The following is a 57,671-nucleotide window of genomic DNA, read 5'->3' as shown; positions in this document are numbered from 1 at the left end:
AGCAACATCGGCCTGGCCCTGGTATTTATGGTCACTTGTATCGTGGTTATCCCCATGATTTGGCCGTTCTATTAAGGAGATGCGCCTATGTTTGATGTAAGTATCAAAAACGCCCGGCTGCTGGATACGGAAACCGGGCGGGAAAGCCGGGGCACCGTTCTGGTGAACCGGGATAAAATTGTGGAAGTCCTGCCGGAAGAAGCCGCCGTACCGGCGGCCCGGAAGGTGCTGGACGCCCAGGGGAACTACGTGTTTCCGGGCTTTGTGGACTACCATGTACACCTGTTCCGCCACGGCAGCGGCTTTGGCCTGGACGCCAACCGGCTGGCAGAAGCCGGCGTCACCACGGCCTGCGACATGGGCACGGCGGGCTACGCCAACTACGCCGCCCTCCACGCCTGTGACCTAGTGGGCAAAAAGCTCCGGCTCCACAGCTACCTGAACATTTCTCCTGTAGGCCAGCCAGGCCGGGGCATCAACGAACCCCTGGACGACAAGGTCCTGGACCTGGGGAAAATGGAAGCCCTGCTGGATGCCTATCCTGGGGAAATCCGGGGCCTGAAGGTCCGGATCAGCCAAAACATCGTGGGGGACCTGAGGCTGCGGCCGCTCCAAAAAGCCGTAGAAATGGGCGAAGCCCTGGGGCTGCCCGTCTGCGTCCACACCACCAATCCTCCGGAAAGCATGGGGAAAGTGGCTAGCCTGCTGCGGCCTGGGGATATCTTCAGCCATGTGTACCATGGTTCCGGCCGGACCCTTCTAGGGGAAAACGGCCACGTGGAACCGGAAATCCTGGAAGCTCGGCAGCGGGGCGTCCTGTTTGACGTAGGCAACGGCCGGGTGAACTTCAATTTCCCGGCAGCAGAAGGCGCCTTTAAGGACGGCTTCTACCCGGACATCATCAGCAGCGACTCCACCATTACCACCTTCCATAAGGAACCAGCCATGTGGGACCTGCCCCGGTGCATGTCCAAACTGCTCAATATGGGCATGAGCCTTTCCCAGGTGCTCACCAGCGTCACCACCACCCCGGCCAAGGTCCTGGGGCTGGAGGATACCATCGGCAAGGTGGCCCCGGGCTACTGCGCTGACCTGGTGCTGTGCAAGCTCCAGGAAGGGCCTGTAACCTTCGCCGATTCTGCTGGCAACGAACGCACCGGCACCCAGCAGCTGCTCCCCTACACCACCCTCCGGGCAGGCCGGGTCATCTGGCAGCAGGAACAATAATTCCTTTCGTTAATTTCATTAGTTTCACTCCTTTGCATAGAAGAAAAAACTCCGGCAGTCCTATCCCCCCCGATAGGCCTGCTGGAGTTTTTTATGCAGGAAAGGGAAACCATTAATGACAAATTATTTTTGTTGCCAGTTCAATTTATAACTGTTTCCCTTTGTTCTTTATATACGGTAGAATAAAGTTAACGAAGATACTGAAAATTACGAATAACGACTTTATTCCATTTATAAGGAGGCAAAACGATGAACGTAGGATTTATTGGCTTTGGTGAAGCAGCATACAACATTGCGTTAGGGCTGTATGGGGAAGGGCTCCACGGGATCAAGGCCCATGACGCTCTGCAGAATGACCCAATGATGGGCAAGTTGGTGCACAAGCGTGCAGAAGAAGCCCATGTAGAACTGGTGGACAGCTCCACGGCCATTGCCCAATGGGCGGACGTGATTTTTGCAGCGGTGCCTTCTTCCTTTACTCTGGGGGTTTGCGAAGAAATCAAAGGAGTTCTGAAACCTGGCCAGCATTATGTGGACGTATCCGCTTCCACCCCGGCCATCAAAAAGACCATCTGGGAAGAAATCAAAGCCACCGGCGTTCTCTTTACCGATGCCGCCATGCTGGGTTCCCTGCCTAAAAAGAAACACCAGGTGCCCATTACGGCCAGTGGCAACGGGGCTGCTGCCTTCAAGGAAACCATGGCCCCCTACCATATGGACATTACCCTGGCAGGGGAAGTGGCCGGTTCCGCTTCTGCCATCAAACTGGTGCGCTCCATCTTCATGAAGGGCATTGCCAGCCTGATGATTGAAATGCTGGAAGGGGCCCATGCCTACGGGGTAGCGGACGAAGTGGTGGCCTCCATTGGCAAGTCCATGGACGGCACTTCTTTCGAATCCCACCTGAACCGGCTGGTGACCGGCACCGGCGTCCATGCCAAACGGCGGGCCGCCGAACTGAAGGGCTCCATTGCCCTGCTGGAAGATGCGGGCATTGTTCCCCGGATGACGGAAGCTTCCAAGGCCGTGCACGAATCCCTGGTGGACTTCAACTTTGCGGAAATGTTCATCGACAAGGCTCCCACCCAATGGGAACAAATCATTGATCCCGTTCTGGAAAACCTGCAAAAGAAATAACTATCCCCTCCTGAAAAATAGAATAGAAATAGGCTGTGAGTCCTGCCAGCGCAGGGTTCACAGCCTGTTTTTATCCTGTCTTATTCCCATTTTTTCCGTGCAGACTTATCGCCAATTCCCATTTTTGTCCGGTACTTGTTCACCGTCCGCCGGGCGGCCTTGATGCCCTGCTCTTCCAGTTTTTGGCAGATGCCCTGATCGCTAAGGGGATGTTTCTTGTCTTCGGCGTCAATGATGGACCGAATCAGGTGCTCGAACTTCTCATCGGTGATGACCTGCTGGGTTTCCGTAGTCCCTGCATTCACCAAGAAGGAGTCCGCCGGAAAGGAGCCCCATTTGCAGGCAATGTACTTGTGGCTCAGAGCCCGGCTGATGGTGGAAATGCTCATGCCCGTTTCTTCTGCCAGGTCCGCCAGCTTCAGCGGCTGCCGGTGTCCTGGGCCTTCCCGGAAAAAGGGTTCCTGGTGGGTCACCAGGGCGTGGAACACCAGTACCAGGGTATGGTGCCGCTCGGCCAGGAGCTGCTGGAGCTGCCGGGCCTTGCCCAGCTGCTCTTTCAGGTAGTCCTTTACCTGGTTATTTGTAGTAGTTTTAGACAGCTGGACGTATTCCTGGTTCAGGGTGAACTTGCCGCCCCAATTGTCGTAAACCGTGAGTTTCAGGCCCTTCTCCGTAGCTTCCACAAAGGCGTCTTCCCGCTGGTACAGCACGGGACTGCCCGAGGCAAAGCCGGCGCCGGGCTTAGGGTTCAGCTTCAGAATCTGGTCCCGGGCGGCCAGGATTTTCTGCTTGGTGGTATGGAACTGGCTGGCCAGGGCCGGAATCTGATTGCCGGCCAGCTGCTCCAGGCCTTCCTTGACAATGCGTTTGGCCAGGCAGGTATCCCCATCCTGCTGGCAAAGCTGGAGCAAAAGACATTCCTGGAAATTCTGGGCCCCCACCCCGGCAGGCTCCAGGCTTTGGATTTTTTCCAGGGCCTGCCACACCTGGTCTTCGGTAACCCCGAAGGCCTTGGCCGTATCCAGGGAATTTTCCGTCCAATAGCCCCGGGCATCCAGGGTTCCGGCAATGTACCGGGTCAGCCGCCGCTGGGTTTCGTCCAGCTTTTGGCAGCCCAATTGGACTTCCAAATATTGCTGCAGGGTATAGTCCTGCTTTTTGGCGTTTTCCACCGGGTCGGGCATATCCTCATTCTCGTCCGTGTCCCCCTGATAGGCAGGACGGTAGGACCGGGCTTCTTCCTCGGTCCAGGGAAAGTCCAGCACCGGATTGGCTTCTACAGCCTGGGCAACAAAATTGGTCAAATCCATACTGCTCAGCTGCAAGAGATGCATCTGCTGCACCAGGTGGACATTCAGCTGCTGTTTTAAGGTATGCTGCAACGTTATCTTGCCGTTCACCGCGCTCCCCCCTCTGAAAGTTCTTCGGATGGCGGCTCCCCACCGCCAAAACGGGCAAAACAGGAATCTGCCTGAGCGGCAGACTCCGCAAACAATGCATACTAGGTTCAGCCGTTTTCTGCGGCTAATTTCTTTACTTGGTTGTTATGCCGGGAGGCATAATGACGGTACACATAGACCCAGTAGAACGACAGGGCTATGAGAATCAGGACCCAGGAAATGGGATAGGACAGGTACACCATTTCTACAGGGACTGCCGGGGCCTTGATATACCAAATCCATACCAGCCGAAACAGGCAGGTGCCCAGCAGGTTGATGAGCATGGGGCCCATGGTGATGCCAAAGCCCCGGATGCTGCCCACCAATACGTCGGCACAGCCAAAGATGACGTACAGGGCGCCCACCCAGTGGAGGCGCACGGTGCCGGCGGCAATGACCTGGGGATTGCCGTTAAACAGTTCCATCAGCTGGGGGCTCCACAACAGCATGCAGAGGCCCTCAAACAGCCCCAGGAAGAAGGCCAGAGTCAGGCAGGTGGCTGCCACTTTCTTCACCCGGGCCCATTTTCCCGCCCCCAGGTTCTGGCTGATAAAGGTCATGGACGCCTGGTGGAAGGAATTGATGGCAATGTACAGGAAATTTTCGATATTGGCGGCGGCGCTGTTGGCAGCCACGATGATGCTGCCGTAGGCGTTGATGGCGCCCTGAATGGCTACGTTGGACAGGCTGAACAGGCAGGCCTGGATGCCGGCGGGAATGCCGATCCGGCAGATTTCATACAGGCTTTGCCGGTGTACAAAGAAGCATTTCCAGTGGTAACGCCAGGCACCCTTTTCCCGGGACAGGCAGCGCAGCACCAAAAAGGCGCTGAGCAGCTGGCTGATTACGGTGGCCACCCCTACCCCGGCCACGTCCCAGCCCAGCCCGATAACGAAGTACAGGTTCAGCACCACGTTGGTCAGACCGCTGATCAGGAGGAAAATAAGGGGCCGGCGGGTATCCCCAATGGCCCGCAGCACTGCGGTACCATAATTATACAGCATCACAAAGACGGAACCCAGGAAATAAATCCGCAGGTACAGCACCGTCTTGGCAAAAATATCCGCCGGGGTGGATACCAGCCGGAGGATCCAGGGGGTCAGAACAAAGCCCAGGGCCCCCAGCACCACGCCGCCTACGGCGCCTACGGTAATGGCCGTGTGCAGGGTCAGGAAAATATCCTTCTGCCGGTTGCCGGCCCCTACAAAGTTGGCAATGAGCACGTTGATGCCCACGCCCAGACCGATGAGCAGGTTGGTAAACAGATAAATGATGGACGAGGTGCTCCCTACGGCGGCCAGGCTGTCGTACCCGGCAAACTGCCCTACCACCACCACATCTGCTGCGTTAAACAGCATCTGCAATAGATTGGTTACCATTAACGGCAGACTAAAGCGCAGGATTTTCCCTACCAAGGGTCCCTGGGTCATATCCATGGTCTGTTTGGACAACTTACTCACTCCTTTTATTCAGCTGGTTTTGGCAATCATGCGGCTAAGCTGGCGCAGCTCATCCTGGACGGCCCGAACCCGTTCATTTTGCGACCCATATAGTTTAGCACAAATTGTCTCCGCTTCCCAAAGAGCTTGGTAAGCTTTTTGTAAATTTCCCATGCCCCGCAGGGCCCAGGCCTGATGCTGGCGATTCACTGCGTATTCATGGTTCTTGCCGTAGAACCGGGCAATGTACTCGGCGGCCTGTTCGTAGACCTGGGCCGCCCGTTCATACTGGTGGGTTTCGTACAAAAGCCCCCCTAAGCCGTTCAGGGCCTCTGCATAGTGGGAAATCTCCTCCCCGCTGTGGGCCTGGAATTCGGCCAGGGCCTTGTCAATGCAAGCCTGGGTCTTTTCCGGCTGGCCGGCCTTCCGGTACAGCAAGGCCAGGTTGTGGTACCCGGGCCCCAGTTCCTCCACCCGACCGGACAGTCGCAGATACTGGAGGCATTTTTCCAGGTATTCAGCCGCCTGCTCCCATTCCCCCAGTTCCTGCTCCGTCTGGGAAAGATTCCCGTAAATGCTGGCGCAGGCTGAGGTATTGGTCTGCCGCTGGGCCTGGTAAATGGCTAAGGCATCCTGGAACAGCCGGATGGCATACTTTTTATTCCCGGCCAGGCGATGGGTCCCTGCCAGGTTGTTCAGAAGCGCTGCATACTCCGGACCGTTTTTGCCAAAGCGGCTGCCGATGCACTGTCCCACCTGCGCAAAAACTTCAATGGATTTGTCGTATTGTCCCAGGCTGCGATAGAACAAACCCAGCTCATGGGAAACCTCCAGCCATACCCCCTGATTCTCCTGCTCCCTAGCCTTTTGCTGCCAGTCCAGGAGAAAGGCTTCCCACTCCTTGGGGGAACTTTGCCGGATGGCGCGGGTTCTCTGCTGGTAATATTCTTTCATTAGGTTGTCCATAACTCGCCGCCCCTTTCTGTCTTCCTTATTGTAGCTTTTTTGCGTTTTTTGCACTTTGCTTTCTTCCTCCGTTCCTGTGCCTATTCTCATCTTTTTGGCCGTTCAGAAAGCGAGAATCGGCAAAAAAACAGCGAGGACTTGCACATACTTACAGGGGGTATCCCGCTATAATAAAGGCATAGTCAACAAGCCACGGAAATTGTGGAAAAAAACAGGAGGGTATTACAGATGGATAACTTTACTTTTTACAGCCCCACGTATTTTGTATTCGGCAAGGGCACCGAAAATGAAACCGGCGAATATGTAAAGAAGTACAATGGCCATAAGGTTTTGATCCATTACGGCGGCGGCAGCGCAGTGCGTTCCGGCCTGCTGGATCGGGTAAAAAAGTCTTTGGACGCTCAGGGGATCGGACATGTTGAACTGGGCGGCGTAAAGGCCAGCCCCCACACCGACCTGATTTACAAAGGCATTGAACTGGCCAAAAAAGAAGGCGTAGACTTCATCTTGGCTGTAGGCGGCGGCTCCGTTATGGACTCTGCCAAAGGCATTGCCCTGGGTGTTGTATATGACGGCGACTTCTGGGATTTCTACTGCGGCAAGAAGGGCCCGGTTACGGAAGCTCTGCCGGTTGGCTGCGTAGTAACCATCGCTGCTTCCGGTTCTGAAGGCTCTACGGACTCCGTAGTAACCATGGATACCGAAGACGGCCACCATTACAAACGCTGCGCTGACGGCGACATCCTGCGTCCGCTGTTTGCCATTATGAACCCTGAACTGATGATGACCCTGCCTCCGTACCAAACGGCCAGCGGCATCTCCGATATTATGGCCCACTGCATGGAACGGTACTTCTCCCACACCAAAGAGAATGAACTCACCGACCGTCTGCTGGAAGCTGTTATGCTGACCATGATCAAAGAAGCCCGCCGGGTTATGAAAGATCCCATGAACTACGATGCCCGTGCCAACATTATGTGGGCTGCCATGGTTGCCCAGAACAACTCCACCGGTGTAGGCCGCGCCCAAGACTGGGGCACCCACCATATGGACAACGAAATCGGCATCCTCTACGGAGCTTCCCACGGCGCCGGCCTGGCCCTGCTGTTCCCCTACTGGATGCAATATGCCATGAAGACCCAGGGACCCACCCTGTTTGCCAAATATGCAACCCGGGTATGGGGCTGCCAGATGGACTTCGAACATCCTGAAATCACCGCTATGGAAGGCATCAAAGCATTCCAAGACTTCGTGAAGGAAATGGGCATGCCTACCCATATCAGCGAACTGGGCGGCAAGGAAGAAGACATTCCTAAGATGGTGGAAAGCATGTTCCACGGTGCTCCCAACCACGGCAACTTCGTGAAACTGACTCCGGAAATTGCCGCTGAAATCTACAAGATGGCAATGTAACGTAACGTATCACTCCTAGCAGAAACTTCATAGAAACCCTTCTAAGCAAATTGACCCGATGGGAAAGCCCCCTCTTTCCCCATCGGGCCTTTTTGCGTCCGTAGGTGCAGATATTTACGAACTATGTTGCTTTTTCAATACCCGTTCTACACATGACTCGTATAGGCCTAAGACCGGCCCCTTCAAGCGTGAAGGGGCTGTCATCCTATAGGGATGACTGAGGAAGTTTTGTAAGGTGAATTGTCAAATGCTGATGCATCTAAGTTGAATTTTTGGGAGCCCCACATGGTTGTTAGGGTTCATACCATTCGGTTCGGCTTTGATAAAACTTCTATCGTCACCTTCGGCGCCACTTCCTTCACGCTTGAAGGAAGCGTTCCTATCCACTACTGGTCATGTGATAAAAAGAGAGATTGCAATCATCCACGTACTATGATTTCTTTTCCTATACCCGTTTTGCACATGACTCGTATAGGCCTAAGACCGGCCCGGCAAAGCGTTGCGCTCACATCCAAGAGTCCGGCAAATTTGCAAAGGGACTCTTGGTTTATGTGAGCCATGTGATAGCCGTCCGTGAGCCGAACCCGCAGGGTGAAGGGGAACGGAGCACGGCGAACCACTAAGGAGCAGTCATCTCGCAGAGATGACTGAGGAAGTTTTAATGAAGAACTGCGGTTTTGATTAGACTTCTATCGTCGCCTGAATCCTGGAAAACTTCTTCCGTCAGCCTCTCGGCTGCCACCCCCTTCACGCTTGAAGGGGGCTATAAAGGAAAATGCGACACTTCCTGAGCGGTTCTCTGCTAGCCAGAGTGGTTCGCGGCTTGCTGCTCAGCGTCACCCTCCAGGTTCGCTTTGCTTGGACTGTACCCCTTATTAAGGAGTCCACAGTGATAGGGTAACCAAATAAGGGAGTTGCGTCCCGATGCACGCAAAAAGGTCCTCCCCGCCAAGCGGGAAGGACCTTTCTTTTCGTTTTACAAGGCTGCGGCTCAGGCTTTTTCCGCATCGGCTTTCTGGTAAATAACCACATCCAGGCCTTTTACGTCCACCTGTACCCGGCCGTCGGGAGCTTCCACCTGGTAGGCTTCCGGCTGGGTCGCCATCCGGTGGCTCTTGGAGGCCAGCAGTGGGGTTTCCAGTCTAAAGATGATCAGGCACAGCCACAGGGTGGGCAGGGTCATGAGCAGACCGCCAATATTCAGCAGGCCCTTTACGGCGTTCATGCCGCCGGAGACCACCAGCAGGTAGGCTACGGCAGAAATGGCCGTACCCAGGATGATTTTCATAGCCTTGGGGGGTTCGGAGTCGATTTCCTGGCCGTGCACACACAGGGTAGCCAGGGCAGCGGTGTTGGGGTCAGCCAGGGTAATGAAGGACAGGCACACGGTAATCAGGAAGACCAGCTGCACAGCTTTGCCGCCGGGCATGGTGCCCAGTACCTGGTACAGGGTGGTCTGCATGCCTTCCTGCTGGATCATGGCCCACACATCCATGGTGCCGCTGGTTTGTACGTACATGCTCTGGCCAGCGAAGATGGCGATGAACAGACAGCAGAACAGGGACGGAACCAGAATTTCCACCAGGAGGAATTCCCGGACGGTACGGCCCTTGCCCAGCCGGGCCAGGAACATGCCGATAACCGGTGCATAGATGAAGAAGGAGTTCCAGAAGGTGATGGGCCATTCGTTAGGCCATTGGTCCTGGGGAACCAGGGTGTTGTTGATCATGATCTTGCCCCAGAAGTTGTCCATAATCTGGCCCATGGCTTCGGTGCCGATCTTGCCGATGAATTCAGAGTTGCCGGTGACCACCACGTAGATCATCAGGCCGAAGAAGCAGAACATGCAGGCAGAAGATACGTAGGTCAGACCCTTGTTGATGCCGGTCAGGCAGGAAATGATGAAGAAAGCAGCTACCAGTACGGTAATCACAAAGTACATCAGGGGTCCCTGGGTAATGCCAAAGACGGCGTTCATGCCGCCGGAAATCTGCATCAGGCCGGCTGCCATGGAGTTGGATACGCCGCAGGCTACTGCATAGCCGCACAGGATGTGCAGCAGGGTGGTAATGTGCCGATGCTCCTTACCAGCGGTTTCCTTTACCATGGGTCCCATGGACAGGGATTTCTGGTAGTTGAAGCACAGCAGGGCAAAGGCGGTAGCAGGCAGGGAATAGATGAAGTACTGGACGAAGGACCAGTGGAACATGGCCTGGCTGACGGCGAAGATGGCCGCATCCCGGCTGCCCAGGGCAGCATGGATGGCCAGGGGCGGGGTCATAAATTGGAACATGGGTTCGCCCATGGCCCAGTACAGCAGGCCGCAGCCGATACCGCCGCAGATGGAGATGGACCACCACTGCCAGGTGGTGAAATCCGGTTTGGCATCAATGCCGCCAATCTTGATGTCCCCCCATTTGAAGATGATCAGTACCAGACCCAAGATAACCGTCAGCACGGACAGGAAGTTGATCCACCAGCCAAAGGTGTCCCCAATCCAATACAGCATGGTGGACATGGCAGTACCAAATTGCTTGGTGAAGAATACCCCAAGTATGATTTCTGCGGTCAGGAGAAGTCCTATGACCACCAGGACTTCTTTGTAGATTTTGCCTTTCAGGTTTGCTTCCGGCATTTTCATTTCCTCCTTATTGTATTATTCCGATTTTTTAGGCTGGGTTGGCGCCAGTCCATTACGATTTTCTATATGGCAAAAACCGTGCCTATTTGCCAAAGGCGCTGTAGGCACGGTTCACTTTCCCGAGGGGCTACAGAAAAACTCCAGTACCGGTCAAGGTCCAGAGGCAACTGTTTTATTTTGGATTACGCAAAGTGCAAAAAAATTCAAAAGATTTCTTTTGCACTTTCAGGACGATTTTGCACGCCTAACTTTAAGCATATTTTTGCTCCCCCTGCAAAGATTTTTGTCATTTCTGAATCTTCTCGTTATTTTTCAGAGCTAGAGTACAGCCCAGGTTCAGGCTGCCCACCCGTTTTTCCCAGAATTTTTTTGCACCAGAAAGCTGCCCCAGGGCCGCAAATTATTTTTCTTTCAGGTTAAATACATTTTTTCAGCTGCCCTATATTTTGCTGCCAAAGCTGCCGGTTTCCCGTCGCCATTCAGGCAAAAAAATCCCTGGTCTCCAGGAGGTCCTGAAAACCAGGGTATAGACAAACGCGGCAGCCGGAATGAACCGCGTATGTCACTGGTTAATAGGCTGAGCCGGTTTTACCAACCCATTTTGTTCAGCCACTTGTTGGTGCTGCGGGGTGCCATGGGTTCCCCGTTATCCGGATCGTTGACGCATTCGTCTTCGTAGACGTAGGAACCGTCCAGATTCCGGGGGCGTTTGGCCATGTAGCGGATAAAGCCCAGGGTCAGCCAGCCGCAGATGAAGGCCAGGGGGATACCGCAGAAGGATTTGATGGTCTTAACCCCATCAATGCCGCCCAACACAATGAAGACAGCGGCAATCACGGCGAAGGTAATGCCCCAGAACAGCTTCAGTGCAACAGGAGCTTCTTCGTTTACGGTGGTTTCCTTCATGGTCATACTGGCCAGGGTAATGGTCATGGATTCGCACTGGGTAACCACGGAAATGGTGATGATGATCAGCATGAAAATCTTGGAAACCAGGGGAATGGGCAGTACGTCAAAACTGGTCAGGGTCATGGCTTCTGCCCCATTGGCCAGGTATTGTTCATAGAAATTGACACCGTCCCACAGCTGGGAGTGGAGGATGTTGCCGCCAAATACGGCGAACCACACAATCCCGAACATGGCAGGAGCCACCCATTCAATGGCGATAAATTCCCGGATGGTACGGCCGTAGGCCACTTTTACCATGAACAGGCCTAGCAGCGGTGCATAGGCCATCCAGTCAGCCCACCAGTACATATCCCAATTCTGGGGCCACATGCCGGAATCCGCATAGGGCATGGTGTTCAGGCTCATAGCAATGAAGTTGGATACGTATTCGCCCAGGGATTCGGCAAACAGGTTGCAAATGTAGGCGGTGGGACCAAAGAACAGTACAAACAGCAGCAGGATAAAGAAGAACTGCACATTCTTGTTGGACAGCCAGGTGATGCCTTTTTGCAGACCGCTTAGCGCAGAGGCGTTGTAGAACAGGAACATGAAGAAAATAATCGCTACGTATACCGGCAGGGAAGGCGGATAACCGGCAAAGGCTTTTACAGCAGCGGACAGCTGCATAGCACCGTACCCCAGGCCGCCGGCTACAGCACCGGTCAGGGCGAAGGTGGACAGAGCATCAAACCAGTCGGCTTTCCGGCTGCCAATGACTTCCGGTCCAAAAATAGGGATCAGCAGGGAGCTGGTACGGAAAGGGGCTTTCTTGTTGAGAATTACGTAGGAAAGAATTACGCCGGTCACCACGCAGGTGGCATAGGGAGTAAAACCCCATTGGAGGAAGCAGCGGGCCATGCTCCACAGCACGGCTTGGTTGCTGCCAGGAATCAGGCCCAGGGACTTGGGCGGTTCCATGGCCAGCATCAAAGGTTCAGCCGAGCCCCAGAACACCACGCCGGCGCCAATGCCGGTGCACAGGGAAATCCCGAACCATTGCATATAGGTGAACTTGGGTTTGGCATTGGGACCGCCCAGCCGGATGGAACCAATGGGGGTCAGCATGCAGACCACGCAGAAAATGACCATGAAAAAGCACAGCAGACTCAGGAACCAGCCAAAGTCCCACATGGCATTATGCATGACCAGGTTGTTCAGCACGTTGTAGAAACCCTTGGCATCCACCACGATGGCTATCAGCATCAGGGCGAACAGCACCACTGTCACAGACATGACGATGGGGCGCAGCTCGTACTTCTTTCTCTCTTTACTCATCTCAAAAACCCCTTTCCTTACGATCTAAGATAATAACAGGAAACCTGTTTCCTCCGGTGCTGCCCCTGCACGTTCTTCCATACCCTGGGCGGCTCCGGCGCGGCAAATTCCTCCTTTCTGTTCAGTCCGTTTTTCCTCTAATGCAAATATTCCGATTTTTCAGGACCAGTGACAACCAGTCCTCCTACGCTTTACTATCTTGCAAGAAACGTGCCTGTTTGAAAAAAGTTTGTAACTCATTAGAAAAACTAATGGATATACTGGTTCAAAACCGCCGTTTCAAGCCATTTTTCCAGTTTCTGTACTTTTTATTTTTACACTAAGTGCAAATAAAAAAATGAGGTTTTTGCACCTGCTGATTTTCTTTTTGCGTGCCAAATTATAGGCATTATATTTGCATAGCTGCAAATAATTTTGCTATATTTCAAGATTTTTTCCTGTCGTTTTTCTCCAGGTTTTACGCCATTTTTTATAGCAAAAGCAATTCCTATGCAAATTTTTGCGTTATTTTGCAGAGTCAATACGTCTGCTTTTTAGGCGCAAATTATTTTTCCTTTTTTTACCCTGCAAAAAGCGTTTCACAGGCAGCTGCACCCTTCACAAAAAAGCGGGGCAGGTTTCCCTGTCCCGCGGGCATGGTATGCAGTTAGCCTAAAAATTCGTTCAAATCAATGCTGTCCCGTTTGATCCGGTACTGGAGATTCTGCCGGCTCATACCCAGCTGCCGGGCAGCCGCCGAAATATTGCCGTGCTGGGCCCGGAGGGCCTGGCAGACGGCAGCCCGCTCCACTTCCCGGAGGGTCCGCTTCCGGGTCTGCCGGGTGGGTTTGGCCGGCTCCAGCCCCGGTGCAAAACTGGGGGCCACAGGATAGAAGCCCTCTGCTTCCTCTTTTTGCAGCTGGCTGATGTTTTCCGGGATGTACTCCAGGGTAATCAGGTTCCGGTCATCGGGAAGCACGTTCATGGCATACTCGATGGCGTGCTGCAGCTCCCGGACATTGCCGGGCCAATTGTAGCCCTGGAACAGCTCCAGCACCTGATTATCTATAGTGCGGACGCTTTTGTTCAGCTTCTGGTTGTAGTGCATAATAAAATGCTTGGCCAAAAGGGGAATATCCTCCAGCCGTTCCCTTAGGGGCGGGATTCTCAGGTCCACCACCCCCAGCCGATAGAACAGGTCCCGGCGAAGCTTGTGTTCCTGGAGGGCCTGCTGGGGCGTGATGTTCATATTGGACAGTACCCGGACATTCACCGGCCGCTCCGTCATGCCCCCTACCCGGCGCACCGTACCTTCCTGAAGCACCCGCAGCAGCTTGGGCTGCAGGTTCAGGTTCATGGAGTTGATTTCGTCCAAGAGCAAGGTTCCTCCGTCCGCCTGCTCAAACAGTCCCGGCCGCTGCTCGGCGCCGGTATAGGCACCCTTTTCCGTGCCAAAGAGGATCCCTTCCAGCAGGTTCTCCGGTATGGCCGCGCAGTTGATGGCCAAAAAAGGCCCATTGCTGCGCTTGCTGGCGTTGTGTATGCTCTGGGCAATCAGTTCCTTGCCGGTGCCCGTTTCCCCGTAGATCAGCACCGAGGAGGAGGACTGGGCCACGTGACGGCAGCGGTGAATCAGGGCTGCCATGGCATCACTGGCAAAGACAATATCATCAAAATGGTACTTGGCTTTCAGTACGTTCTTGTGGGAATGCCGGCCCCCGTCCTTGGTCAGGTGCAGCAGCTTTTCCTGGAGGTCGATGACCTTCTTGTGGAGCTGGTCCACGGCGCTCCAGTCCTGCATGACACTGCAGCCCCCCAGGATCTGGCCGTTTTGCACAATGGGGTAGCAGCTGGCCATAATGTCCACGCTTTTTCCCCGAAAGATGGTGTAATGCTGCCGGAAGTCCCGAACGGCTTCCCGATGCTCAATAACCCAGGGCACCCGCAGACCGTCGCCGTCCTGGCTTTGGTACACCTTGTCCAGCTTTTCCCCCACCACTCCGTAATTGGTGAGCCCGTCCATGCGCACCGCCGCATCGTTCAGGAAATAGATTCGGGACTCCTTGTCGCAGACAATCACGGACTCATTGATCTGGTTCAGGGTACTGAGCAGCATATCGTGGCAGGCTTCGTAGTCCGCTTTTTGAAACACCACCAGGCGGCAGCCCTCCGGCAGCCCCTCCACCTCGGGATCCGGACAGGGCATTACGTATTCTCCAAAAGCAGGATTGCTGTACACCCGCTCCGTCCCGGATTGGAGCAGGGGCATACAGTAGGCAGGCAGGGGCGCGCCCTTTAGTTTTCCTTCCCCGTGGAGCAGCTGGTCCCCTCTGGCATTGATGTCCAGTACCCTGCCGTCCGGGTTCAGGACCAATGCGCCCAGATTGCACTGGGACAATAAGGTAAGTGCTTCTGTGCTTTTCATGGAAAATTCCTCCGATACATATGGCTGTCTGATATTTTTAACATAGTTTAGCCAAAAAGCGGAAGTTCCTATGTAAATTTTTCTTACAAAAAAGGCTGAAAAAACATACCCCATGTCCCTAGAAAAAATGGCCTGCAAATCCATTTCCGGTTTGCAGACCATTTTTTCAATCAGTTTTCCATTTTTAAAATACTTTTTGCATCAACTCAGGAACTCATTCAAATCGATGCCATCCCGTTTGATCCGGTACTGAAGGTTCTGCCGACTCATGCCCAGCTGCCGGGCTGCCGCCGAAATATTCCCCTGGTGGTGGCGCAGGGCCTGGTAGACCGCTGCCCGCTCCACTTCCCGCAGGGTCCGCTTTTTGGCATACTTATCCCGCTTGGGCTTGTCGTAGGGGGCGATCAGCCCCGGCTGAACAGGATAGAAGGCGTCCTTCTCCTCCTGCTGGACCTGGACAATATTCTCCGGAATGTAGTCCAGGGTAATCATGTTCCGGTCATCCGGCAGCACGTTCATGGCAAACTCGATGGCGTGCTGCAGCTCCCGGACATTGCCGGGCCAGTTGTAGCTCTGGAACAGCTCCAGCACCTGGGCATCCACGTTCCGGACGTTTTTGTTCAGCTTCTGGTTGTAGAGCATAATAAAATGCTTAGCCAAAAGAGGTACGTCCTCCATGCGCTCCCGCAGGGGCGGCACCCGAAGATCCACCACCCCCAACCGGTAGAACAGGTCCCGGCGCAGCTTGTGCTCCTCCAGGGCCTGCTGGGGAGTAATGTTCATGTTGGACAGCACCCGGACGTCCACCGGATGCTCCGTCATGCCCCCTACCCGGCGCACGGTGCCTTCCTGAAGCACCCGCAGCAGCTTGGGCTGGAGGTTGATGTTCATGGAGTTGATTTCGTCCAAAAGCAGGGTCCCTCCGTCCGCCTGCTCAAACAGGCCCGGCCGCTGCTCGGCCCCGGTATAGGCCCCCTTTTCCGTGCCAAAGAGGATCCCTTCCAGCAGGTTCTCCGGAATGGCCGCACAGTTGATGGCCAAAAAGGGCCCGTCCGCCCGGCTGCTGGCGTTGTGGATGCTTTGGGCCACCAGTTCCTTCCCGGTACCTGTCTCCCCATAGATCAGGATGGAGGAAGAAGATTTGGCCACGTGGCGGCAACGCTGCATCAGGGCGGCCATGGCGTCGCTGGCAAAGATAATGTCCTCGAAATGGTATTTGGCCTTCAGCACGTTTTTATGGGCCTTTTTGCCGCCTTCTTTGGTCACGTGCAGCAGCTTTTCCTGAAGGTCGATGATTTTCTTGTGGAGCTCATCCACGGTGCTCCAGTCCTCCATCACGCTGCACCCGCCCAGCACCTGGCCGTTCTGGACAATGGGATAGCAGCTGGCCATAATGTCCACGGCCCGGCCCCGACAGGTGGTATAGTGCTGGCGCACATCCCGGAGGGGCTGCTTGTGCTCAATGACCCAGGGAACCAAGAGACCCTTGTCGTCCTGGCTCTTGTACACATTGGGCAGTTTCTCCCCTACCACCCCATAGTTGGTAAGGCCGTCCATGCGGACTGCGGCGTCATTGAGGAAGTAGATCCGGGAATCCTGGTCGCAGATGATGACGGATTCCTTGATCTGGTTCAGGGCGCTGAGGAGCATATCGTGACAGGCCTCATAATCGGTCTTCTGGAAGACCAGGAACCGGTACCCTTCCGGCAGATCCTCCAGGGTGGGCGTGGGGCAGCGGGCAATGTACTCCCCAAACGCCGGGTTCCCGTACACCCGCTCCTCCACCGGCTGGAGCAGGGGCACGGCGCAGGCGGGCAGGGGCGCCCCCTCCAGTTTGCCGTCCCCATGGAGCAGCTCATCCCCCCGGGCATTGATTTTGCGTACCTGTCCGTCCAGATCCAGGATCAGCGCCCCCAGACCGCATTGGGACAGGGCTGTAAGTGCCTCCGACCATTTCATGACATTTTCCTCCCATCAAAAGGTTTCCGCCTTAGGGACAAAAAGCCTGCCGCCGAAGCGACAGGCTTTCCTCTTAGCGGTTGGTTCCGATATCCAGAACTTCGTGCATGTATTTGATGCTCTTGCGCATAGCGGCAATTTCTTCTTTCCGGCCGTCTTCCAGGGTGTAACCGCTCAGGGGCAGTTCGATTTCCAGGTCGATGGTATCCAGTTCTTCCGGAGCTTCAGCGCGCAGGATCTTCATGACTTCGATTACATCCACATCCCCGTCGCCAATGGCGCAGCCCAGGGAATGGGTGCCGTCAGGATCGGCAAATACCCGGTTGTCGCAGAAGTGTACGCAGTAGGCATAGGGAGCCATTTTCCGTACGCATTCTTCAATGCCTTCGGCCAGCATCAGGGAGTTTATGGTATCGCAGCAGGCACCAATCAGAGGATGGTTCAATTGTTTTACCATCCAGATCACTTCGTCGGAGAACAGGTCGCAGTGGTTTTCGATGGCAATCTTCATGCCGTATTTTTCAATAGTAGGAATGTTCTTCTTGAAATCCAGGACAATCTTGGCCATTTGTTCCATGGCTTCCGGGCACATGGAAGCGTGGGAAATGGGATGGGGATGTTCCACGTCGGTGCTGAATTTCACCAGTTTGGCCCCAATAGCATGGCCGATTTCCAGAGCGTCTTCGATGGTAGCATTAACCCGGGGATCGGAAGGAGCGTTGAAGGAAATGTTCAGTTCCAGTTCTACGCCGTGTTCTTCAGCTTCCTTTTTCACCTTGGCCAGATGTTCCGGCGTGGTATCGTTGTTCAGGTCTACCAGGGTAATATGCAGTACCTGGATGCCTTCTTTTACAGCCAGGTCCATCAAATCTTCCAGGGTGCCGGCCTTTTCAAAAGCGTAATGCTTGCCTTCGCTTTGGAAGCCCCAGCTTTCGCCGTAGCCGCTCAAATGCAGGGTGTAGCTGTGCATCCCCAGTTTAAATTGTCTCTTGGCGTTCTTTCCCGTGATTTTGCTCATGTGATTTCTCTCCTATCATTATTGAAATTTGAAAAACAAATAAAAGCCTTTCGCATCAGCCAATATCTTTAATGCCATGTTCTTCCCGGAACACTTTGGGCGGTTTCCCCGTAATGCTGTGGAAGGCCCGGGTAAAGGTGGAGTTGCTGCTGTAGCCCACCATAACGGCAATCTCCATCATGGTATGGTTGGATTCTAACAACAATTCCTTGGCTCGGTCAATCCGCATTTTCCGCAGATACAGGCTGGGGGAACAACCGGTTTGCTGTTTGAACCAGTCGTTGTAGTAGGTGACGTTGTAGTTTTCCATTTCCGCCAACTGGTTGACGGTAATGGGCAGGTCATAATGCTCGGTGAGATAGCGAATGGACGGAGCAGCGCAGTTTTCCAGCAGTTTGCTGTACAGGAAGCTGTACAGGTAGCGTACGGACTGGCTGTTAGGATTCTGTTTCAGTTCCTTTTGGATCAGGTCCACCAGTTCCGTAATCTGGCCGCACATGGAGACAACCACCGGATAGGACAGCAGCTCTGCGTCCCGGTCCTCGGTGCTGATTTCCGTCAGGTTGATTACCAGAAGTTTGCCGCTGTAGCTGCATTGGTGATCGGTTTCCGCCGGAATCAGGCACAGTTCCTGGGGCGTTACCTTGTACTCCACATCACCAATCTGAATGTCCATGGTACGTTCCAGGGGCACCAGAATTTGCGGATACGCATGGTCATGTTCCCCATAACATTCATGATACAGTTGGATATCAAACTTTTGATTCAGCATTGTCTCCCTCTCCTCTTTCTCACCGAACTGTCTCTCTCAGTTCTGTTTACTTGCGTTATCAATAATCAGAATACGGATATTGGTGAATCACTACATCCAGCCCTCTGACCTTGGCAGAAATGTTGCCGGAAGGGGCAACCACTTCGTCCACCACCGGTGCGGTGCTGATTCTATGGCTCTTGGAGGCCAGCAGGGGTTTTTCCAGTTTGAAGATGATCAGGCACAGCCACAGGGTGGGCAGGGTCATAAGCAGGCCGCCGATGTTCAAGAGGCCCTTAACGGCTTCCATACCACCGGAGACTACCAGCAGGTAGGCCACTGCGGAAATGGCAGTACCCAGGATAATTTTCATCACCTTGGGAGGCTCAGAGTCGATTTCCTGGCCATGAACACACAGGGTGGACAGGGCGGAAGTGTTGGGGTCTGCCAGGGTAATGAAGGACAGGCATACGGTAATCAGGAAAATCAGCTGTACCACTTTGCCGCCGGGCATGGTGCCCAGTACCTGGTACCGGGTGGTCTGCATGCCTTCCTGCTGGATCATGGCCCAGACATCCATAATGCCGCTGGTTTGTACGTACATGCTTTGGCCAGCGAAGATGGCGATGAACAGGCAGCAGAACAGGGACGGAACCAGGATTTCTACCAGGAGGAATTCCCGGACGGTATGGCCTTTGCCCAGCCGGGCCAGGAACATGCCGATAACCGGTGCGTAAATGAAGAAGGAATTCCAGAAGGTGATGGGCCATTCGTTAGGCCATTGGTCCATAGGAGCCATGGTATTGTTGATGGTGATCTTGCCCCAGAAGTTGTCCATGATTTGGCCCATGGCTTCGGTGCCGATTTTGCCAATGAATTCGGAGTTGCCGGTGAGCACTACGTAGATCATCAAGCCAAAGAAGCAGAACATGCAGGCGGTGGATACGTAGGTCAGGCCTTTGTTGATGCCGGTAATACAGGAAATGATGAAGAAGGCTGCCACGGCTACGGTCAGGAAGAAGTACATCACAGGTCCCTGGGTGACGCCGAAAACGGCGTTGATGCCGCCGGAAATCTGCATCAGGCCGGCTGCCATGGAGTTGGATACGCCGCAGGCCACTGCATAACCGCACAGGATGTGCAGGATGGTGGTTACCCGGCGGTGCACCTTGCCGGTGGTTTCATACACCATGGGTCCCATGGACAGGGATTTCTGGTAGTTGAAGCACAGCAGGGCGAAAGCGGTAGCAGGCAGGGAATAGATGAAGTACTGGACGAAGGACCAGTGGAACATGGCCTGGCTGACAGCGAAGATGGCTGTATCCCGGCTTCCTGCTGCTGCATGGATGGCAACGGGCGGCTTCATAAAGTGGAACATAGGTTCGCCCATGGCCCAGTACAGCAGGCCGCAGCCGATACCGCCGCAGATGGAAATGGACCACCACTGCCAGGTGGTGAAGTCGGGCTTGGCATCGATGCCCCCGATCTTAACGTCCCCCCATTTAAACACAATCAATACCAGACCGAGAATAACGGTCAGCACGGACAGGGAATTGATCCACCAGCCGAAGTGGTCCCCGATGTAGTAGGTACTGGTTGACATGACTGCGCCGAATTGCTTGGTGAAAAATACACCAAGGATGATTTCCGCGGCCAGCAGCAGTCCGATGACTACCAGCACTTCCGTGTAAATCTTGCCTTTCAGATTTTCTTCCGGCATTTTGCGATTCCTCCTCTTTTTGGTTTCTCCTCTATATTGGAGCCCTCTCTCCAATCTCTACACTTTTATATATTGCAAAAACCATGCCAACTTTTTTAGTTGTCTGAAAATGTTTTGTTTTCTTATAATTCAAACTTGTCAAATTAGCTTATTTGCTAGCTTTCTGATTTTATGTACATTTTTTGGTTGCATATGGGCAAAGACTTTTGCCTTTCCAAAAACCTGTTCAGATCTCTCTTGCATGCAAATTTTTTTGCTTTTCTTTGCGCAAAAAGTTTCTGCTGCAAAATTTTTGCAGGTATTTGATAAAGGCGCATTTTTCCTAGCTTTTTTCTGCAATTTACCCTAAAATCCGCAAAACGTTTTTTGCGGCTAACTTATGGATAATAATTCTTATTTTGCGCCAGGAAAAACTTTGCAAAAAAGCTGTGTTTCCGGCTATTTTTTGCGGTTTTTGCCAATAGGCAGCAACTCCCCCAGGTCTCCTGCCGGAAACCTTTTCCGGCGCCCATTTTCCCACACAGAAATTTTGTTTTTCTATTTTTAGGGTTTCCTGCTGGTTTGGCTTCGGCTTCAGGCTGGAAATATCCCCCTTCTCATAGTCCATTTTTCTGCAGAAAAGGCCGGGAAGCATTTCTCAAGAGAGAAGCTTCCCGGCCTGAAAAAATGGTACTGTGAAAAAACGAAACTTCCTCAGTCATCCTATAGGCTGACAGCTCCTGAGTGGTTCGCATTATGCCAATCAGCTTCGCTCTCCGAGCTCGCTTCTTGGAATGCTATCACATGGCTCATATTAACCAATAGTCCCTTAAAAAGCTGATGGACTATTGGATATGAGCGCAACGCTTGAAGGAGCCGTTCAGACCCATCAGGTTTCCAGTGTTTAACAATACCAGCATCATAGTTCCGGCATTAGTTGACCAGTAGTGGCCTAGCATGCCACCTTCAAGCGCTCAGGAGGTAGGGCCCGCAGGGCCTCGGAAGAAGTTTCGATGTGCGGATATGGCTTGAAACAAATGAACACTAAAAAAGGGTGCTGCGAAAAATGAGCTTTCATTTTTTCGCAGCACCCTTTACACCCTTGCGGGCAGCCGATCGAAATACAGTTGTCTTACAGCACCACGTTATCCAGATACTGTTTCAGGAATTCCTGGCACCATTCCATATGCTCCGGAGTGGGAGACGGAACGCCTGCCAGCTTGTAATCCCGGCCCAGTTTCTGATAGGTGCTTTCCCCCAGCCGGTGATACGGCAGCAGCTGGAGGTGCACCAGCCGTTTCAGACTGGCACAGAATTCGCCGATCTTCGCCAGCTCAGCCTCGGTATCATTGATACCGGGAATCAGCGGGGTCCGAATAATCAGCCGGAAAGGATTGGGATCCTTATCCATAGCCCGGAAGTTATCCAGGATAATTTCATTGGTGATCCCGCAGTGCTCCTTATGGAGCGCAGGGGTCACGGCTTTTAAATCCGCATACACGGTATTGATGTAGGGAAGCAGGGATTGCAGAGCATTCCAGGGTCCAAACAGGCTGGTTTCCACAGCCGTATTGATGCCTTCATCCGTGCAATTGTGAAGAAGTTCCCGGGCGAAGCAGGGCTGGGCCAGCAGCTCCCCGCCGGAGATGGTCATCCCGCCCCCCGGTCATGAAGTAGAACGGGCTATCCTTCCGGACTTCAGTCATCACTTCCCCTACGGTCATTTTCTTGCCATAGGTAGTTTTGCCATCCTGGGTGGTTTCCTGGTGGAAATTCTGGCTTTCCGGGGTGGAGTACCATTCGCATTGCAGCGGGCACCCCTTCAAAAATACCACCGTTCTCATACCGTCCCCATCGTGAATGGAAGACCTTTCAATCCGCAGGACCATCCCTGCCAGCTGTTCCGCAACCATACTCCCCACATCCTCTCAAATAATCCGCTTATTTAGCCACGCAGCATTTGTCTACATGCCACTTGTTGATTTCGGTACGTCCAATGATTTCGTCCTGGGTTTCCTTGCTCAGTTCAACGAAGAAGGCGGTGTAGCCAGCTACACGGATCAGCAGATCCCGGTGGTTTTCCGGATGCTTCTGGGCGTCAATCAGGGTATCCCGGTCTACGCAGTTGATCTGTACATGGTATACATCCAACAGGTTCATGGTCTTCAGCATGTTCATGGCGTTCACCATGCCGCCGTTGCCTTTAATCAGTTCCGGTTCGAACTTCATGTTCAGCTGGGTGCCCTGGGTATAACGAGCATGCGGCAGATGGCTTACGGATTTCAGCAGTGCGGTAGGACCATTCACGTCGGTACCGCCGGTAGCGCCGATACCATCGGTCAGAGGGGTCTTGGCTTTACGGCCGGAAGGCAGTGCGCCAACCCATTCACCAATAGGAGTGTTGCCGGATACAGGCAGCATGCCCATGGTCATCTTACCAAACTTGGTGTTGTATTTTTCGAACTGGTCAGCTACGTGAGTGTAGATAGCGCCTACGCAGAAGTCAGCTTTGGGATCATCGTTGCCGTACTTGGGAGCTTCCAGGCACAGTTTCTGCACGTCTTCATAGCCTACGAAGTTGGCATCCAGGGCCTTGATCAGGGTATCCATGGAAACTTTCTTGGTATCGTAAACCAGGTACTTCACATCGGCGATGGAGTTGATGATATCTGCCTGGCCAACGGTGATAACGCCGCCGCCTGCGCTGTATTTGGCACCGCCGGGCTGGCTGTAATCCAAGCCGGATTCCATGCAGTGTTCATAGCTCAGGGACAGGGCAGGTACTGGACGATAGCGCATGCTCAGGTAATCCAGCAGCTGGTTGCCGCTGACGATAACGTCTACCGCATAGTCGATATGTTTCATTACGGCATTCCAGAAATCGTCAAAGGTCTTGAAGTTCCGGGGATCGCCGGTGGAAACGGATACCCGTTTGCCGGTAATGCGGCTGACGCCGTCGTTCAGGGCCAGTTCAACCATGGCGCCCATGTTGATATCGGCAATATCGGTATATTGTTTCATACGGCCGGACAGGTTGGTTTCTACGCAGCCGCAGGGGTTCCAATCCCAAGCTTCACGCAGGGGCACGCCCTTGTTCTGCATCATGGAGATACCAACTTGGTTGGAGTAGATGGCCGGCATGGTCAGGCCGCGGCTGATGGATTCAACAGCCTTGTGCAGCAGGGAATCCGGGTTCTTGGCAATATCATAGGTGAAGCCCAGGTTCGGTTCCTTGAAGCGGACATCTTCGGTAGCTTGGATCATCATGTAGGACAATTCGTTGGAAGCATCGTTGCCATATTGGTCAATACCGCCGCAGGAGGTTTGTACCGTGATGCAGTAACCAGCAGCATATTGGGCGGTTACTTCATCCTGGAACAGGGACATTTCAGCAATCTTGATCCACAGGCAGTCCAGCAGTTCCTGTGCGTCATCGTCGGTGAGGATACCAGCAGCCTTGTCGGCTTTGTAGTACGGATACAGGTATTGGTCCAGACGGCCCAGGTTGTAGGAAGAAGCGTTCTGTTCCATGAAGATTGCATATTCGTAGGACAGCATGCTTTGACAAGCTTCGTAGAAGGTGCGGGCAGGATGTTCAGGCACCCAGCGGCAAACTTCTGCAATCTTCAAGAGTTCCTGTTTCCGGGTTTCGTCCTTTTCTTCAGCAGCCATCTTTTCGGCCAGGTCTGCATGACGGTTGGCCAGGAGAACGATGGCATCGCAGTCCATGATTTCTGCTTTGTAGAAGTAGCTCTTTTCCAGATCGCCAGGGTTGGCATCGTCCAGTTTAGCCAGGGCTTCTTCGGCTTCCTTCTTGATGCCGCCCAAGCCTTTGGTCAGGATGCGGGTCCAGCCCGGGGTATTTTCGCCATAGCCGCGGACGGCTTTCCGGTCGATATAAATGATGCCGTTGTCCCGCAGGGTGTTCATATCCTGGGGAGCCATCAGACGCCAGCGGTCAAACAAGCATTTGTTCTTCCAGTAATCGGAAACATCTTCCTTGAAGACCTTCTTGCCTTCTTCGCTCAGGTAGAACGGGTCATAGGGACGGGTACTGATGGTATCCAATTCCCGGTCAATGATGGAAGCAGAGCTGTCAGCGCACAGAACGCCGGCACGGGGTTTAAAGGCTACGCCGCCGACCAACAGTTCATGGGGCAGAATGTAGATGTTCTTATCTCTGCACTGATGATAATACCCAGTGGCCTTTTGGATGATCCAGGGTTGTCCTTCAGATTCCTTGAAGCCTTCGGTCAAATACTTTGCGTTGTAAACGTCCATGTCCACCCGGGTTTCCAGGTACTGTTTGCGCAATGCTTCAATCCGTTTCAAATACTCTTTTGCCATGATAAAACTCCTCCTTATCACTTTCCGGCTATCGACTGCCAACACTTACGGGCCAATTTCTTTTTTGGAGACCTCTCCAATGCTTTCACCTATATGTATTGCAAAAACCGTGCCAATTTAAAAAATCTTTTGTCAGCATTGCCTGTACTTTGCCAATTTTCAGGTAATTCAGTCTTGAAAACCCGCACGGGCTGTGCCTTCCGGGGACTTTGCCCCTTTTGGGAAGAAAATCCTGTTTTCCTGATTTCCAGTACAATTTCAGGGCCAAAGAGCAGCCAAACTGCAAAAAATAACGGCTTTTGGCTAAATTATTTTTGCATGCCCGCAAATTGTTTTGCGCAAAATATTCTGACATTTGCGGTTTTTGCAGGAGTAACAGGATTCGTTTTTTCGGGGATTTTTGCTGCTTTTCACGCAAAAAACAGGAACTGCCGGCTCCCAAGGGAACCAGCAGCTCCTGCTATATATGATGCTAAACAAGCTTCCTATTATTTTTTCGGGGTGAAGACGCCTTCACGCAGGTATTTCTGCAGTTGTTCGTCGTTCATGTGGCCGATATCCAGGTAATCCAGGGTGTACTTGCTTTCGCCAGCCAGGTCGCGTTTCAGCATGGTGGAAGCCAGCAGGATCATAGCATCGATGATCGGGGTCTTTACGCCGTATTTCTTGCCCAATTGGCTCATCAGGTAGCAGCCAACAGGAACGTCTTCAGTGATGTAGCGGTTTTCCAGGTCGAACGGGCCATCGCCGAAGAAGTTTTCGTATCTTTCGTTAAAGGGAACTGCGAAGTCAGGGCCCATGTATTCTTTGCCGTACATGGTGGTACGGGAGAAGAAGTCTTCATAGTTTACAGTGCACAGGCCGATGTTCATAGCTTTGGCCAATTCTTTTTCTTCTTCCCAGAATTGAGCTTGTACTTCAGCAATGCCGGGGCACAGAGCGAAACCATACAGGGAGTAGTTCTTCTTTTCTTGACCCAGAACGGTGTCGAAGTTCTGCATGGTGGATACGCCCAGAACGGTGCCAGGAACGTGGATTACAGGGTTAACGTTGGACAGGTTGATATCCAGAACGGTGTTGCCGGTTACGAAACCATGATGGTATTCGCTGCCGTCTTTAGCAACCGTTACTTCGCCTTCAGCGTCCATGATGGCGCCGAATGCAGGAATGTACCAAGCGGAAGCCATGAAGGCATCGTTATCGGTCATAGGCAGAGCGCAGCCGCGGATGGTGGTGATTCTGTCTTCTACTTTGCATTCGTTGGTGGTAACGCCGCCGCGTTTTACAACACGGATGCCGTAAGGAGCAGTGTACCAAGCACCTACGATGACTTTCTTGGTGCAGTTCAGTTCACGCATCAATTTGCGGAAAATGAAGGTGCCACAGTTATCCGGCAGGATGTGGATGACTTGGCCATCTTCCAGCAGAGGAATCAGTTCACGGAACAGGTTTTCGTGAGCCAGAGCTACCGTAGCAACGATGATGATGCCGGCGCCTTTTACAGCTTTAGCCATGTCATCGGTAGCCAGGGCAACCTTTGCAGTGCCTTTGCGATTGTAACCAAAATAAGAGAATTGGTTGCCGCTCAGGGTAATACCGGTTTTTTCAATGTTGACGAAGTTGCGTTTTGCGAAAGCAGGTTGGTCCCAGATCCGAACTTCCTTGCCAGCCAAAGCGCAGTCAGCTGCCATGGTCTTACCAACGGCACCGCCGCCCAGAACTGCAATAGGCATGTCTTTCAAATAGCTCATATCCATTTTATATTTCCTCCTTTTACAGCTGCCGGCTCTGGCCGGGCTGTTATAAACTGCTTAGGTTTAGCGGAAGCAGCTCTTTGTTTTGTTGTCCTCATTATAGCTAGTACAGGTTTTGGGTTCTTTGCGACAACCCATTATTTTTTTGCCGTTTGTCGGATGGTTGGCAAAGGGACAAAAGCCTTCCTTATATAGCAATTTTGCTTTTTTTCTCCAACTGGCGGAAGGGATTCCTGCAAAGTCCAGGAAGCCGCACGGCGCCTTGCTTTGCGCCGTTTTCTCCTGCTTTTTTGGCATTTTTTCAGGAGGCTTTGGTGGCCTGGTGTGAAAAAAAGCAAAATATATGCGATGGAGTGCAAAGCACCGGAGGCCAAAAAAGGGTATATATGAGATAACTTCAAAAATCGGTCCGCTTGCGCCGGATCGATTGTCAGTCATTACCCAATGATTGGCTGACCCGGTGAAGCAGAAGGTTATTCTTGAACAACAATTTAAGGGAGGACGTAAAATGGCTAAGAAAATTGAGTTGATGGACGGCAACCAGGCGGCTGCCTATATCTCCTACGCATTTACCGAAGTAGCCGGTATTTTCCCCATCACCCCTTCATCTCCGATGGCAGAACACGTAGATGAATGGGCTGCAAACGGAAAGCTGAACTTATTCGGACAACCGGTTCAGGTTGTAGAAATGCAGTCTGAAGGGGGCGCTTCCGGTACCGTACACGGTGCGCTACAATCCGGTGCCTTGACCACCACCTACACCGCATCTCAGGGCCTGCTCCTGATGATCCCCAATATGTACAAGATCGCTGGCGAAATGCTGCCGGGCGTGTTCCATGTTTCCGCCCGTACCCTTTCCGCCCATGCCCTTTCCATTTTCGGTGACCACTCCGACGTAATGGCCGTCCGGAACACGGGCTTTGCCATGCTGGCATCTTCTTCTCCGCAACAGGTTATGGACTTGGGGGCTGTTGCCCACCTGGCTGCCATCCACTGCCGGATGCCGGTGCTGCATTTCTTTGATCGGTTCCGTACTTCCCACGAAATCCAAAAGATTGATGCTTTGGATTACGAAGACCTGCGGCCTTTGGTAGACTACGATGCCATCCGGGCCTTCCGCAAAAACGCTTTGAACCTGGAACATCCGGCTACCCGCGGCACCACCGTAAACCCGGATATCTTCTTCCAATGCCGGGAAGCCTGCAACCAGAGAGTGGCTGCCATTCCTGATGCTGTAGAACACTACATGCAGGGAATCAACAAACTCACCGGCCGCAGCTACCATCTGTTCAACTACTATGGCGCTGCCGATGCCGACAGAATCATCATTATGATGGGTTCCGGCGCAGAAACTGCCAAGGAAACCGTGGATTACCTGGTAGCCAAAGGCGAAAAGGTAGGCCTGATCAACGTTCATCTGTACCGTCCGTTCTCTGCCGACTACTTCCTGAAAGCCGTTCCTGCTACGGTAAAGAAAATTGCCGTACTGGATCGAACCAAGGAACCTGGCGCCATGGGCGAACCTCTGTACCAGGATGTATGCAGCATCTACAAGAACAAGGGCATTCCTATGGAAATCGTGGGCGGCCGCTACGGCTTGAGCTCCAAGGATACCACTCCTGGCCAAATCCTGGCTGTCTATGACAACCTGAAACAGGACAAACCCAAAAACGATTTCACCATCGGCATTGTGGACGATGTAACCTTCACTTCCCTGCCGGTTACCCAGGAAATCGAAACCTCTCCTGCCGGCCAGACCAGTGCAGAACTGTGGGGCATGGGTTCCGACGGCACCGTAGGCGCCAACAAGAACTCCATCAAGATCATCGGCCATACCACCGACCTATACTGCCAAGCCTACTTTGTGTACGATTCCAAGAAATCCGGCGGTCTGACCCAATCCCATCTGCGTTTTGGCAAAGAACCCATCCGTTCTCCGTACCTGGTAACCCAGGCTGACTTTGTAGCCTGCCACACCCCGTCCTACGTGCATAAATACGATATGGTAGCCAACCTGAAAGAAGGCGGCACCTTCCTGTTAAACTGCGGCTGGAGCGATGCAGAACTGGAAACCCACCTGCCGGCAACCATGAAACGGGCCCTGGCAGCCAAGAAAGCCAAGTTCTACACCATTGATGCTACCTCCATTGCCCGGGAAATTGGACTGGGGAACCGCACCAACACCATTCTGCAAGCTGCTTTCTTCAAACTGCTGAATGTCATTCCCATCGATCAGGCTGTTACTGCCATGAAAGATGCCATCTATAAGACCTACTACAAGAAAAAGGGCCAGGCAGTGGTAGACAAGAACAATGCTTCCATTGAATACGGCATTGAAAAACTGCACCAGGTAACCATTCCTGAAGCTTGGCTGACTGCTGAGGATGCTCCGGTAGAAAACAAGAACCCGGAATTCATCCAGGAAGTGGTAGAAGTCATGAACCGTCAGCAGGGCGACAGCCTGCCGATTTCCACCATCACCAAGTATGGTCTGGAAGACGGCACCTGGCCGGCTGGCACCACCAAGTACGAAAAACGTGGGGCTGCTGTGGATGTACCGGAATGGCAGCTGGATAAATGCATCCAGTGCAACCTGTGCTCCCTGGTTTGCCCGCACGCAGCCATTCGTCCTGTACTCCTGGACGCTGCTGAAAAAGCGGCTGCTCCTGCCGGCTTTGCCACCAAGAAAGCTTTGGGTGCAGGTCTTGGCCAATACGAATTCCGTATGCAGGTTTCCCCGTATGACTGCACCGGCTGCGGCAGCTGCGCCAATGTGTGCCCTGCCAAGGAAAAAGCCCTGGTGATGAAACCACTGGAAAGCCAGCTGGGCGAAGCTCCCAATTGGGATTATGCTGTAGAAACCGTTACCGTGAAGAAAGATGCGGTCAGCGACAAGAACGTCAAGAGCTCCCAGTTTGCCAAACCGTATTTCGAATTCTCCGGTGCCTGCGCTGGCTGCGGCGAAACCCCATACATCAAACTGGTTACCCAGCTGTTTGGCGACCGGATGTACATCACCAACGCTTCCGGCTGCTCCTCCGCTTACGGCGGCTCCACTCCTTCTTCCCCGTACTGCACGGACAAGAAAGGCTTCGGTCCTGCCTGGGCTATGAGCTTGTTCGAAGACAACGCTGAATACGCTTACGGCTACCTGCTGGGCCAAGATGCGGTAAAACGGGAACTGAAAGCTTCCGTTACGGCCCTGAAGGCTAAGGGCGTAGCTGTGGAAGCCTGCCAGGCTTACCTGGACAAGGCAGACGTTACGGCTGAATCCCGGAAGGTCAGCGATGATCTGCTGGCTGCCCTGGAAAACAACGCCAGCGAAGAAGCGGAATTCATCCGTCACAATAAAGAATACCTGGCCAAGAAGAGCGTTTGGGCCTTCGGCGGCGACGGCTGGGCTTACGATATCGGCTACGGCGGTTTGGACCATGTACTGGCTTCCGGCCGGGACATCAACGTACTGGTACTGGATACCGAAGTGTACTCCAACACCGGCGGTCAGGCTTCCAAGTCCACCGAAGCTGGCGCCATTGCCAAGTTTGCTGCCGGCGGCAAGGAAACCAAGAAGAAGGACCTGGGCCTGATGGCCATGAGCTATGGGTATGTGTACGTAGCCCAGGTAGCCATGGGTGCCGATCCTGCCCAAACCCTGAAAGCCATTCGGGAAGCTGAAGCTTATCCGGGCCCGTCCCTGGTTATCTGCTACTGCCCTTGCATCGAACACGGCATGAAGTGCGGCATGGGCCTCAGCCAGAACGAAGAAAAGAAAGCCGTAGAAGCTGGTTACTGGCATCTGTACCGCTTCGATCCCGACAAGAAGAAAGCCGGCGAGAATCCCTTCACCCTGGATTCCAAGAAACCCACTGGGGACTTCCGGGCCTTCCTGCTGGGCCAGAACCGGTATGCATCCTTGAAGCTGTCCTTCCCGGATAAGGCGGAAGAACTGTACAACAAGTGTGCACGGGATGCGGAAGAACGGTACAACACCTACGCAGCCCTGGCCGGCAAATAATGATATAGCCCTCTCTCTAACCGGTCCGCCTCCTTCGGGCGGCGGATCGGATTTCTTTTTCCAATAAAGGAGAACCCAAAATGACTTTGATGACTGCTGCTGAATACGTAGAAAGCCTGCGCAAGCTCCACACGAAAGTATATATGTTCGGGGAAAAGATTGATAACTGGGTGGACCATCCCATTATCCGTCCTTCCATCAACTCTGTAGCCATGACCTATGCCCTGGCCCAGGATCCCAAATACAAGGACCTGATGACCGCTACCTCCAACCTGACCGGCCATACGGTAAACCGCTTCACCCACCTGCACCAATCCACCGATGACCTGATCAAGAAGGTAAAGATGCAGCGCCTGCTGGGTCAAAAGACCGCCAGCTGCTTCCAACGCTGCGTAGGCATGGACTCCTTCAATGCCGTTTATTCCACCACCTATGAAATCGATGAAAAATACGGCACCCATTACCATGAAAACTTCAAGAAATTCCTGATCTACGTACAGGATAACGACCTGACCGTGGACGGCGCCATGACCGACCCCAAAGGGGACCGCTCCAAGGCTCCCCATGAACAAGCCGATCCCGATATGTTCGTCCATGTAGTGGAAAAACGGCCGGACGGCATTGTAGTCTGCGGCGCCAAGGTGCACCAGACCGGTTCCATCAACTCCCATTGGCACATTTTCATGCCCACCATTTCCATGAAGGAAGCGGACAAGGATTACGCCGTAAGCTTTGCCTGCCCCACCGATGCAGATGGCCTGTACATGGTCTACGGCAGACAATCCTGCGATACCCGGAAAATGGAACCCGGTGCCTGCATTGACCTGGGCAACGCCAAATTCGGCGGCCAGGAAGCCCTGGTGGTACTGGACCATGTGTTCATTCCCAACGAATACATTTTCCTCAACGGCGAATATGAATTTGCCGGCATGATGGTAGAACGGTTTGCCGGTTATCACCGTCAATCCTACGGCGGCTGCAAAGTAGGCGTAGGCGATGTGGTGATTGGGGCCGCTGCCCTGGCTGCCGAATACAACGGCGTAGAAAAAGCCAGCCACATCAAAGACAAACTGATTGAAATGACCCACCTGAACGAAACCCTGTACAGCTGCGGCATTGCCTGCTCCTGCGAAGGCTGCCCCACCAAAGCCGGGAACTACCAAATTGATATGCTGCTGGCCAACGTGTGCAAGCAGAACATCACCCGGTTCCCCTACGAAATCGTCCGCCTGGCAGAAGACATTGCCGGCGGCCTGATGGTGACCATGCCTTCCGAAACGGACTTCAAGTCCAACACGGTAGTGGGCCGCAACGGGGAAACCATCGGCGAAATCTGCAACAAGTTCTTTGCCGGCCGGCCTGACGTTTCCACCGAAGACCGTCAGCGCATCATGCGTTTCCTGGAAAATATGTGCCTGGGCGCTGCTGCTGTAGGCTACCGGACCGAATCCCTGCACGGGGCCGGTTCTCCTCAAGCCCAGCGGATCATGATTGCCCGCCAGGGGAACATCGACGGCAAAAAACAGCTGGCCAAGAATATTGCCGGCATCAAAGATTAAGCCAAAATCTGTTTCAATCTTGCTTTTTAATTCAACATGCGGTATTCTTCAAAGAAAGGAAACAGGTTTCCGCCTGTTTCCTTTCTCATACCATACGCCGCGATGCGGCTCTCTAGATTAAGGATGTGAAACCATGCCTCGTAGATTTGAGATTGTAGAAAAGGAAGTACTGAACCCCAACATTACGCGGATTTCCATGTACGCTCCGTTGATTTCTGCCAAAGCCAAGGCTGGTCAGTTTGTAATCCTGCGTTCCAACGTGGATGCAGAACGGATTCCCCTGACCATCTCCTCTGCAGAAAACGGCTGCGTAGACGTGATTTACCAGAAAATCGGCGCCAGCACCATTGACCTGGACCAGCTAAACGTAGGCGACTGCCTGGCTGACCTGGCAGGCCCCCTGGGCAAACCCACCCCCGTGGAAGGCTATGGCCATGTGGCAGTAGTCGGCGGCGGCCTGGGCTGCGCCATTGCCCTGCCGGTAGCCCGTGCCCTGCACGAAGCCGGCAACAAGGTAGAGCTGATCAGCGGCTTCAAAACCAAAGATCTGGTAATCCTGGAAAAGGAAATGAAGGCAGCTTCCACCAACCTCTACATGTGCACGGATGATGGCACCTACGGCTACCACGGCTTTGTCACCAACAAGCTGGAAGAACTGATCAACAGCGGGGAAAAGCTGGACCATGTATTTGCCATTGGACCCCTGCCCATGATGAAGTTTACTTCCCTCTTGACGAAAAAATATAATATCCCCACCACGGTAAGCATGAGCCCCCTGATGATCGACGGCACCGGCATGTGCGGCTGCTGCCGGGTAACGGTGGACGGAAAACTGCGCTTTGCCTGCGTGGATGGCCCGGACTTTGACGGCCACAAGATTGATTATGATGAAGCCATTGCCCGGAACCGTTCCTATACGGAATTTGAATCTAAAGAGCGGGAAGAACATCTTTGCCGCCTGACGGGAGGAAAACGCCAACATGCCTAATCCGAATCTGAACCTGCAAGCTACCAAAACGCCCATGCCGGAACAGCCGGCGGACGTCCGCAAATGCAACTTCCTGGAAGTAGCGCTGGGCTACACGCCGGAACAAGCCATCAATGAAGCCCGCCGCTGCCTGCAATGCAACAATCCTGCCTGCGTAACCGGCTGCCCGGTAGGCATTCCCATTCCCCAATTCCTGGAAAAGACCGCTGAAGGCGACTTTGCCGCTGCCTACGAAATTCTGTCCGGGGCCAATGCCCTGCCGCGGATTTCTGGCCGGGTCTGCCCCCAGGAAAACCAATGCGAAGGCAAATGCGTCCGGGGCATCAAACAGGAATCTGTTTCCATCGGCCGGATTGAACGGTTTGTCTCCGACTGGGCTGCCCACAACAACGCAGAAAACACGGAAACCGCTCCCAAAAACGGCCACAAGGCCGCGGTCATCGGTTCCGGCCCTGCGGGCCTGACCTGCGCTGGGGAACTGGCCAAAAAAGGCTTTGACGTTACCGTTTTTGAAGCTTTCCATGTGCCCGGCGGCGTGCTGAGCTACGGCATTCCTGAATTCCGCCTGCCCAAAGCCATTGTGGCCCAGGAAGTGAATAAATTAAAGAAAATGGGCGTTACCATCGAAACCGATATGGTTATCGGCAAGGTACTGACCATTCCTGAACTGTTTGAACATGGGTTTGAAACCGTCTTCATTTCTTCCGGTGCCGGTCTGCCCCAATTCATGAAGATTCCCGGAGAAGGCCTGGTAGGCGTATATTCCGCCAACGAATACCTGACCCGGACCAACCTGATGAAGACCTATGATCCCCGGAGCAACACCCCCATCCTCCACAGCAAGCGTGCTGCCGTAGTCGGCGGCGGCAACGTGGCCATGGATGCGGCCCGGTGTGCCCGCCGGATGGGTGCGGACGTGCATGTACTGTACCGCCGGGGCGAGGCTGAACTGCCTGCCCGGCTGGAAGAAATCCATCACGCCAAGGAAGAAGGCATCCAGTTTGACTTCCTGACCGCTCCCCTGGTAATCCATGGAGACGACACCGGCCGTGTCTGCGCCGTAACCTGCCAGAAGATGCAGCTGGGCGAACCGGACGCTTCCGGCCGCCGCCGTCCTGTACCCATTGAGGGCAGCGAATACGACCTGCCGGTGGACATGGTAATCATGGCCATTGGTACGTCCCCCAACCCCATGAGCTACGAAGGCACCCCCGACCTGGAGCTGACCAAAAAAGGCTGCGTCCAGGCTGACGAGGAAACCGGTGCTACGTCCGTGCCCGGCCTGTACGCCGGCGGTGACGCTGCCACAGGTGCCGCTACCGTAATCCTGGCTATGGGTGCCGGCAAGAAAGCTGCCGCCCATATGGCCGAATACATGCTGAACAAATAAGGGACTTGCCCCTGAACGCAAGACAAAACCACACACACGCAAACGAGGCTGGAAAAATGAATGTTCATTTTTCCAGCCTCGTTTTTTATTTTTCCGGCAGCTGCGCAAAAGCTCCCATACCCCAGGCTCCGGCAGCCCCGGCAGCAGCAAGCTCCGGGAGCTTTTCCCGGGTAACGCCTCCGATAGCCCAGACGGGCACCGGGGAGCGGCGGCATACCTCCTGGAGCAGCGTCACCCCTCTGGGGGCCAAATTTGGCTTACAGGCGGTGGTATAGATATGACCCAACTCACCCTTGCGGTACCTAGTTTCGCCGCTGTAAGGACGTCTTTCAGGCTATGGCAGGAGGCTCCCAGGGGCGGCAGGGCGGCCCGTTCCTCCGGCCTAAGGCGCTCCAACACCGGAAGCGGCAGGTGCAGGCCCTCGGGGCGCAGTTCCCGGGCCGCTTCCGGGTAAAAATGCAGAATGCAGGGCACCCCGGCCCGGCGGCACAGAGAGAGGACCTGCCGGGCCAGCTGCCGATAAACCTCTGGATTTAAATCCTTTTCCCGAAGCAGCAGGGCCGCAGGCCGCTGGGCCAAAATCCCTTCCACCTGTTCCAGCAGGGGAACCTGGTACAGCTGGCGGTGGGTGACGCAGCCAAAGGGCAGGCTACACGTAAAGGTAGTCATTGCGCACCGGCTGGAGGCCTTCCCGGTCCAGATCCTCCGTCATGGCCCGGAGGCTCCGGCCGTCCTGGATTTCAAACTGTTCGTCCCCTTCGGACCCGCTCTGCTCTCCAGTATACTTTTCCTCGTGGTCCCCGATGCCCGTGGACACCCCAGCGGAGACCTTGGTGGCCGCAATGCGCACAATGCCGTTGCGAAAGGCCGCGGATTCCCGGCTGGAAACGGTAATTCCTGCAAAGGGCAGGAACAGCCGGTAGGCGCAGAGAATCTGGCACAGCTGGCGCTCCCCTACGTCCTGGGGGTTGATGGAGGCGTTGTTGATAATGGGCCGCAGCCGGGGGCAGGACAGGCTCATTTCCGCCCAGGGATACTTCCGCTGGAGGTAATACACGTGAAGGGCTGTGGCCAGGGCGTCCTTGCGGAAATTGGACAGCCCCAAAAGGGCTGAAAAGCCCACCCCCCGCATGCCGCCCCTAAGGGCCCGTTCCTGGGAATCAAACCGGTAGGGCCATACCCGTTTGTGCCCCAAGAGATGCAGGGTTTCGTATTTTTTCAGATCGTAGGTCTCCTGGAATACGGTGACCGAATCCGCCCCGCAGGCATGGAGATACCGATACTCGTCGGTGTTCATGGGGTAGACCTCCAGACCCACGTTCTTGAAGTACTTGGCGGCCAGCTTGCAGGCCTCCCCGATATACTCCACGCTGCTTTTGGCCCGGCTTTCCCCGGTAAGCAGCAGGATTTCCTCCATGCCGCTTTGGGCGATTACCTGCATTTCCTGCTCCATCCGCTCCCCGGTGAGCTGGAGCCGGTGGATGGGATTGTAGCAGTTGAAGCCGCAGTAGATGCAGTAGTTTTCGCAGTAGTTGGCCAGATACAGGGGTGTGAACAGATACACCGTGTTGCCAAAATGCCGGCTGGTAACTGCCCGGGCCTTTTGGGCCAGTTCTTCCAGGAAGGGCTCCGCCGCCGGGCTGAGCAGCGCCTTCAGGTCCTCCACGGTCACCCGCTCATGGCACAGGGCCCGGCGCACGTCCACCGCCGTATAGGCGCTGGGGTCATAGGACTCCATTTGGCTGATAACCTTTTCCCGAACCTCCGACTGGAGCTGCTCCATGCCGGGCAGGTATTCCATCGGGTCCTTCCGGCAGGAAGGGTCGTTTTCCAGTTGGTGTTTCCGTTTCAGGGCAGCCGGGGTTAGATTCTTGCCGTCCACCAAAAATTGATTTTCTTCTTCCATCAGGCATCCTCCCGCAAAAAGCCAGTCAAGGGATCGCTGGAGGCGGCGCCCCGGCTGAGCACCCGTCCCAGGCCGGACAGATACGCTTTCCTACCGGCTTCCACCGCGCTGCGGAAGGCCTGGGCCATGAGAGGTAAATCCCCGGCAGTGGCCAGGGCGGTATTTACCATTACCGCAGCGGCCCCCATTTCCAGGGCTTCACAGGCCTGGGAAGGCCGGCCAATGCCCGCGTCCACAATGATGGGCAGGTCAATTTCGTCCAGGAGGATCTGGATAAAGTCCCGGGCGGACAGGCCCCGGTTGGAGCCAATGGGCGCAGCCAGAGGCATAACAGCCGCAGCCCCGGCACTGACAAGGTCCCGGGCCGCATTCAGGTCCGGGAACATATAGGGCAGCACCACAAAGCCGTCCTGGGCCAGAAGTTCCGTGGCCTTGATGGTTTCCTGGTTGTCCGGCAGCAGGTACCGGCTGTCCCGCATGATTTCAATTTTCACGAAGTTCCCGCAGCCCAGTTCCCGGGCCAGTTTGGCAATGCGCACCGCCTCCTGGGCATTCCGGGCGCCGGAGGTATTGGGCAGCAGGGTTACGTCTTGGGGAATGTACTGAAGGATATTGTCCTGTCCAGTGGTATTGGTCCGGCGGACCGCCAGGGTAATCATTTCGGCACCGGCGTCCTGAATGGCCGTTTGAATTAACGGCAGGGAATATTTCCCCGAGCCCAGAATAAAGCGGGAATGGAAGATTTTGCCTCCCAGCTGCCAAGTATCATTTGCGTTCATAGTATTCATCCTTTCCAATTTTTTCTGTTTCTCCAGCTAGCAGCTGAAGCACCGTAAGGGCCTCCTGGGCCGCACACAAATTGACCCGGGCCCCGTAGAGCCCGTCTCCGTCCCGGATATCCGCCGTCCTGTCCCCGCACAGGTAAAAATGAGGGGACAGTTTGCGCACCCGGACCCGGTTGCCGGAGGAAAAGCCGGCCATACCGGAGGCGGCCACCAGCACCGCCTGGGGAAAGCACTCCCGGACCGTATTGCACAAAAGTGCCTTTTCCCGGGGCCCGTCAAAGGCTTCTACAATCAAGTCATAGCCGGCCAGCTCCTGGGGGATATTTTCCGCCGTCAGCCGCAGGATCCGGGGCACCAACTCTGCGTAGGGGGTAATCCGCCGCAGGCTCGCCACCAGGGCCTCCGCCTTGTACTGGCCCAGCTGGTCCATAAAATACAGCTGCCGGTTGAGATTGGTGGCTTCCACCCGGTCGTCGTCCACCAGCCGTAGGTGTCCTACCCCAGCCCGGACCAAAAGCTCCGCTACCCGGGAGCCTAGGCCCCCCAGCCCGCAAATGGCCACCCGGCCCTGGCGGAATTTGGCCTGACGCGCCGCTCCGTGGCGGCTTTCCAGGGCGTCAAACCATTCTTTTTGGCTGAGCATCTCAGCCCCCGCCTACAAACGACACGATCTCCAGCACGTCTTCCGGCTGGAGCAGCACCGAGGCATACTGGCTTTTGGGCACAATGTCCCCGTTTCGTTCCACGGCTACGTTGCCCAGGTCGATCTGCCGCTCCCGAAGGTACGCCAGCAGGGTCCGGCCCTCAGCCTTTTCTTCTTTTCCATTGATTCGCATTTCCAAGGCCTCCTTGTTTTGGGACAACAAAAAAGAGAAGCCACCTGAATCCGGGTAACTTCTCTTGCCGTTTTGCTCGTTTGCATCCCTACGTTGGCATTATCCAAATCAGGTTCACGGGTCGAAGGGCCTACCTTCCTCTCAGCCTGTCCGGCATTTCTGCCTGCAAGCTCCCCTGCCCTGCGGTTTTCACCGCCGGCTTCTCTATTCTGTTTGCTTTTGATTATACCGCTATTTTCTGGAAATTGCAAAAAACAGGTTAACTTTATACGCTCCCAAAATCTTCCGTTTGCCGCCCGAAAAATACAGATCAGGCCTTGAAAAAAAGCGGAAAACATGGTAAAATACTCTCCATGAATGCTACTGTAGCTCAGTTGGTAGAGCATCTCATTCGTAATGAGAGGGTCGTAGGTTCGAATCCTATCAGTAGCTCCATTTTTTTACCCTTTTTTGGACCTGCCGGGTTTCCGGTCTCCCCAGGGAGACGGAGACCTGTTTTTTTATGCCCCAAAACGGCTCTTTTCTGGGAGGATTTCGCCCCACCCTTCCTGCTATACTGAAAGTATGGAAAAACGCAGGATTGCCCCCTGCCCTGGCAGGAGGCAGCAAAGGAGGAGCCTATGGATATTACAGAGATCATCAAGGAAAAATTGGCAGACCGCAGCCTGCACCAGCGGGACCTGGCGGAACGGACGGGCATCCGGAAGGACTCCCTGTCCCTGTACGTGAACCGGAAGCGGGAGCCCAATCTGGAAACCCTGCTGCGGATTTTGGAGGGGCTGCATTGCAGCCTGGAGGTCCGGGATGAGGAAACCGGGGAAACCTACCAGGTGGCCGCCGGGGATTAATTTCCCCAAACACTTACCTGGGAGGATTTCACCCCACCCTCCCTGCTATACTGAAAGTAAGGGAAGCTGTAGGGCCTGGCTAAAGCCGGATTGGGGAATCCGGGGCGCCGGGCCCACCAGAAAGGATGGATGCCTATGGAAGATTGGGAAGAAGATAAATACCTCAAGAAAAAACGCCTGTCGGTGCGCATGGAGGAGGAGCCCCTCCGGCGGTTTGGGGAGCTCTGCCGGCAGCAGGGCACTACCCCCAGCCACGTGATCCGGGATTTCATCTTCCGGTTTATTGCCCGGAACTCAAAAACCCCCAGGCAGGGGAACGCTTCTGGGGAAAGCAAAAAAACAGGATGTGTGACCACCAGGGTCATACATCCTGTTTTTGCTTTATCATAATTGAATCAGCTTGAAGACGCAGCCGTTTGTGTCCATGACCCGCTGGGCCAGCCGCTGGCCCCGTTCCACATCGGCGGTAAAGCAGATTTCCGTTTCCCCGATGCCTTCCGTCTGGGCCAGTCCCCGGGCCGCCAGGTCCTCGATGGCATCCTGGGTGGTCCGCTCTGCCGGGTCCAGAATGGTCACCTGGGATCCCAGGGCCTTTTGCAGCTCTTCCCGGACGAAGGGATAATGGGTGCAGGCCAGGAGCACCGTATCCACGTCATGGGCCTTCAGGTCGTCGGCATATTCCTGTACGGCGCTGGCCAGTTCCGGAGTGCCAAATTTCTCCCCTTCAATCAGGGGCACAAATTTAGGGCAGCCCTGCCCAAACACCTGGATTTCCGGGTCCATGGCCTGGATTTCCCGTTTATGGGCCCCGGTGGACACCGTAAAGTCCGTGGCCACAAAGCCCACCCGTTTGTTCTTGGTTACGCCTTTCACCATCCGGGCGCCTTTGGCCATACCGATAACGGAAAAGTCATACCCGTTTTGGATCACGTCCTTACCCAGCACCGTAATGGTGTTGCAGGCCACCACCAGCTGCTTGATGTGCCGTTTGTCCAGGTAGGCGGTCATATCCCCTACAAATTCAATGATCTGTTCCCGGGACCGGTTGCCATAGGGCGTCCGTGCCGTATCCCCGATAAAGATAAAATCCTCGTGGGGCATTTTTGCCCGGAGCCATTTCAGCACCGTCAAGCCCCCTACTCCTGAATCGATTACGCCAATGGGTTGTTTCTTATCCATCTGTATGCCCCCTCTTTAGACTGCCGCGCCGGCAGGTTCGTTCACCTTCTATTATACCGCAAAGCAATCCTGTATTTACAAAAAATTCAGCAGCGGTCCAAAAGACCGCTGCCAGTTGTTGCAAAGCTGGGTGCTGAAGAAAAAATAAACGGACAAATTTCTCCGTTTTCCCCTTTAGCCCATAAAAAAACAGGTGCAGTTCTCACCACACCTGTACGCTTTTAGGCCAGGCTCTTTAAGAATATGGACAGGCCGTTGGCTGGCAGCTGTCCCGGTGCCGAAGCTTTGCCGGCAGTGCCGAAGGTAATGCAGGAACCGAAGGCTTCGCCGCAGATCCTGCTGATGACGCCCTTGTGCCCCATGGACATGGTAATCACCGGCGTTTCATCGTGTTCTTCCTTCATGGTCAGGGTGGCATCCAACAGGGTCAGCACATCCCGTTCCGACTGGGGCATCACGGCGAATTTGGCAATGTCACAGCCCAGGTCCTGCATCTTGCACAGGTTCCGGACGATGATGTCCTTGTCCGGGGTACTCTTGAAATTGTGCCGGGAGCCAACCACCTTGACGCCGGCTTCGTGGGCCGCCTCTACAATGGTCTTCATGGCTTTTTCGCCCCGGGACAGTTCCACGTCCACCAGATCAATCAGGCCGCTGTCAATAACCGCCAGGAGCAGATCCACATAGTCCTGGGTATCGATTTCCATCATGCCGCCTTCTACGTCCGTGCGGACGGTGAAGAGCAGCGGCAGGTTCCACAACTGGTCCCGGAACAGGGTCATGGGTTTAATCCGAACTTCCGGATCCGTTACATTGTTGAAGAAATCTGCTCTCCATTCAATCAGGTCACAGGGGGAATTCATGATTAGATTCACGGATTTCCGCACCCCTGCGTAATCGCTGTCCGAAATGGGGATGGCAATCTTGGGCATTCCTTCGCCGATACGTACATTCTTTACCTTTACTACTTCGCTCATTTGGCTTACCTCTTTCCATGCTACTATCCTACTGGTTTGCTATAAGTGACTAAAAGTATACCACCCAAAGTTACTGCTGTCAAACATTCTTGCCACAAATTTTAAATTTTTGTAAACAATTGCACCATTTATTACAGGTTAACTTTTCCTGTAAAGAAAGAAGGATGCGCGGCCATTAGAGGGGAAAAGCCGCACATCCTTCTTATCTATAAGAGGATTCAATATGAGTAATTCGCAAATGGTGCCAAGAAAATGGTCAAGCTGGATTATTCTTCGTCCATGCCCGGTTTGAAGAAGTCACCGAACAGTTCTTCGTTGGAAGGCATATCGTATTCCAGAGGACGGGATACCCAAGTGGTGTTCATGTAATGTTTCAGGGAGATGTTCTCGGAAACAATGTTGCCGCCCCAGGTGCCGCAGCCCATGGAAGAGGTCGGAGGCATGCCGTTCCAAGCGGAACCAGAGTTGCCTCTGTTGTTAGGTTGACGAACCATGATACGGGAAACAGGAGCTGCTTTGCCCAGACGATCGATATGGTCATCATCGAAGGAGTAGATGCCGCAGGAGTGGCCTTTGCCGCCTACTTCGAAGATAGCTCTCATCATATCCAGAGCGTTTTCGAATTCGCCTTTGTATTTGAACAGGGTCAGCAGGGTGGTCAGTTTTTCGCTGGAGAAGAAGAATTGTTTGCCGATATGTTCGATGCCGCCGCCAGTTACAGCGATGAATTTACGGTCAGCAGGGATGGTGAAGCCAGCAGCTTCAGCCAGGGCTTGCGGGCTAACGGCAACGGTGTCAGGCAGACGGTGGCCGGTTTCATCCCACATAACCTTTTTAATCTTTTCAGCTTCTTCTTCGTTGGCCAGGTAAGCGCCTTCTTCAACCAGGGCTTTTACGAAGCCATCGTAAACTTCTTCAGAAATAACCAGGTTGCCGTCGCAGGAGCAGCCAGAACCAAAGTCGGAAGTCTTGGAAATCCGGGTGTTGGCAGCAGCTTCTTTTTGACGTTCCGGAGTGTTGCAGGTGTTATCAATGATAACGGTAGCGTTGCCGGCGCCAGAACCATAGGCAGGAACGCCCTGGCTGTAAGCAGCCTTAACCATGGGCCGTCCGCCGGTAGCGATGATCAGGTCAGCCCGTTTCATCAGTTCGGAAGACAGGGCAATGCTGGGTTTTTCAACGCCTTGGATGATGTCGGCAGGAGCGCCTTCACGAACCAGGGTGTCACGGATCAGGTTGATGGTCTTGTTGGTGATGTTCTTAGCTCTGGGATGCGGAGAGAAGACAACAGTGTCTCTGCATTTGATAGCAAACAGAATCTGGCCAGCAGGAGTCAGGCAGGGGTTGGTGGTCGGAACCAGGGAAACGATTACGCCAACGGGTTTTGCATATTTCACAATGCCTTTTTCAGGAATGGTTTCTACTACACCGATGCTGGGGTTGCGCAGGCAATCTCTCAGGATCAATTTGATTTTGTTTCTCTTGTTTCTCTTGGAGACTTTGTCGCCCAGACGGGTTTCGTCAACGGCTTCGTCGCAGATCTTGCCCCAAACCTTCAGGTCGCATACAGCGGCTGCTACAGCTTGGCACAGTCTATCAATACGTTTTTGATCATAGGTTTCCAGAATTTTTTGTGCTGCATGAGCACGAGCAATTTTCTCTTCACAGACAGCAATTTCTTCGGGAGTTACTTCTCTTGCCATTATTATCTCTCCTTTGCATTCTTCACACGGAATCTTCTAACTATTCCGTTTCGTTGACTTCATTATACTTTGAATTGACTGATTAATCTAATACAAGATTTATTGCTTTATGATAGAGTCTTTCTATAGTTTTATTTATAGATACAATCTATAAATCCACTCTTTTCCCTGATTCTGCCGATAGATACGCAGCATAGATTACTTTCATAGTTTCACGGGCTACGGCAAAATCTTCCGACGTATCCCAATTATAGGCTACGGCTTTCAGGAATCGGGTCAGCTCATCGGCGTAGCCCCGGATCACTTCATCGCTGACAAAGGCCTTGTTCCAGCCAATGGCCTGGGGCAGCATTTCGCTGATGTACACGTCCTGCATCCCATCCTGGTCCAGGAAATACGTATTCATCAGATCCGTTGGCGTCAGGTTGCAGACGAGGGCCGCATCGTTGGCGTAAACCTCAATATAGTTCTTGGTGCCCCCCAGCACCGTATCGCTAGCAATGGTCAGGCATTTGGTGCCATCGGAGAAGGTCACCGTTACAGCGGCGTAATCCTCCACGTCCAGGGGATTGGCCCGGATGTGCCGGTGCTCATAGGCATTCAGGCAGCGGGTGGTTTGGCCCACATCGGCAGAAACGCTTTGGACCGTAATGGTTTCGCCCCGGGCGGCCGCTTCCTGCTGCTTCAGCCACAGCATGCCGCTTAAAGGATGGGTACCGGTACGGATCAGGGTGCCGCCGCCCACCTTGCTCCACTGGCTGGACAAGACGGAGCTGGAGCCGCTCAGGCTTTCCTCCCCTTTCATAAAGAGGATCTTGGACTTTTTGGCCCGGACCACCTCTGCGGCCTTCCGGACAGCCGGAGCATAGAGGAAGTTTTCGGCATACATGAACTTCCGGTCCGACTGCCGGAGCACCTGCCCCAGTTTCTCCATATCGGCCAGCACCTGCTCATACATGACCTGTTTGGGGGTATCCCCCACCCGTTCTTCCCCAGGCTTGCCAAAATACCCGGTCAGGGGCTTTTCGCAGATGACGTGCTTGCCGGCCTGAATGGCCTGAATGGCCATGGGAATGTGCAGCAGAGGCGACGTTACAATATCCACCACAGTGATTTCCGGATCCTCCAGCATTTTTTCGTAGGAAGTTTCCACCTGTTCGTAGCCAAATTCTGCCTGGACCTTTAGGGCCAGCTCCGGCACAGTATCACAGATGGTCTTTAGCCGGAAGGGTACGCCCCCGGACTTTTTATATCCATTGCCGTGAAGCCGGGCAGCATACCCCGCTCCTACGGTGCCAATGACCACAGGCTGCAATTCTTTTTCCATACTTCCATCTCCCTTTGGGGCCGGCAAGCGGCCCGATTGATAGAAAACACTGTTATTTTTCCATAGAAAGCTTCTATAATTTTTTCCTTTCCCATGATACAATGAAGAAGTATCACAGGAGGTATCCCATGACATTACTGCAATTGCTTTACTTTGACACCCTGGCCCGGGTACTTCACTATACCCGCGCAGCCCAAGAGCTCCATATTTCCCAGCCCAGCCTTTCCTACGCCATCAATGAACTGGAAAAGGAACTGGACGTTCAGCTTTTTGTCCGGGAAAAGCGTCATATTACCCTGACCCCCTACGGCCAGCGCTTCCTGCCCTATGTGCAGAAGGCCCTCCAGTCCCTGGACCAGGGAAAAACCACCCTAAAAGAAATGAAGGGGGAAGCGGAATACGTGGTCCGTTTGGGCTACTTCCATTCCATTTCCTCCTCCCTGATTCCTTCCATGATGGAGTCCTTTTACCAGGACCTGTCCCACCGGCAGACGCATTTTCAATTTTCAGAAGGTACATCCTACCAGATCTATTCCCAGGTCAAGGAAGGGAAACTGGATCTGGGCTTCTCCACCCACCGGGGGCCGGGGGTGGATTCCCAGCTGATTTTAAAACAGCCCCTGTACCTGGTGGTTCCCTTAGAACATCCCCTGGCCAAACGGTCCTACGTAACCTTTGAGGATTTTGCCAAGGAGCCCATCATCAGCCTGGATAAGGGCAGCAACCTGCGGGACCAGCTGGACCGGGCCTACAGCCGGCACCAGATTGTTCCCAAGATTGTCTTTGAGGTTCAGGAGTGCAACGCAGCCCTTCAGTACATCGACCTGAAATTCGGCCTGGGCATCCTGCCGGAAATTCCTGGCATCAAAACCGCCCGGGTGGTTGCCCTGCCCATTGCGGAGCAGGACACGGACTTTATCCGGAACGTATACCTGGTGTGGAACAATACCCGTCCCCTTACCCCGGCTACCACCCTGGCCCGGGACTTTATCCTGGAAAACTACGGTTTCCAGGGCGGTACCGAATGATTATAGCTGCCCGCCGTAACTGATGTACAGGTAGAACAGCGGAAACGCCACCAGCACGTAAACCACTGTCGTCTCCAGAAATGAAGCCACCGACAGGTCCACGTCCAGCCCAAACAGCTGGGCGGTGATTACCGAGTTGATGGCGGTGGGAGTAGCCGCTGCAATGAGGATGGTACCCAGCAGCCGCTGGTCATGAATAAAGGGCCGGGCAATCAGGTACACCACCAGGGGCACAATAAGAAAACGCAGGGGCAGGATGCTCAGCACCTTCTTGTAGTACCTGGAGGCCTTGCTGAAATCAATGGTGTAGCCCACCGGGGTAAAGGCGATCCAAGCCTGGATGTGCACCAGATAGTGGAAGAAATTGGCCACCACCGGCGGCCGTTCCACCCCTGCCAGCTGCAGGCCCAGACCAATGAGCATCCCCAGTACCCCCAGCTGCTTTTTCGTAAAGAACATATCTTTGATGCTGATCTCCCAATGGAGTCCCGCTGCGGACTCCAATTTTTTTGCGTAATAATACTGGGCCAAAGGGAAGGCCAGAATCACCATCAGCACATTCTGGGGCACGGCAAACAGCTGCACATAGGCAAAGCTGATTTCCCCGTAGGCAATGAAAGCGCAGATACCCCCCAGGGTTCCAATATTGGACAGCATGGCGGAGACAGCAAAAGACCCCTTTTCCAAGGGGTCAGAAAGTGACCGCCCAAAAACAAACACGGCAAGCCCTACGGAGAGTAGGGCCATCACCACGCTTAAAATAGGCAGCAAAATGAAAGAACGGGAAATGGGCAGGATCCAGAAGCTCATCAGGTTCATCACCGTGATCAGCGCCACTACGTTAAACAGCATCAGAGCATTGCACGCTTTCTGAGACATCCACCCTTTCTTCCGCAGGATATACCCTGTGGCCAGGGGGCAGAAAATATCAAAAATAACGGTTAGGATCTGTACACTGTTCATGGCATGGCCTCCGCATCGCCCATTCCCGTTCTCTTAGGAACAGAAACAGCTTTTTATTTTCTTCTTATTTTTTATCAGTTAAGGTATGATTCTTAGCTTGTTTTTTAGGAATATCCAGAATCAGGTCGCTGGCTTTTCCGGCACGCAGCAAATAGCTGTCGGTTTCATGGCCCACCATTTTCACCACGTCCCGGCTGATAGCCATAACCTTATCCAGGTCAATGCCGGTATCCACTTTCATTTCATCCAGCATATGCACTACATCTTCAGTGGCTACGTTGCCGGCAGCACCGGGAACGAAGGGGCAGCCCCCTACACCGGCAAAGCTGGAATCAAACTGGTCAAAGCCTGCTTCCATAGCAGCCAGGATGTTGCTCATACCCAGGCCCCGGGTGTTATGGAAGTGCATCCACCAGGAAACCTCCGGATAGGATTTCTTCATTTCCGTACCCATATCGTACACCTGGGAAGGGAAGGCCATGCCGGAAGCATCGGACAGGCTGATTTCCGTAATGCCCACACCCATGTAAGCTTCTACGATTTCTTTCACGGTAGAAACGGGGATTTCCTTATCCCAGGGAGAACCAAAGGCCATGGAAATGGAACCGGAAATGCCGATGCCGGCTTCCTTGGCCCGTTCTACGCAGGCGGCAAAGCGGGCAACGCTTTCAGCCGGAGTGCAGTTCAGATTGGCCAGGTTGTGGGCCACAGAAGCGGAAACATTCAATTTCACCTTTTTGCAGCCGCAGGCAATGGCCCGTTCCACGCCTCTCAGGTTGGCAATGAGGGCCCGGTATTCCACTCCTTCTTTTTGCTTGAAGTTCTGGAACACTTCGTCGGTATTGGCTACCTGGGGTACGGCCTTGGGGCTGACAAAGCTGCCCACTTCAATCACCGGGAATCCGGCGTCCGTCAATTTTTGCAGCAAATCCAGCTTCTGCTCGGTGGTGAGCAGGGTCTTTTCATTTTGCAGGCCATCCCGCAGACCTACTTCACAGATACGTACTTTTTTGACTACGTTTAATCCCATAATGCTATTCGTCCTCCTGGTGGTCTATTCCTTCAAATATTTGGCGCCCAATTCCCGCAGTTCATCTACGTGCACCAGTTTGATGTAGGTATTGAAGTCGATCATGTCGCCATCATAGCCAGCATCGCTGCCATGCTGTTTGATATATTCCAGTACCCGCAGTTCAGCTGCCACCTGAGCAAACAGGACGCTGAAGGGGAAGGTAATGATCTTGTAGCCCAGTTTCTTGCCGCAGTCTTCACTGCTGAAGCCCTTGAAGAAATCCTGGTTGGGGAAGAAGCCCAGATGGATGGGACCATGGACCTTTTCCGGCAGGGCAATCAGTTCTTCCCGGGATTTCGGCAGAATCTTGACCATGTCAGCGCCGGCGTCCAGATAGGCGTTGGCCCGTTCTACAGCTTCTTCGTAGGGAGCATCGGTTCTGGCAATGATCAGCAGATCCGGGTCTTTCCGGGTTTCTACCGCAGCCTCAATCTTGCCCACCATTTCGTTGGTGCTGATCAGCTGGGTATCGCTGATAAAGGGGCAGTTGGGCGGCTGCTGCTGGTCTTCAATAAAGAAGCCGGCAACCCCGGTCTTTTCATATTCCTTGACGGTACGTACTACGTTCAGGGCATTGCCGTAGCCGCCTTCTGCATCGCAGATAATGGGGATATTGACGGCATCAGCCATTTTGCTCAAGATATCCACGGATTCATTCAGTGCCAGCAGGCCGCTGTCCGGCTGAGCCAGGACGACGCCGTGCATGCCGTAGCCGGTGGTGCCGCACACATCAAAGCCGGCCACTTCAATGGCCCGGGCGCTTAAAGCATCGTAGGCGCAGGGGGCTACCAGATAATCTTTTTCCTTCAACAGACGACGCAGTTTCGTGGTCATTTTTTCCATAGGAAACCCTTCTTTCTGTACAGTTGATGGTTCTTTACTTCTCTCCATTCACAAATACCCTGTTCTAGTTGAAAACGGAACAGGGTATTTGCCTTTATCATATTATTTTGCTTTGTGGGACTTTGCGTGGTTGGGAGCTACAAACTCACCGTTTTCGTCTTTCACCAGTTTGCCGTCTTCAACCAGCTTGTTGGGGCTATAGATATCATTGATGTTCCAGCAGCCAGGAGTAGGAACTACAATGTTTTCCATAGGAGCTTCTACCAGGAAGGGTCTGCCTTCAGCGTTGGCTTTCATGGCAGCTTCCATGGCCGGTTTGAATTCTTCAGCGCTGTGTACGCAGATAGATTCCACGCCATAGGCTTTGGCTACGCCAGCCCAGCTGGGGCTGTAGCTTTCGCCGTCCGGAGTCTTGAATACCGTACCAAACTTGGTGCCGTAGTTGGCATTTTCCAGACCAGCAATGGTACCGAAAGCAGAGTTGTTCATTACTACCCAGGTTACAGGGATATCTTGTTCCACAGCGGTAGCCAGGCAGGTGGGGTTCACGCCGAAGCCGCCGTCACCGGTCAGGGTGATGCAGACCTTGTCAGGAGCACCCAGTTTGCCGCCCAGTACAGCGGAAGCACCAAAGCCCATGGTAGCCAGACCGGAGGAGTGATGGATGCTGCCGGGAACGGTAATATCATATTGCTGTGCTACACCATTCTTGTTCCAGCCCACATCGGTGAAGATATGTGCATCTTCGGGAACAACGGCCTTTACGTCCTTCAGGATCCGCTGCGGGGTCATGGGGAAACGGCTATCGTTGGAAATGGCTTCGTTGCTCTTCTTGAATTCTGCCTTGGCTTCAGCAATGGCTTTCCGCAGTTCGGGATGGCTCTTGCCTTCGGGGCAGATTTTCTTTACTTCGTCAATGATCTGCTGCAGGCCCAGTTTCAGGTCGCCTACGGCGCCAATGGCTACAGGATAGTTACGGCCGATTTCGGTAGGATCGATATCGATTTGCAGGAATTCGGTCTTTTCCGGATCAAAGGTTACGCCCTTGTACCAGCTGGAGCTGTCAGCTTCGGCAAAGCGGGTGCCCAGGCCCAGGATAACGTCAGCCTGGGTGGTCAGGGAATGGGTGAATTCCATGCCCCAGAAACCAGTCTGGCCAATCATCAGAGGATGGTTGTCGCTGATGCAGCCTTGGCCCATCAGGGTACGGGAAACGGGGATATCCAGCAATTCGGCCAGTTCAGCCAGCTCATCGGAAGCTTGGGCCAAAAGGATACCGCCGCCGGCATGCATTACAGGATGTTCTGCTTTTACCAGTTTTTCAGCAATGGCTTTGGCAGCAGCCGGATCCAGGGCCGGTTTCATGGTCACGTGGCTGTCTTTGTAGGTCCGATCCCACAGGTAATCTTCTACTTTTTCGGAGAAGATGTTCATGGGAACGTCAATCAGTACAGGGCCAGGACGGCCGGATTCTGCCAGACGGAAGGCCTTGTCCATAATGTCAGCCATGGATTCAGGATCGTCCACCCGCCAAGCTCTCTTGACTACCGGTTCCAGAATCTTGTACTGGCTGCCATCTTCGTGCATATTGACTTCCTGATGGGGATGTTTGCCGAAGTAGTAGCTGGGCACATCGCCGGCGATAACAACCATAGGAATGGAGTCAAAAGCAGCGTTGGCCACGCCGGTCAGGACGTTGGTCAGCCCAGGTCCAAGGTGGCACATGCAGACGGAAGCCTTATGGGTTACCCGGGCGTAGCCGTCAGCTGCGGTGGAAGCCACCGATTCGTGCCGGTTGGAAATGTATTTTACTTTCTTGCTGCGGGACAGGGCATCCAGCATGGCGATAACCGTATGGCCGCACAGACCGAATACGTATTTCACATCCCGTCTTTCCAAATAGTCAACCATCAAATCTGCAATCAATTTCTTGGTCATAATGTAGGGTCCTCCCGATTGTTCATCTGGTCTGCATCAGCGGTAAAGCTGATGCCGTGACGAACGAAATATTGGTTTAATACGTCGCCGCTGCGCATGATATAGTTCTTGAAAAACTCCGCTGCCGGGGGAATGTACCGGTCCTTGTTCCATTGCAGGTACAGGGGACGGTCCGTCATGGCCTCGTCGGCAATGGGAATCACCTTGGTGCCGTAGGGCGCTCCGCTTAAAGGATAGGGAACCACGGCAATGCCGTGCCCCGCTGCCACCAGGCCGTAGATGATTACGTCGTTGGGAGTTTCTGTGACAATATTCACGTGCAGGTGTTTCTGCTCAAAAATTTCCTTCATTCTGCTGCTGATCTGCCCGGAGGAGTCAAAGGAAATGAAGTTCTCTCCTTGGAAGTCTTCCAGCTTCAGGCTGGACCGCTGGGCAAACCGATGCTGTTCGGATACCAACGCCACCAGGGGATGGGAGCCGATATAGTACGACCCGACCCGGGGCGAATTCACCTTGGTACATAGGATCAGATCCATGGATCCATCCAATAGATGCTTTTGTAGATTGAACCAGCCTTCCGAGGAATACTGGAATTGTACGCCCAGGCGGTTGGTTTCACTGTGGTAGCGGATCATCAGATCCGTGGTAAAAGCTTCGATAGAATAGAAACCGCCAATGATGATGGTCCCGGAGTTGGGATCGATGTATTCTTTGAGAGCGTTTTCCCCTGCTTCCAGGGTATTCAAAGATTTCTGGGCGTAGGGCAGGAACAGCTTGCCATACTTGTTGAGTTTTACATTCCGTCCCTGCCGTTCAAACAGTTCCGCGCCCAGTTCCCGTTCCATGCTTTTGATGGCATGGCTCAGGTTGGATTGGCTAATCTTTAGTTTTTCTGCAGCCCTGGTGTAGTGTTCCAGTTCTGCGATTGTTACGAAATAGTACAACCATTGCAGCTGCATAAGCGTTTCCCCCTCTTCCTTCCACATTGCTTCATAGTACGTCTGGTTCTATTGTACCCGAAATAGAAGAGGGAAGGAAACGAGTATTCATTCTTACTGACTTACAAACCCAACTTATTTGCTGGCAGCATCCAGTTCTTTCATCAGCGTAGTGCCCAGGCTGCCGATTTGGTCGTCGATTTTCTTGTACAGGGCTTTTACGCCTTCGTTGTTCAGAACCTGATCGAAGAAGGACTTATCATAGGTAATCTCGGTCATGCCTCTCTTCTTCAGGATGTCCTTGTTGTCCTTGTCAACCTTTTCCAGGATCGGACGCAGTTCATCCATGGCTTGTTTAACAGCTTGGTTCAGGGCTTTCTGGTAGGCAGGATCCAGGCTGTCATAGGCTTTCTTGTTGATGGCCATTTGGTTGGCGTACAGGATATGGTTGGTATCAGCCAAGTACTTTTGTACTTCGTTGAAGTTGGAGTTTACGATGGTATCGCTGGCGTTTTCTTCAGCATCTACGGTACCGCTCTGCAGAGCAAAGTACAGTTCAGAGAAAGCCAAAGGAGTGGGGTTAGCACCCAGGGCGGACCAGAAGTCCATGTGGTTCTTGTTGCTCATGGTACGAATCTTCAGGCCTTTGTAGTCGTCCACAGTCTTCAGATCCCGGTTGGCCGTGGTCAGACGGAAGGTACCATTTTGCAGGATGCCCAGGTAATGCAGGCCGGCCTTATCATAGGCAGCGGACAGTTTCTTGTTGAATTCCCCATTGCCGTTCAGGACCTTGTCAATGGCATCGCCTTTATATTTAGCAAAGGACATGGGCAGGTCGAATACAGCGGTTTCCGGAATTACAGCGGTCAAAGGAGCCATCTGGCAAACCACGATTTGAATATCGTTGGATTTCAGCTGCCGGATCAGATCTTCGTCGTCGCCCAGTTCCCCATTGGGATGGTAGTCGATTTTCAGCTTGCCGCCGGTGATATCAGCTACGTTCTTGGCAACTGCTTCGCCGAATTTTTGGCCGATGGCGTCTTTAGCAGACGTATCGGCACCAATCAGTTCCACTTCCTTCAAATTGGCAAAGTCACCCTTGCCGGCGGATTTGGTGTCTTTCTTGGCGTCGTCACCGCCGCCGCAGGCGGTCAGGGAAGCTACCATCAAACCGGCCAATACTGCACTTGCGAGCTTTCTCATGGATTTTTTCATACGAATACCTCCTTAAGATGATGAATCTATAGGTTCGGGCAGAAGCAGGTCCTGCCCGAAAACACCAGGTTTATTTCAGCAGTCCCGGCAGATAGGTGGACAGCCAGGGGATATACACAATCATGAACAGGGCAATGGTGAAGGAAACAATGAAAGGGAAAGCCTTCTTGGCTACATCCATTGGCTGTTTCTCCGCTATGTTCCCGGCTACGAACAAGTCCAACCCAAAGGGAGGCGTTGCCAGGCCGATGGACAGGCAGCATACCAGTACTACGCCCAGGTGAACCGGATCTACACCCAGTTTTACGCAGGCAGGCAGCAGGATGGGAGCCAGGATGATGATGGCCGGGCCGGTATCCATAACCATACCCAGCAGGAAGAAGATGATGGTCAGTACGGTCAGTACGGAGAAGGCGGAAGTGAAGTTGCCCAGGATGAAGCTTTCCACCACTTTGGTGGCGCGGGTCAGGGACAGTACGCGGCCGAAGGCGGTAGCAAAGGCCAGTACGAAGGCCAGGCCGCCGTAGGTCTTAACGGATTCACACAGCATGGGCAGCAATTCGCTGAACTTCATGGATTTGTAGATGAACAGGGAAACCAGGATGGCGTAGAATACGGATACGGTAGCAGCCTCGGTAGGAGTGGTGAAGCCGGTGTAGATACCGCCCAGTACGATTACAGGGCACAGCAGAGCCCAGAAGCTGTCTTTGAACAGGTTAACCAGACCCCGGGAAGACAATTCGCTCATTCTTTCTTTGATCTTGTCTTTGTCTTCGCCTTTTTTCACACAGTAGTACACAGCATAAACCATCAGGGCAACACCAATCAGGATGCCGGGGAATACACCGCCCAGGAACAGGTCACCAGTGGATACGCCCGTTGCCAGGGAGTACAGTACGAAAGGAATGGAAGGCGGGATGATTACGCCCAAGCCGCCGGCAACAGCAATCAGGCCAGCGCTCCAGGTTTTGTCATAGCCCAGGTCCGTCAGGAACGGTACGCACATAGCGCCTACAGCGGCGGTGGTAGCAGGACCGGAACCGGAGATGGCACCGTAGAACAGGCAGGTCAGGATTACTGCGCAGGGCAGGCCGCCGGTAAACCGGCCGGCAAAGTAAGCGAAGAAGTTGAACAGTTTCCGGGAAATACCGCCCTTAGCCATGATAACGCCGCCCAGGATGAACAGGGGAACAGCCAGGATAGGGGTGGAGTTGGCGCCGGAGAAGGTGTTGTTCAGCAGCTGTACAATAGAGCCGCCTTTATGCATCAATTCAATAGGGGCAACGGAGCCCAGGATCATGCTGACCCCGATAGGAATGGAAACTGCAATCCCAATCAGGAATACCGCAAATACAAGTACTGCAGCCATTACTTCACATCTCCTTCCTGTGCCAGTTCAGTTTCTTTCTTGGCGTCTGCCATGGTTTGTTCAATGGTGGTCAGTTCTCTGTCACCGAAGTGCTGAATATGACGGACGATGACTTGGATACCGCGCACACCACCCAGGAAGAAGCCGATAATCATGAAGAAATATACAAAAGACATAGGCCATTGCATTGCCGGAGAAATTTCATGACTTCTGGCGATGTTGTCATACACTTCGATGGAATAGTAGCCCAGGTAGAACATGCAGGCCATGGTAACAACGTCTACTACAATGTTGACCACTTTCTTTACCTTGTCCGGCAGCATATCTTTCAAAACGCCCACCCGCAGCATATTCTCATTGAGGATGGTATAGGGCAGGGAGATGAATACGCTCCAGATCCACATGAACCGGCAAAATTCCTCGGCCCAGGTCAGGGAACTCATCCCCGGAATCTTTCTAACGATAACCTGCAGCATGCTGACGCAGGCAATGAGAACCAGCATGACGACCATGAATGATTCTTCCAAATGTTTATTCAGCCAATCAAGCAATTTCATTCTAATAAGCCTCCTTTGGTTGGTGTAGGAGCAGAAGCATCATTTCTGATTCTGTTCTGCCAGGATGGTCAAGAGTTCGTTGCGCATTACGTCAACAGGAGCCTTTTTGCCGGTCCACAGTTCAATTTGGGCCGTACCCTGGTACAGGGACATCATCAGGCCATTCATGATCTGGCAGCCAGCTTCTTCGGCGTTCAGCAGGAACTGGGTCTTGTCCGGGTTGTAGCAGGCATCGAAGAAGATTTGGCCTTTGTTGATGTATTCCTTGGGCATGGGGGTTTCACCAATGCTGTGACCCATACCAACGCCGCTGGCGTTCAGGATAATATCGCAGGCTGCAAGTTTGGAGAAATCACCATGGGGAACGAATTCGGCGATGGTGGAGAAGTTCTTGTTGATGTCATCTACCAGGGACCGGGCGCAGTCTTCAAACAGGTCGGTGATGTAAATCTTCCGGGCGCCGTGGTAAGCCAGGATGGAGCACATAGCCCGGCCGGCACCGCCGCCGCCGAAACAGAAGAATACGTTTTGGTCAACCTTTACGCCGGCTTCCATGATGGCAGTGTAGAAACCAACGCCGTCGGTGTTGTGGCCGATAAGTTTGGTGCCTTCCTTCACAACCGTGTTGCAGGAGCCCATCTTCTGGCACAGGGGATCCAGTTCATCCAGATACTCCAGCACCTTGATCTTGTTGGGTTTCGTTACGGCAAACCCAGCAAAGGGCATATAGCGCAGGGCATTGACGATTTCACCCAGGTGTTCGTTGCCGGTCACCGTGTAGAAATACACCATGTTCATGCCGGCTGCTTCATACGCTTTGTTCTGCATTCTGGCGGCAAAGGATTGTGCCAAAGGATCGCCTAACAGCGTAATGAATTTCGTGTTGATATCAACGTTCATTTCATTCCCTTCTTTCTTTAGCCTCAAAAGTAATTTTTAAAATAATTTTTTCAGGTTTTCCAGGCAGTTTTTCGCATGGCCCAGAGCACCGTATTTCTCAATGTATTCCTTGTTGGGAAGCTCAATGGAGCAGGGCAGCTCCGCCGGGAAAGCTTCCAGGTACTGGGCAATGGGAGCAGCTCCCAGGCCCGGGTACTCTCTCTTTTCCCGCATGATGACGACTTTTTCGTAGGACAGGTAATCCTTGGGGCAGTCGCACATATGAATCAAACCAAATCGGGAAGGATCCGTATTCTTGATCAGTTCCGGGGTTTCGTTATCCCAGTACACATACAGGATATCCATCAGCAGCTTCAGGTTGGGGGCCTTGATGGCATCCTGTACGGCGATGACATCTTTCAGGCTCCGCAGGCCGGAAATTGCCGGAAATTCCAAATCCATCTGCAGGCCGAATTCCTTGGCCTGTTCACAGTAGCTGCCCAGCGTATCGATGGCGAAGTTTCTGTCTTCCGTCCAAACGCTGCACAGTACCTGGGTGGCGCCCAGCTGTGCGGCCTTTTCAAAAGCGCCCCGGTAATCCTTGGGCAAATCTTCCTTCACGCGTACCAGTTCAATATCCAGAGGCTTCAGGTTGTAAGCCTTTAAGGTTTCCTGGATTTTCTTGAACAGGGCAGGATCCTTTTCCAATTCATTGGCCGGTTCACCGGGCTGATGCATGGGGATGGTCCGCAGGCTGACAAAGTCATAGCCTGCTTCGGCAGCAATCTGAATCTGGTCCACAGCCTCCACGCCAGGAATGGTCAAATACGCGAGAGAAACCTTCCGTTTCATTACATTACCTCCTAGAAAGTCTATTTATAATAGTCTGAAAATTCTCTCTATCAAAATCCTCTTGTTCTCCACTTCTCCTTATGCAATTTTTGTGTTGCCGCTTTCCCCTGCGGCACTCCGAATGATGAAACAGATTATTGTCTGGAAATTATGAATTTAATGAATCCATCTAATTCTCTGTCCCTTACAAGAACATTATATCGATGAGTTCTACAAATTACCAATATTAATACTTCATCATTTAATCTATTTTATTCATGAATCGTCTGAGACGTTCGGATTTTTCTTGGCCAAATCCCGGTTTTTCTGTTCCGAAATTGTGAAATCTCCTTACATTGTCACCGTTTAAGACCTTTTTATATGCAACTTTTTGAACTTCCTGCAAACAATTTCTTACATCAAATTATCTCTTTTATGCATGATTTAACATGTATGAATGAAACGTATAGCCAAATCAAAAAAGGGGCTGCGAAAAAATGAAACTTCCTCCGAGGCCCTTCGGTCCCCACCTCCTTCACGCTTGGTGTGCTCCCCGTCAAGTAGACAGTTCCTAATAATTAATATAAACCTCTACGCCGCCATTTGGTAGCTATTATGTTTTTGCATAGGGGTCAAACGGCCCAAATTCCGCTGCAAACGGCCACTGTTGTAATACTCCATGTAGTTATTAATCATCGTTACCAAAGCTTTACGGCTGTCGAAGTCACGAGTATAGTACCGTTCTCTTTTCAGCATGCCCCAGAAGCCTTCCATCGGGCCATTATCAATGCATTTTCCTATCCGTGACATACTCTGCGTCATACCAGCATCTAGAATCATCTTGCGGAAATCCCTGCAGGTGTATTGGAATCCCCGGTCAGAGTGAAACAGGGGATGCGCGCCAGGGTTTTTCAACAATGCCTTATTGAAGGTATTGAATACCAAATTTTTATCGTTCCGGTTGCTTATCACATAGGAAACAATTCGTCTGTCATACAGGTCAATAATCGCGCTCAGATATACCTTATGCACAACTACCCCCTCATAGTAGTGAAATTCTGAGACGTCAGTACACCATTTCTGGTTAGGGGCATCGGCTTTAAATTCCCTATTCAAGATATTTTCTGCAATGTATGCAGGATCTATTGCACGCTGGGTGCAGCCCTTAGGGGCATATTTAATCGTAGACTTTATATTTATCACTCGACAAAGATGAAGAACGCGACCGTCACCAATTGCTATTGGTTTCGTGTCAGGATAGATCTTCTTATTTGGGGCTCGTAAGTCATCAGCTATTCGTCTGTACCCTTTAGCTGGGTCAGCCTTGTATATCTCTTCTATTCTTTTAGCAATTTCCTTGTCGTCAATTTCGCGTGCTGAAGGCTCTCTATGAAGCCATTTGTAGTAGCCGGCCCGGGACACTTTTCCCAATTTGCACAGGCCAAGAATAGGGTAATTCTTTTCAGCGTGCAGTTCTTTAATGGCTTCATAAATGGCTCCATATCTTATTTGTGTGAATCCCGCCTCCTTTCCACAATATCGAGTTTTTTTAGGAAATCAATCTCCATATCCTTGGCTTTGAGTTTTGCATTAGCCAGTTTGAGTTCAGCTTTCATACACTCATATTCTGTAGGGGCTTCTTCAGGGACTTCTACTGGCTTCCTGTGTCCGCGCCCATCTATGAGTCCTTCGGTATTGTACTTATTATATTTTAAGACGTAATTTCTGACTTGCTGGTAGGAAACCTTAAACTTTTCAGCGGTTTCATGGTAAGCATTCCCGTTTTCAATGCAGTATTTTACGATTTCAACGCGCTCGTCAAAGGTCGTTTGTCTAGCTTTAGTCATGATCTTGGCACCTCCAGTACCCGAACTTTTTAGTTCCTCATGACTATTATACTTCTTTAACCAGTCTCTGATTTGACGAGAACTTTTTAATCCGTATTTTTGTACCAGCTGGGACATAGTCGTTTCGCCCTTAAGATATTCCTCTACGCATTGGATCTTAAGATCAGCAGAATAACTTTTAACCTGTCTTTTGTTAAATACCTCAGGACCATTTCCTATATATTCATCTACCCAATACTGTACTGCTTTCCAGTGAACCCC

The 57,671-nt window shown here is 53.1% G+C and carries 50 protein-coding genes, 1 tRNA gene and 1 riboswitch (1 of these 52 only partly in view); of the genes, 12 read left to right on the top strand and 39 right to left on the bottom strand.

Features of this window, described 5'->3' with window-relative positions; translation table 11 throughout:
• From DW089_RS03945 to DW089_RS03935, 3 genes are all read left to right on the top strand, one after another.
• A protein-coding gene (locus tag DW089_RS03945; RefSeq protein WP_105326541.1) for an SLC13 family permease crosses the window boundary here: on the top strand, positions 1 to 75 show its end. The gene continues 1,200 nt to the left of window position 1, outside the view; the window shows 75 of its 1,275 coding nt (coding positions 1,201–1,275); the start codon falls outside the window, past its left edge; the stop codon is at positions 73 to 75.
• A 12-nt stretch (positions 76 to 87) separates the two neighbouring features.
• Positions 88 to 1,227, top strand: coding sequence for an amidohydrolase family protein (locus DW089_RS03940; RefSeq protein WP_105326542.1), 1,140 nt, complete (start codon positions 88 to 90; stop codon positions 1,225 to 1,227).
• A 249-nt stretch (positions 1,228 to 1,476) separates the two neighbouring features.
• A complete protein-coding gene (locus tag DW089_RS03935) occupies positions 1,477 to 2,364 on the top strand; it encodes a DUF1932 domain-containing protein (protein ID WP_105326543.1) in 888 nt (295 codons plus the stop codon).
• Between the two features lie 80 nt (positions 2,365 to 2,444).
• On the opposite strand, the gene rpoN is transcribed toward DW089_RS03935, so the two are convergent.
• The 3 genes from rpoN to DW089_RS03920 form a co-directional block, all read right to left on the bottom strand.
• Complete coding sequence (gene rpoN, locus DW089_RS03930) at positions 2,445 to 3,764, bottom strand: RNA polymerase factor sigma-54 (RefSeq protein ID WP_105326544.1); 1,320 nt, start codon at positions 3,762 to 3,764, stop codon at positions 2,445 to 2,447.
• Between the two features lie 107 nt (positions 3,765 to 3,871).
• Complete coding sequence (locus tag DW089_RS03925; RefSeq protein ID WP_231086110.1) at positions 3,872 to 5,263, bottom strand: MATE family efflux transporter; 1,392 nt, start codon at positions 5,261 to 5,263, stop codon at positions 3,872 to 3,874.
• Between the two features lie 9 nt (positions 5,264 to 5,272).
• A complete protein-coding gene (locus DW089_RS03920) occupies positions 5,273 to 6,196 on the bottom strand; it encodes a tetratricopeptide repeat protein (RefSeq protein ID WP_233547546.1) in 924 nt (307 codons plus the stop codon).
• A gap of 240 nt (positions 6,197 to 6,436) precedes the next feature.
• Here DW089_RS03920 and DW089_RS03915 point away from each other — a divergent pair, with 240 nt between their 5' ends.
• The gene (locus DW089_RS03915; protein WP_105326545.1) at positions 6,437 to 7,621 is read left to right on the top strand and encodes an iron-containing alcohol dehydrogenase; all 1,185 of its coding nucleotides are present in this window, start codon (positions 6,437 to 6,439) and stop codon (positions 7,619 to 7,621) included.
• 991 nt (positions 7,622 to 8,612) lie between these two features.
• On the opposite strand, the gene DW089_RS03910 is transcribed toward DW089_RS03915, so the two are convergent.
• The 14 genes from DW089_RS03910 to DW089_RS03860 form a co-directional block, all read right to left on the bottom strand.
• Complete coding sequence (locus DW089_RS03910) at positions 8,613 to 10,256, bottom strand: BCCT family transporter (protein WP_105326546.1); 1,644 nt, start codon at positions 10,254 to 10,256, stop codon at positions 8,613 to 8,615.
• A gap of 594 nt (positions 10,257 to 10,850) precedes the next feature.
• Positions 10,851 to 12,485, bottom strand: a complete 1,635-nt coding sequence (locus DW089_RS03905) for a BCCT family transporter (protein ID WP_105326547.1) — start codon at positions 12,483 to 12,485, stop codon at positions 10,851 to 10,853.
• Between the two features lie 314 nt (positions 12,486 to 12,799).
• Positions 12,800 to 13,006, bottom strand: a complete 207-nt coding sequence (locus DW089_RS11425; RefSeq protein ID WP_146109049.1) for a hypothetical protein — start codon at positions 13,004 to 13,006, stop codon at positions 12,800 to 12,802.
• Between the two features lie 125 nt (positions 13,007 to 13,131).
• Positions 13,132 to 14,889: a sigma-54-dependent Fis family transcriptional regulator gene (locus DW089_RS03900; protein WP_105327406.1), complete on the bottom strand. Its 1,758-nt coding sequence runs from the start codon at positions 14,887 to 14,889 to the stop codon at positions 13,132 to 13,134.
• A 201-nt stretch (positions 14,890 to 15,090) separates the two neighbouring features.
• Positions 15,091 to 16,848: a sigma-54-dependent Fis family transcriptional regulator gene (locus tag DW089_RS03895; RefSeq protein ID WP_118286818.1), complete on the bottom strand. Its 1,758-nt coding sequence runs from the start codon at positions 16,846 to 16,848 to the stop codon at positions 15,091 to 15,093.
• A 73-nt stretch (positions 16,849 to 16,921) separates the two neighbouring features.
• Positions 16,922 to 17,866 (bottom strand): sugar phosphate isomerase/epimerase, encoded by a 945-nt coding sequence (locus DW089_RS03890; protein WP_105326549.1) that lies wholly within the window; start codon positions 17,864 to 17,866, stop codon positions 16,922 to 16,924.
• A gap of 55 nt (positions 17,867 to 17,921) precedes the next feature.
• Positions 17,922 to 18,638, bottom strand: coding sequence for an AraC family transcriptional regulator (locus DW089_RS03885; RefSeq protein ID WP_105326550.1), 717 nt, complete (start codon positions 18,636 to 18,638; stop codon positions 17,922 to 17,924).
• 58 nt (positions 18,639 to 18,696) lie between these two features.
• Positions 18,697 to 20,337 carry a BCCT family transporter gene (locus DW089_RS03880; RefSeq protein ID WP_118286817.1) on the bottom strand — a complete coding sequence of 547 codons (1,641 nt, stop codon included), beginning with the start codon at positions 20,335 to 20,337 and terminating at the stop codon, positions 18,697 to 18,699.
• 340 nt (positions 20,338 to 20,677) lie between these two features.
• Positions 20,678 to 20,944, bottom strand: coding sequence for a hypothetical protein (locus DW089_RS03875; RefSeq protein WP_147351150.1), 267 nt, complete (start codon positions 20,942 to 20,944; stop codon positions 20,678 to 20,680).
• Between the two features lie 504 nt (positions 20,945 to 21,448).
• Positions 21,449 to 21,970 carry a radical SAM protein gene (locus DW089_RS03870; protein ID WP_199614557.1) on the bottom strand — a complete coding sequence of 174 codons (522 nt, stop codon included), beginning with the start codon at positions 21,968 to 21,970 and terminating at the stop codon, positions 21,449 to 21,451.
• Positions 21,897 to 22,229 carry a 4Fe-4S cluster-binding domain-containing protein gene (locus DW089_RS11420; RefSeq protein WP_199614556.1) on the bottom strand — a complete coding sequence of 111 codons (333 nt, stop codon included), beginning with the start codon at positions 22,227 to 22,229 and terminating at the stop codon, positions 21,897 to 21,899. Before DW089_RS11420 ends, DW089_RS03870 begins: the two co-directional genes overlap by 74 nt.
• Positions 22,230 to 22,257: 28 nt before the next feature.
• Positions 22,258 to 24,663 carry a pyruvate formate lyase family protein gene (locus DW089_RS03865; protein ID WP_105326552.1) on the bottom strand — a complete coding sequence of 802 codons (2,406 nt, stop codon included), beginning with the start codon at positions 24,661 to 24,663 and terminating at the stop codon, positions 22,258 to 22,260.
• A gap of 85 nt (positions 24,664 to 24,748) precedes the next feature.
• Positions 24,749 to 25,081 carry a hypothetical protein gene (locus DW089_RS11320; RefSeq protein ID WP_158572322.1) on the bottom strand — a complete coding sequence of 111 codons (333 nt, stop codon included), beginning with the start codon at positions 25,079 to 25,081 and terminating at the stop codon, positions 24,749 to 24,751.
• Between the two features lie 70 nt (positions 25,082 to 25,151).
• Entirely contained in the window at positions 25,152 to 26,420 is a 1,269-nt protein-coding gene (locus tag DW089_RS03860) for an NAD/NADP-dependent octopine/nopaline dehydrogenase family protein (protein WP_105326554.1), read from the bottom strand.
• Positions 26,421 to 26,925: 505 nt separating this feature from the next.
• On the opposite strand from DW089_RS03860, the gene nifJ reads away from it, so the two are divergent.
• From nifJ to gltA, 4 genes are all read left to right on the top strand, one after another.
• Positions 26,926 to 30,432 (top strand): pyruvate:ferredoxin (flavodoxin) oxidoreductase, encoded by a 3,507-nt coding sequence (nifJ, locus tag DW089_RS03855; protein ID WP_118286815.1) that lies wholly within the window; start codon positions 26,926 to 26,928, stop codon positions 30,430 to 30,432.
• Between the two features lie 80 nt (positions 30,433 to 30,512).
• Positions 30,513 to 31,991 carry a 4-hydroxyphenylacetate 3-hydroxylase family protein gene (locus DW089_RS03850; RefSeq protein ID WP_118286814.1) on the top strand — a complete coding sequence of 493 codons (1,479 nt, stop codon included), beginning with the start codon at positions 30,513 to 30,515 and terminating at the stop codon, positions 31,989 to 31,991.
• 133 nt (positions 31,992 to 32,124) lie between these two features.
• Positions 32,125 to 32,979 (top strand): sulfide/dihydroorotate dehydrogenase-like FAD/NAD-binding protein, encoded by an 855-nt coding sequence (locus DW089_RS03845; RefSeq protein WP_118286813.1) that lies wholly within the window; start codon positions 32,125 to 32,127, stop codon positions 32,977 to 32,979.
• Positions 32,972 to 34,369 (top strand): NADPH-dependent glutamate synthase, encoded by a 1,398-nt coding sequence (gene gltA / locus DW089_RS03840; protein WP_105326557.1) that lies wholly within the window; start codon positions 32,972 to 32,974, stop codon positions 34,367 to 34,369. Before DW089_RS03845 ends, gltA begins: the two co-directional genes overlap by 8 nt.
• An 85-nt stretch (positions 34,370 to 34,454) precedes the next feature.
• On the opposite strand, the gene DW089_RS11715 is transcribed toward gltA, so the two are convergent.
• Genes DW089_RS11715 through thiS form a run of 6 tightly spaced genes read right to left on the bottom strand, consistent with a single transcriptional unit; the run spans position 34,455 to position 37,896 of the window.
• Positions 34,455 to 34,619 carry a thiamine phosphate synthase gene (locus DW089_RS11715; protein WP_158572320.1) on the bottom strand — a complete coding sequence of 55 codons (165 nt, stop codon included), beginning with the start codon at positions 34,617 to 34,619 and terminating at the stop codon, positions 34,455 to 34,457.
• On the bottom strand, positions 34,601 to 35,038 hold the full coding sequence (locus tag DW089_RS03830) for a thiamine phosphate synthase (protein ID WP_118286811.1): 438 nt from the start codon (positions 35,036 to 35,038) through the stop codon (positions 34,601 to 34,603). Before DW089_RS03830 ends, DW089_RS11715 begins: the two co-directional genes overlap by 19 nt.
• A complete protein-coding gene (thiH, locus tag DW089_RS03825; RefSeq protein ID WP_105326559.1) occupies positions 35,019 to 36,275 on the bottom strand; it encodes a 2-iminoacetate synthase ThiH in 1,257 nt (418 codons plus the stop codon). Before thiH ends, DW089_RS03830 begins: the two co-directional genes overlap by 20 nt.
• Entirely contained in the window at positions 36,275 to 37,054 is a 780-nt protein-coding gene (locus DW089_RS03820) for a thiazole synthase (protein ID WP_105326560.1), read from the bottom strand. The genes thiH and DW089_RS03820 overlap by 1 nt, the downstream gene beginning before the upstream one ends.
• Positions 37,041 to 37,703 (bottom strand): sulfur carrier protein ThiS adenylyltransferase ThiF, encoded by a 663-nt coding sequence (gene thiF / locus DW089_RS03815; protein WP_105326561.1) that lies wholly within the window; start codon positions 37,701 to 37,703, stop codon positions 37,041 to 37,043. The genes DW089_RS03820 and thiF overlap by 14 nt, the downstream gene beginning before the upstream one ends.
• Before the next feature lies 1 nt (position 37,704).
• Positions 37,705 to 37,896, bottom strand: a complete 192-nt coding sequence (thiS, locus tag DW089_RS03810) for a sulfur carrier protein ThiS (RefSeq protein WP_105326562.1) — start codon at positions 37,894 to 37,896, stop codon at positions 37,705 to 37,707.
• Positions 37,897 to 37,964: 68 nt separating this feature from the next.
• Positions 37,965 to 38,082: riboswitch (TPP riboswitch) on the bottom strand.
• A gap of 173 nt (positions 38,083 to 38,255) precedes the next feature.
• Between thiS and DW089_RS03805 the strand changes: the two genes are divergently transcribed.
• From DW089_RS03805 to DW089_RS03795, 3 genes are all read left to right on the top strand, one after another.
• Positions 38,256 to 38,331: transfer RNA gene (locus DW089_RS03805), tRNA-Thr, on the top strand.
• 185 nt (positions 38,332 to 38,516) lie between these two features.
• Complete coding sequence (locus tag DW089_RS03800) at positions 38,517 to 38,744, top strand: helix-turn-helix transcriptional regulator (protein ID WP_105326563.1); 228 nt, start codon at positions 38,517 to 38,519, stop codon at positions 38,742 to 38,744.
• Between the two features lie 135 nt (positions 38,745 to 38,879).
• Complete coding sequence (locus DW089_RS03795) at positions 38,880 to 39,134, top strand: hypothetical protein (protein ID WP_118286810.1); 255 nt, start codon at positions 38,880 to 38,882, stop codon at positions 39,132 to 39,134.
• Here DW089_RS03795 and murI read toward each other — a convergent pair.
• From murI to DW089_RS03775, 4 genes are all read right to left on the bottom strand, one after another.
• A complete protein-coding gene (murI, locus tag DW089_RS03790) occupies positions 39,129 to 39,923 on the bottom strand; it encodes a glutamate racemase (protein WP_105326565.1) in 795 nt (264 codons plus the stop codon). The two genes, DW089_RS03795 and murI, sit on opposite strands and share 6 nt — an antisense overlap.
• A 221-nt stretch (positions 39,924 to 40,144) precedes the next feature.
• Complete coding sequence (aroD, locus tag DW089_RS03785; protein ID WP_105326566.1) at positions 40,145 to 40,900, bottom strand: type I 3-dehydroquinate dehydratase; 756 nt, start codon at positions 40,898 to 40,900, stop codon at positions 40,145 to 40,147.
• Positions 40,901 to 41,166: 266 nt separating this feature from the next.
• Complete coding sequence (locus DW089_RS03780) at positions 41,167 to 42,603, bottom strand: aldehyde dehydrogenase family protein (RefSeq protein ID WP_105326567.1); 1,437 nt, start codon at positions 42,601 to 42,603, stop codon at positions 41,167 to 41,169.
• Between the two features lie 148 nt (positions 42,604 to 42,751).
• Complete coding sequence (locus DW089_RS03775) at positions 42,752 to 43,930, bottom strand: Gfo/Idh/MocA family protein (RefSeq protein WP_118286809.1); 1,179 nt, start codon at positions 43,928 to 43,930, stop codon at positions 42,752 to 42,754.
• A 128-nt stretch (positions 43,931 to 44,058) separates the two neighbouring features.
• Between DW089_RS03775 and DW089_RS03770 the strand changes: the two genes are divergently transcribed.
• The gene (locus DW089_RS03770) at positions 44,059 to 44,958 is read left to right on the top strand and encodes a LysR family transcriptional regulator (RefSeq protein WP_118286808.1); all 900 of its coding nucleotides are present in this window, start codon (positions 44,059 to 44,061) and stop codon (positions 44,956 to 44,958) included.
• Here DW089_RS03770 and DW089_RS03765 read toward each other — a convergent pair whose 3' ends face one another.
• The 12 genes from DW089_RS03765 to DW089_RS03710 form a co-directional block, all read right to left on the bottom strand.
• Positions 44,959 to 45,921, bottom strand: a complete 963-nt coding sequence (locus tag DW089_RS03765; protein ID WP_118286807.1) for an AEC family transporter — start codon at positions 45,919 to 45,921, stop codon at positions 44,959 to 44,961. It lies immediately after the preceding gene.
• A gap of 64 nt (positions 45,922 to 45,985) precedes the next feature.
• Positions 45,986 to 46,951 carry a hydroxymethylglutaryl-CoA lyase gene (locus DW089_RS03760; RefSeq protein WP_105326571.1) on the bottom strand — a complete coding sequence of 322 codons (966 nt, stop codon included), beginning with the start codon at positions 46,949 to 46,951 and terminating at the stop codon, positions 45,986 to 45,988.
• A 24-nt stretch (positions 46,952 to 46,975) separates the two neighbouring features.
• On the bottom strand, positions 46,976 to 47,836 hold the full coding sequence (locus DW089_RS03755) for an oxaloacetate decarboxylase (RefSeq protein WP_105326572.1): 861 nt from the start codon (positions 47,834 to 47,836) through the stop codon (positions 46,976 to 46,978).
• A gap of 102 nt (positions 47,837 to 47,938) precedes the next feature.
• Complete coding sequence (locus DW089_RS03750; protein WP_118286806.1) at positions 47,939 to 49,774, bottom strand: thiamine pyrophosphate-binding protein; 1,836 nt, start codon at positions 49,772 to 49,774, stop codon at positions 47,939 to 47,941.
• Positions 49,771 to 50,733, bottom strand: a complete 963-nt coding sequence (locus DW089_RS03745; protein ID WP_105326574.1) for a LysR family transcriptional regulator — start codon at positions 50,731 to 50,733, stop codon at positions 49,771 to 49,773. Before DW089_RS03745 ends, DW089_RS03750 begins: the two co-directional genes overlap by 4 nt.
• A 114-nt stretch (positions 50,734 to 50,847) precedes the next feature.
• Complete coding sequence (locus DW089_RS03740; RefSeq protein WP_118286805.1) at positions 50,848 to 51,927, bottom strand: TRAP transporter substrate-binding protein; 1,080 nt, start codon at positions 51,925 to 51,927, stop codon at positions 50,848 to 50,850.
• A gap of 70 nt (positions 51,928 to 51,997) precedes the next feature.
• Positions 51,998 to 53,296 (bottom strand): TRAP transporter large permease, encoded by a 1,299-nt coding sequence (locus tag DW089_RS03735; RefSeq protein WP_118286804.1) that lies wholly within the window; start codon positions 53,294 to 53,296, stop codon positions 51,998 to 52,000.
• Complete coding sequence (locus tag DW089_RS03730; RefSeq protein WP_105326577.1) at positions 53,296 to 53,853, bottom strand: TRAP transporter small permease; 558 nt, start codon at positions 53,851 to 53,853, stop codon at positions 53,296 to 53,298. The genes DW089_RS03735 and DW089_RS03730 overlap by 1 nt, the downstream gene beginning before the upstream one ends.
• Positions 53,854 to 53,892: 39 nt before the next feature.
• Positions 53,893 to 54,753 (bottom strand): shikimate dehydrogenase, encoded by an 861-nt coding sequence (locus DW089_RS03725; protein WP_118286803.1) that lies wholly within the window; start codon positions 54,751 to 54,753, stop codon positions 53,893 to 53,895.
• Positions 54,754 to 54,789: 36 nt separating this feature from the next.
• A complete protein-coding gene (locus tag DW089_RS03720) occupies positions 54,790 to 55,584 on the bottom strand; it encodes a sugar phosphate isomerase/epimerase (protein WP_118286802.1) in 795 nt (264 codons plus the stop codon).
• Positions 55,585 to 56,154: 570 nt separating this feature from the next.
• Positions 56,155 to 57,045 (bottom strand): IS3 family transposase, encoded by an 891-nt coding sequence (locus tag DW089_RS03715; RefSeq protein ID WP_255419934.1) that lies wholly within the window; start codon positions 57,043 to 57,045, stop codon positions 56,155 to 56,157.
• Between the two features lie 23 nt (positions 57,046 to 57,068).
• Positions 57,069 to 57,671: helix-turn-helix domain-containing protein (locus tag DW089_RS03710; RefSeq protein WP_199614554.1), on the bottom strand; the 603-nt coding region annotated here is incomplete at its 5' end.

This window comes from Acidaminococcus sp. AM05-11 (assembly GCF_003472805.1).
Classification (GTDB): domain Bacteria; phylum Bacillota; class Negativicutes; order Acidaminococcales; family Acidaminococcaceae; genus Acidaminococcus; species Acidaminococcus hominis.
The sequence above is the reverse complement of the archived record's forward strand: the minus strand, read 5'-3'. Positions and strand labels throughout refer to the sequence as shown.

Coding starts and splice junctions, on each gene's coding strand:
- DW089_RS03940 (WP_105326542.1), top strand. CDS start 88: ATGTTTGATGTAAGTATCAAAAACGCCCGGCTGCTGGATACGGAAACC.
- DW089_RS03935 (WP_105326543.1), top strand. CDS start 1,477: ATGAACGTAGGATTTATTGGCTTTGGTGAAGCAGCATACAACATTGCG.
- DW089_RS03920 (WP_233547546.1), bottom strand. CDS start 6,196: ATGAAAGAATATTACCAGCAGAGAACCCGCGCCATCCGGCAAAGTTCC.
- DW089_RS03915 (WP_105326545.1), top strand. CDS start 6,437: ATGGATAACTTTACTTTTTACAGCCCCACGTATTTTGTATTCGGCAAG.
- DW089_RS03910 (WP_105326546.1), bottom strand. CDS start 10,256: ATGCCGGAAGCAAACCTGAAAGGCAAAATCTACAAAGAAGTCCTGGTG.
- DW089_RS03905 (WP_105326547.1), bottom strand. CDS start 12,485: ATGAGTAAAGAGAGAAAGAAGTACGAGCTGCGCCCCATCGTCATGTCT.
- DW089_RS03900 (WP_105327406.1), bottom strand. CDS start 14,889: ATGAAAAGCACAGAAGCACTTACCTTATTGTCCCAGTGCAATCTGGGC.
- DW089_RS03895 (WP_118286818.1), bottom strand. CDS start 16,848: ATGAAATGGTCGGAGGCACTTACAGCCCTGTCCCAATGCGGTCTGGGG.
- DW089_RS03890 (WP_105326549.1), bottom strand. CDS start 17,866: ATGAGCAAAATCACGGGAAAGAACGCCAAGAGACAATTTAAACTGGGG.
- DW089_RS03885 (WP_105326550.1), bottom strand. CDS start 18,638: ATGCTGAATCAAAAGTTTGATATCCAACTGTATCATGAATGTTATGGG.
- DW089_RS03880 (WP_118286817.1), bottom strand. CDS start 20,337: ATGCCGGAAGAAAATCTGAAAGGCAAGATTTACACGGAAGTGCTGGTA.
- DW089_RS03875 (WP_147351150.1), bottom strand. CDS start 20,944: ATGGACTATGAGAAGGGGGATATTTCCAGCCTGAAGCCGAAGCCAAAC.
- DW089_RS03870 (WP_199614557.1), bottom strand. CDS start 21,970: ATGACCATCTCCGGCGGGGAGCTGCTGGCCCAGCCCTGCTTCGCCCGG.
- DW089_RS11420 (WP_199614556.1), bottom strand. CDS start 22,229: ATGGTTGCGGAACAGCTGGCAGGGATGGTCCTGCGGATTGAAAGGTCT.
- DW089_RS03865 (WP_105326552.1), bottom strand. CDS start 24,663: ATGGCAAAAGAGTATTTGAAACGGATTGAAGCATTGCGCAAACAGTAC.
- DW089_RS03860 (WP_105326554.1), bottom strand. CDS start 26,420: ATGGATATGAGCTATTTGAAAGACATGCCTATTGCAGTTCTGGGCGGC.
- nifJ (WP_118286815.1), top strand. CDS start 26,926: ATGGCTAAGAAAATTGAGTTGATGGACGGCAACCAGGCGGCTGCCTAT.
- DW089_RS03850 (WP_118286814.1), top strand. CDS start 30,513: ATGACTTTGATGACTGCTGCTGAATACGTAGAAAGCCTGCGCAAGCTC.
- DW089_RS03845 (WP_118286813.1), top strand. CDS start 32,125: ATGCCTCGTAGATTTGAGATTGTAGAAAAGGAAGTACTGAACCCCAAC.
- gltA (WP_105326557.1), top strand. CDS start 32,972: ATGCCTAATCCGAATCTGAACCTGCAAGCTACCAAAACGCCCATGCCG.
- DW089_RS03830 (WP_118286811.1), bottom strand. CDS start 35,038: ATGACTACCTTTACGTGTAGCCTGCCCTTTGGCTGCGTCACCCACCGC.
- thiH (WP_105326559.1), bottom strand. CDS start 36,275: ATGGAAGAAGAAAATCAATTTTTGGTGGACGGCAAGAATCTAACCCCG.
- DW089_RS03820 (WP_105326560.1), bottom strand. CDS start 37,054: ATGAACGCAAATGATACTTGGCAGCTGGGAGGCAAAATCTTCCATTCC.
- thiF (WP_105326561.1), bottom strand. CDS start 37,703: ATGCTCAGCCAAAAAGAATGGTTTGACGCCCTGGAAAGCCGCCACGGA.
- thiS (WP_105326562.1), bottom strand. CDS start 37,896: ATGCGAATCAATGGAAAAGAAGAAAAGGCTGAGGGCCGGACCCTGCTG.
- DW089_RS03800 (WP_105326563.1), top strand. CDS start 38,517: ATGGATATTACAGAGATCATCAAGGAAAAATTGGCAGACCGCAGCCTG.
- DW089_RS03795 (WP_118286810.1), top strand. CDS start 38,880: ATGGAAGATTGGGAAGAAGATAAATACCTCAAGAAAAAACGCCTGTCG.
- murI (WP_105326565.1), bottom strand. CDS start 39,923: ATGGATAAGAAACAACCCATTGGCGTAATCGATTCAGGAGTAGGGGGC.
- aroD (WP_105326566.1), bottom strand. CDS start 40,900: ATGAGCGAAGTAGTAAAGGTAAAGAATGTACGTATCGGCGAAGGAATG.
- DW089_RS03780 (WP_105326567.1), bottom strand. CDS start 42,603: ATGGCAAGAGAAGTAACTCCCGAAGAAATTGCTGTCTGTGAAGAGAAA.
- DW089_RS03775 (WP_118286809.1), bottom strand. CDS start 43,930: ATGGAAAAAGAATTGCAGCCTGTGGTCATTGGCACCGTAGGAGCGGGG.
- DW089_RS03770 (WP_118286808.1), top strand. CDS start 44,059: ATGACATTACTGCAATTGCTTTACTTTGACACCCTGGCCCGGGTACTT.
- DW089_RS03765 (WP_118286807.1), bottom strand. CDS start 45,921: ATGAACAGTGTACAGATCCTAACCGTTATTTTTGATATTTTCTGCCCC.
- DW089_RS03760 (WP_105326571.1), bottom strand. CDS start 46,951: ATGGGATTAAACGTAGTCAAAAAAGTACGTATCTGTGAAGTAGGTCTG.
- DW089_RS03755 (WP_105326572.1), bottom strand. CDS start 47,836: ATGGAAAAAATGACCACGAAACTGCGTCGTCTGTTGAAGGAAAAAGAT.
- DW089_RS03750 (WP_118286806.1), bottom strand. CDS start 49,774: ATGACCAAGAAATTGATTGCAGATTTGATGGTTGACTATTTGGAAAGA.
- DW089_RS03745 (WP_105326574.1), bottom strand. CDS start 50,733: ATGCAGCTGCAATGGTTGTACTATTTCGTAACAATCGCAGAACTGGAA.
- DW089_RS03740 (WP_118286805.1), bottom strand. CDS start 51,927: ATGAAAAAATCCATGAGAAAGCTCGCAAGTGCAGTATTGGCCGGTTTG.
- DW089_RS03735 (WP_118286804.1), bottom strand. CDS start 53,296: ATGGCTGCAGTACTTGTATTTGCGGTATTCCTGATTGGGATTGCAGTT.
- DW089_RS03730 (WP_105326577.1), bottom strand. CDS start 53,853: ATGAAATTGCTTGATTGGCTGAATAAACATTTGGAAGAATCATTCATG.
- DW089_RS03725 (WP_118286803.1), bottom strand. CDS start 54,753: ATGAACGTTGATATCAACACGAAATTCATTACGCTGTTAGGCGATCCT.
- DW089_RS03720 (WP_118286802.1), bottom strand. CDS start 55,584: ATGAAACGGAAGGTTTCTCTCGCGTATTTGACCATTCCTGGCGTGGAG.